Origin of the sequence: Vreelandella lionensis (assembly GCF_044543515.1) — a bacterium.
Lineage (GTDB): Bacteria > Pseudomonadota > Gammaproteobacteria > Pseudomonadales > Halomonadaceae > Vreelandella > Vreelandella lionensis.
The window spans coordinates 1-56,223 of the sequence record NZ_JBITWC010000006.1; the positions used below are offsets into that span (position 1 = coordinate 1).

The following is a 56,223-nucleotide window of genomic DNA, read 5'->3' on the forward strand; positions in this document are numbered from 1 at the left end:
GTCGCAGTGATAACGAACGAGTGTGAACGCACTCAGAACACCGGATACGCAGCCGCCAGCCAAGGCGCTGACGGAAAGAGACGATCACAAAACACGTCACCGACGCATCAGCATGATATGCATGACCCGTTACGCCTGACGACCATAGCACGCGTGAACCACCTGATCCCTTGCCGAACTCAGCAGTGAAACCGCTTAGCGCCGATGGTAGTGTGGGGTCTCCCCATGCGAGAGTAGGTCATCGTCAGGCACTTATACTGCAAAGAACCCAGCCAGTCGGCTGGGTTTTTTGCTGCGCGCTCAATAAGCGCGCCATGACCCCAAGCCCCGTGCACCGCCTGCTCGGGGCTTTTTGCTGTGGACGGACTATGACCGCGGGGTATCGGCAATAAAAAAGCCGCCCGTTAGGAGCGGCTAAGGTAGGTTGCTAAACGATTAGCGGTGGTACTGTTTCTCGCGTTCAGGCTGCCAGAGAATGGCGTCTACCCGTAAACGAGTTGTCTGCTGGTTGGGCAGTGGCCAATCGATAGTATCGCCTACCTTTAGGCCTAACAGGCTAGCTCCAATGGGCGCCATAATAGAAATGGCGTCTTGGGTGTTACCCAGAGAGTGCGGGTAAACCAGTGTACGTATCATCTGCTGATTACGCGTGAGATCGGTAAACTGAATTTGGCTATTCATACTCACAACGTTATCAGGGATTTCTTCGGGATCGACGACTTCCCCGCGACTAAGCTCATCTTGCAGTAGCTCAGACACCATTTGATCCTTTTCAGTCGCTGCATCAATCAGGCGCTGCAGACGGTCTGCATCAAGCCGGTTGATTATGAGGGGAGGTCGCTGCCCCATGATGCTCTCCTTGGCAAACGCAGTAGCAAAAGGCTGGCTGCGTTGTTATACAAATGGTGTGGAATGGCATAAAAAAAGCCCTCTCCATAAAGAAAGGACTATTCAGATAGTGTACGCCACTTCTCAGTAAAAGACGACGCACGCTTAGAGCGAGGCACATAGAAAGTGCTATGATGCATGCCGCAACGCGAGCAAGCTTTTAAGTACGTTCGTGTCTATTGGTGGCATATTATGTTTGAGGTGAAAGGTGAGTGACACGGTACCCACGTCATGGCTAGTTTACTGTCGGCCGGGCTTTGAAAGCGATGCGTTGGCAGAAATGCAGCACCATGCGAAGCAGCAGGAGATTATCTGCGAGCCTACGCAAGGAGAGGGCTGGGTCAGTTTAACGCGTCAGGATGGAGAGGCGATTAACGATTTGCATCGTCAGGCTGCGTTTAAGCGTCTTATATTTGCAAGACAAAGTCTGGCTGCGCTGCCTGCGCTAACACTCTCCCGGGATGATCGTCTAACCGCTATACTGGATCAAGTAAAGGCGAGCCGTTGGAGTTTTGAAGAGATCTGGCATGAAACGCCGGATACCAACGATGGTAAAGCGCTTGCTGGCTTGATCAAAGCACTCACAAAACCACTGCAGAGTATGTTGAAAAAGCGCGGTGCCCTGCGAGGCAAGGCGGGTGCTCGACGACTACATATTTTCTGGACCGATGGCGATCGTGTGCAGCTAGGGATGAGCTTTCCGGATAACCGCAGCGAGTTAATCAATGGGATACGTCGGCTGCGTTTTCCTTCGCGCGCGCCTAGCCGTTCGACGTTAAAGCTTGAAGAAGCTTGGCATGAGTTTATACCCCGGGACGAGTGGGATGAACGTTTAGCTGCGCATATGCAGGCAGCAGATCTCGGTGCAGCGCCAGGTGGCTGGACATGGCAGCTTGTGCAGCGCGGTATGTATGTCTATGCCATCGATAACGGCCCAATGGACAAACAGCTCATGGCCACAGGGCAGATCGATCACCTACGTGAAGATGGCTTTACCTGGGAGCCGCCCCAGCGTTTGGACTGGCTGGTGTGTGACATCGTCGACAAGCCGGTGCGCGTTTTGGCCATGGTTGAGCGCTGGCTAACACGCAAATGGTGCCGTGAGGCCATTTTTAACCTCAAACTGCCGATGAAAAAGCGCTGGGATGAAGTAACGCGCTGTTTGTCAACGTTGGAAGAAGCGTTAGCGACCGCAGGCGTGAGAGCCACTATTCGTTGTCGCCACCTCTATCATGATCGGGAAGAGGTGACGGTATACGTTAGGCTGGCTCACTAACCTGGGCGGGTATCCGCCGTTGGGCTAGTAGCCTGGTTCATAAATGCGGATAGTTTCGTCTTCGGTGAGTAGCGGTAAAATACGCTGCATTGCCATGGCGCGCTCTTCACTGGCGTGCCACTCTTTCCAGGCGCGCAAGTCGCGCCATTTGGTAATCATTAAACGGCGGTCTGTGTGGCCAAGCTCAACCAAAGTTTCACCACCAACGAAGCCCCTGACGCCCAGTGAAACGCGCATAGCCTCGCGCGCTGCTTGTTCATATTCATCTTCTAGACCGGGCATAATGCGTCGTTCAATGATGATTTTTATCATAGTGTCTGTTTCCTAACCGAGAGAGTCGATGACTGATAATACCGATGACCCCAACACGTTTAATGCTGCGTTAGATACCACAGGGCTTTACTGCCCAGAACCCATTATGCTCATGCACAACAAAGTGCGTGATATGACATCGGGCCAAGTGTTGAAAGTCGTGGCTACTGACCCTGCCACCACGCGCGATGTGCCAAAGTTTTGTCAATTTTTAGGGCATGAGTTGCTGCATCAAAATAGCGTGGACGATCAGTACGTCTACTTTATCCGCTTAGCGTGATCTTGTGGAGCCAAAGCAAGGCGCTCACCGACTAAGGGTGTAGCGCCTTGCCTATTATCGCTAAGCGTGATCACTACTCGGCACTACCATCATGGCGAGTGCCTCAAGCGTGGCTGGATCCTCTTCCAGAATGCGATTAGCAATATGGCGTTGGAAGAAATAGACGGTTTGATGCCGAGAATGCGCGTCGTACAAGCACTTGTCGCCCAGTAGAATGGGGGTCATGGTGGCTTTTTGTTCGTCTGCCACCATCGCTTCTATGCTGCCATCGCTATACAGCCGCCATCCGTACACAGGCTTCATGTGCCATGGCGCATTAGGGTGGTTCATGCAGAGTGCATGTGTGCCCAGAGTATCAGGGAGCTGCTGAATGAGGGTGATATCGCTAGAAGCCTCATACTCAAAATAGCTGGCAGCGGCGCTTAGCTCATCGTACTTGTGGTCAGGGGGAAGCTCGAAGATTTCGTCGGTTTCAGGGTCTCGGTAGCCGACGAAGAAACCGCTTTCATGACTATCCAGCTCATGGCAGGCCGCCAGCGACTCCATCCAAGGAACGAGCCCCACAACGTTGCCATCTTCCCTAAGCCCCCAGGCAAGAATGGGCAGGCCGTAGTAGGTGTCGGGACTCGCAGCGAGCTGGTAGACCATCTCTAAGCCATCTAGCTCTGGTGCTAAACGAACTAAACACTTTCGCGCCTGCTGACGCTGACGCACGGTTTCCAGGTCGATGACCTGGGCAGAGCGAGTTGACAGGGGTGCGCCCATGGTGTCCCTCCTTGTACTGCGTGGTCACGACATTGGCAGACAGTGAACACCGCCTGCCGCTACCTTCACCAATAGCACAGCTTGAGCGCGAGGTTAAGCGTAAACGTCATTTTTAATCAGAAGTGCAGTATTTAAACGAGGCTTTTAACTGCTTATGTGCCTCCCATTCCTTCTGAAACTGCTGCCAAGGAGCCTCCGGGTTGCTCATAGAAAGCCATGCACTTTGATACTCGTTAACCGCTTCAGGAGGAGAGACCGGGTGGATATCAATTAACCGGTTAATGCTGGTAAGCCACTGCTGGGAGTGTTGTGCCAATGTGGTTAGCCACGCAGGTTCATCCACCGACAAGCACGTCTCAGAGCCTGTAGCGCGCTTTAGTAGTTGGTTAGCTTCGCTAAGGCGCTGTTCGGCGAGGAGCAGGGCACGCAAGACCTCTGCGGTTAGTGGACGCTCCTGCAGCGTTTTGAGATGCCCTTCAAGGGTCGAGGAGTCTTGTTCCCAAGACTGGCTGAATTGCTGAGCAACCATCTGCTCCAAGTACTCGGTAGCGTCTAGCTGTCCGCTTAAGTCGACTTGTGTTAGAGCGGGCAGTGGGCTACTGGCTCTGGAAAAGCTTTTTTCCCACTCTTCGGAATCAAAAATGGCATTCCAACTGACGGCGGGTAACTGCTCGGTTTTTAACTCGGTTAGATGTGCGAGGCGTGCTTTGTCATCTTCACTTAAACTATCTGGCACATCACTATTCCAGCAGGCATCCAGCCGCTGCCAAAGGGTGCGCTCATAAAGCCAGTGCTGGCTGGGTGGCGCAACTCGGCCAAGCTGGTTATTACGAGCGGCAATCAGGGAAGTGATTTGGCACTCACGAAGTGCATAGATGTTGAGCATGCCATCACGGGTTTCAGGCAGCTCAATTAAGCGTTGCTGGCGTTCAGGAAAGGCACCAATGTTACGAGGCTCCATCCGCTCAGGTGGAGGGGCGTTGAGCGCATCCGCCAACTGTTGATGGTAGCTAGACCAAGCTTGATCGGCGCTGTGATCACCGCATGCCATAAGAAATAGGCTAGCCGAAGCGGCTAGCCACTTGCCGTAACGTTGCTTGGGAAGCATGGATTACTCCTGTTGGCTGATCGTTTTTAATCGCCAAGCCAGCAATACAGCAGCTGTGCTGAGACCAGCAATCAGCCCAATCCAGTATCCGTGTACGCCCATTGGGTCAGACACACCTCCCAAACCATAGGTTCCTAACCAGTGGCCACCTCCTAAGCCCACAATCCAATAAGAGAGCACGGTGATGACCATGACGATGCGCGTGTCTTTATAACCGCGTAGTGCCCCTGCCAAATTCACCTGCAATGAATCCGATAGCTGAAAAACAACCGCTAACGCGATAATAGTTAATGCTAGTGCCTGGATCTCAGTATTGGATGTGTAGAGTGAAATCACCGGAGCGGCCGTAAACCATAATAGCGTGCTGTTGATAGCCGCGACGATAATGCTAATCGTAATGCCATTCCAAGCGACTTTGCGTGCCATCGCTAAACGTTGCTGGCCCAGCGTATTACCTACTCGAACGGTCAACGCCATGCTTAACGACATGGGCAGCATAAACAGAATGGTGGTGTAACTGAGGGCGATTTGGTGCGCACCTACAGTGACTTCTCCAAAGCTGGCTATAAACAGCGCGATCAGAGTAAATAGAGTGACTTCAACAAAAATCGCGACGCCGATAGGCACACCCACCACCACAAGTTCACGAATGCCCGCCAATTGTGGCGGCGTAAGCTGCTCCCAAAGTGAAACGCTGCGGTAGGTGTTTCCGCGCCTTGTATAAAGCGCCATCGCGATTGCCATTGTCCACATCGAAATAGCGGTGGCAATACCGCAGCCAAAAGCCCCCAGTGCCGGTAGCTGTTGCAAGCTATTAGGGATGCCAGCACCCAATAGATTGACTAGGCCATCACCACCGTAAATGAGCAAATAGTTAAAGGGGATGTTAACGGCAAGGCCCACAAGGCTGATCCAGAGAGCAGGGCGAGTATGATTCATGCCATCTGAAAAGGCGCGTAACGCTTGAAAAAGCGCGATCCCAGGCATTCCAAAAGCAACGGCGCTTAGATAAGCCGCCGACTCCTGTGCAACACCAGGAGGAACGTTCATCAGTTCAAAAATAGGTGTAACGGCGACCCATAATAAACCTGCGGCAATGATGCCTAATGCCAACGCCACCCAAAGGGCTTGATGTACGGCCGGGCATATATCGTTATTGCGCTGGCCGCCCAGTAAGTGCGCCACGATCGGCGTTAGCCCCATCAGCGTGCCGGTCATAAACAGCATCAGCGGCATCCATAAGCTTGAGCCTACTGATACGGCGGCTAAGTCCGTTGCGTTGTGTCTACCTGTCATCATGACATCGACAACGCTCATGCCCGCCTGGGCTAGCTGAGCGCCGCAAATAGGCAAGGCCAGCGCAACAAGTGTGCGAGTTTCTGGCCAATAGATGGATTTGATATCGCTAGTAAAGCCGCCCAAGGTATGGCTCCCCTTTAGCAAAGAGACCTAAGAAAGGCCGATAGAGTAGCAGGAGTCGCTGCGCTTTGCTGTCTCCTCTTTAGCTGGTTAAGCCGCAGCGGGTATACTGCGCGAAATGCATGGGAAAAGTGGCAATATGGTGATTGAAGAGCAAGAGCGTTGGACCCTGGGCGATATTATGGCGCTGTTTGATGGCGTCTTTGCGGCGCATTGCCAGACGCGTTTGATAAAAGGAGGCGATGAGCCGCTGTATCGTCCGGCAACCGAACAAACACCCTATCATCAGGTCATTTTTGCGCGTGGTTACTTTGCCAGCGCGCTACATGAAATCAGCCATTGGTGTATTGCGGGTAAAGAAAGGCGACTGTTAGAAGATTATGGCTATTGGTACTTGCCCGATGGCCGTAACGCCCAAGAGCAGCAGGCATTCGAAAATGCTGAAATTGCTCCTCAGGCGCTGGAACAGCTATTCACAAAGGCCTGCGGGCGTACCTTTCACGTTAGTGTGGATAACCTAGGGGGCGAAGTAGAGGTAGATCGAGATGCCTTTGCGCAGAGAGTCGCTGCCCGGGCGCAGCGCTATTTAGCAGAAGGGTTGCCGCAACGCGCCAATGCGTTCTACTTAGCCTTGGCGCGCTACTATCAGCAGGGCGATACGTTGGAACAGGCAATAGCCGCAGGCAGAGCGCTGCTAGCAGCCACTGAAGTTAGCGCTTAATCTTTTTCATTAAGCTGTTGGTGCAACGTGAGCATCACCTCAACTTCGTGCTCCGGACGCATTGGCTCTAAGCCCAGGTCGTTAAACATCTCGCTACGCAGGCGGTGCCATTCACTAGAGCTGAGCTGATCGTAAAGTACCTCTGCGGGTGCCAGCTCTACAAAGGGGTCCAGGCCGTAGGTATCAAACAAACGCGCCAGCGCGGCCTCATCTTCGCCGTTATCGCTGGTGTATAGTGTGGCAGAGAAGTGGTCGTTCTCTAATTCACGAATCACATCAAGAGGGCTGACGCCTAAGCTCTCTAACTCTTCAATGCTATAAGCGCCCATCACATTGCTATCTTCGGTGATCCAGCTATCGTCCGGCTGGATCAGCGTTTGTTTGATTCGCCCGTCGGGTAACGACCACGCTATAGAGAGCGGCAAGCCATTATCTTCGCCTATTTCAATGGCAATAAATCCAGGATAGTCAGCCACGAAGTTGCTCCTTTTAAGCGTCCGCTTCAATTCGGAAAAAACGCTGGGCGGTGCGAGTGGTCGCCGCGCCAAGCTCGGTATCACTCACGTCATGCCAGCGGGCTATTTCTTTAACAATCCAGGGCAGTAGCGCTGGTTCGTGGCGGCGTCCCTTCAATTTAGCAGGCAAATTGCGGGGCAGTAGGTAAGGGCAGTCGGTTTCCACCATCAGGCGGTCTAGCGGTATATCGCGCACCATGTCGCGCAGGTGATGGCCTCTGCGCTCATCGCATATCCAGCCCGTCAAACCAATGTGCAGATCTAAATCAAGGTAGCCCTGCAGCGTCTCTTGGTCCGCCGTAAAACAGTGTATAACCGCCTGGCTAATATCATTTCGCCAGCTGCGCAGTATGTCTTGCATTCGCTTGCCAGCATCCCGCTCATGCAAAAACAGCGGCAGGCCGCTTTCTGCTGACAGAGCCAACTGCGCCTCGAACGCATGCTCCTGCTGCTCTGGGGTTGAAAAGTTGCGATTAAAATCTAATCCGCACTCGCCAACCGCCACGACCTCCGGCCTACGGTAAAGCTGCCGCATTTCTTGGGCGACCGTGTCATTCCACCCACTGGCATCATGGGGATGAACGCCCGCCGTTGCGTAGACCCCTGTGTACTGCTGCGCCATCTGCACGGCCTGCTTTGCGTGGGCGACATCGGTACCGGTCACGATAAGCGTTGTGACATTGGCCGCCTTGGCCCGCGCCAGCACGTCCCCCAGGTCGCGCTGAAAACTTTCATGGGTCAAATTCGCGCCAATATCCACTAATGGGGTATCAGGGCGAAATTGCAGTGCTTCGGGTAAAAACGTATCGGCTTCAGTGCTTGCCAAACTGTATTCCTCCGCCATGTGTCATTAACGCTATTGTAACGCTGGCGGCCCACAACCACTAATGCTCCTACCGTTCACACACAGTACGAATGGCACGAATTGCAAAAAAACTGGCTTGTTAGGTAAACAGAAGCTGAGTGTTTACTTTTACTATGCAGGTGGTTCATCGCATAAATGCACAGTAAATACTGGCTTAATAACAACAATAGACAGGTATATATCATGCAGCTATCACGTCGCTTCGCAATGACCGCTCTATCAGCAGCGGTGCTTACGGCGGTCTACGCGCCTCAGGTAACGGCCAATGAAGGCATCTCTGATAATGAGATTCGGATTGGCTATTTGGCTGATATGTCAGGTGTTTACCGTGACCCCATCGGCCCGCTTGGCGAGGATGCCATTCATATGGCGATAGAAGATGTTGGCGGTAGCGTGCAGGGTGCCAATATCGTTGTTTTTAATGCCGATGACCGAAATAGTCCCGATGTTGGCTCTAGCGTCGTACGTGAATGGATCGATGAGCGCAACGTCGACATGGTCACAGGTTTGGTGGCGTCATCGGTCACATTAGCGGCAGTAAGTTTGTTGCAAGAGGCCGATAAGCTGGGCCTAGTGAATGGCGCGGTTTCATCCGGTGTTACCAATGAGCACTGCTCGCCTAATCATATCCACTGGGTTTACGACACCTGGGCAATGTCCAATGGTACCGCCAAAGCGATTACGCAAGAGGGCTATAAAAACTGGTACCTACTCAGCGCTGACTACTCGTTTGGGCATGCGCTAGAAGCGGACGTTGAACGTGTAGTGACTGAAAATGGCGGAACCATTGTAGGCCGCGCTCGCCATCCATTCCCCAATAACGATTTCTCATCGTTCATGTTACAAGCGCAAGCCTCTGGCGCGGATGTCATTGCCTTAAACAATGCCGGTGGCGACACCATTAACGCCGTACAAACAGCGGGTGAGTTTGGTATTACGCAGGCCGGTCAGGTGCTAGCAGGTATGGTGCTGTTTAGTACCGATATCCGCAGTATTGGTCTTGAGAATGCGCAAGGGCTGCAGTTTACCAAGGCCTGGTATTACGACCTTAACGAAGAGACGCGGGCCTGGGCAGAACGTTTTCGTGAGCGCACAGGTAGCATGCCGACCATGGTTCACGCCGGGATTTATTCCAGCACGCGCCACTATCTAGAGGCCATTGCAGCGGTGGGTACCGACGATACACAGACGGTGCGCCAACAGATGGCCGAGACGCCTATTAACGATATTTTTGCCAAAAATGGCTATATCCGTGAAGACGGCCGTATGGTGCATGATATGTATCTCGTCGAAGTGAAAACGCCAGAAGAGTCGGCCGATGCAGATGACCTTTTCCGCGTCGTGCGCACTATCCCAGCAGAGGAAGCGTTCCGGCCGCTGTCTGAAAGTGTCTGCCCACTGGTAACGGGTTAATTCATCGCTGAAGCCTTTTAGACCATAACAACAAGGACTTAGCATGACGCTTACCAACTCTATCCACCGTAATACCATTGGCGCTGCGCTTAACCGCAGCGCTCGCAAATACCCCCAACAGCCTGCGCTTCGCTTTGCTGACCGTTCATGGAGCTATCAAGCCCTCAACGTGGCCGCTAACCAAGTGGCTAACGCTCTTTTAGAGGCGGGGCTTGTCCCGGGAGACCGACTAGCGGTATACGGAAAAAACTCAGACGCCTATGTGATTGCCTGGCTGGCAGCGGTTAAGGCTGGGCTGGTGCATGTCCCGGTCAACTTTGCCCTGAGCAGTGAGGAGCTTGGCTACATTTTGCAGCAGTCAGGCGCCAAGGGAGTGCTGAGTGACGCCTCACTTGCGGACAAAGTGCGCGAGGCTACTCAATCAATCACGCTGACGATGAATGGCACCTTGCATGCTGTTGAACCTAGCGGCTTTGACGTATTAGCCAGCGTCGGTTCGTCCCACTCAAGTAATGAGCCCGACGTAGCGCTAGAAGGGAGTAGCCTTGCCCAGCTGCTCTACACCTCGGGCACAACCGCCGCGCCTAAGGCCGCGATGATGAGCCATCAGGCGTTAATGGCAGAGTATATGGCGTGCATGGTGGAGCTGGATATTAAAGGCAGTGAGGCGATGTTAGCCGCGTTGCCGCTTTACCACTCGGCACAAATGCACGTGTTTTTGATGCCCGCGTTACTGCTTGGTGCCCAGGTTATTCTCCTGGAAGCGCCGCTGCCAGACAGCTGCTTAGCCGCCATTGCTCAGCACCAGATTGCCTCATTTTTTGCACCGCCGACGGTGTGGATCAGCCTCTTACGCCATCCGCAGTTCGGCCAGCACGACCTCTCTACCCTGAAAAAAGCCTATTACGGTGCCTCTATTATGCCGGTACCGGTATTGGAAGAGATGCAGCGGCGCTTTCCTGGCGTGGGCCTATACAACTGCTACGGCCAGAGCGAAATAGCCCCATTAGCGACTGTTTTACGACCTGAAGAGCATGCGGAGCGCCCGGCATCGGCGGGCCGCCCGATCCTTACGGTAGAAACGCGCATCGTCGATTTAGAAGGGAACGACGTTGCCCCTGGTGAACATGGTGAAATTGTGCATCGCTCGCCGCAGCTAATGGTGGGTTACTGGGATAAGCCCGCGATGACCGCTGAAGCGTTTCAAGGCGGCTGGTTTCACTCAGGAGATGTCGGCTATATCGACGAGGCGGGTTACCTATATATCGTAGATCGTATTAAAGATGTCATTAATACCGGCGGTGTGTTGGTGGCTAGCCGAGAGGTGGAAGAGGCACTCTTTAAGCACGCGGCGATTGCTGAGGTCGCCGTGATAGGCCTTCCGGATGAGAAGTGGATTGAAGCGATTACGGCAGTGGTGGTGCTGAAAGAGGGGCAGGAGGCGAGCGAGCAGGAGCTGATTCATCACACCAAAAGCATTGTGGCGCCCTATAAAGTGCCTAAACGGATTGTCTTTACTGACGCGCTCCCGAAAAGCACGGCAGGGAAAATTTTAAAGCGCCACCTGCGCCAAGAGTTTAAGGAGTCATGATGGACGAGCAGACACACGCGCTTTTTCACACCATGATTACCCGCTGCTTAGCACAGGAAGTGGCGCCGTTTTACGCGCAGTGGGAAGACGCAGGAGAAATACCACGCTCTTTATGGAAGGCGCTGGGCGCCGCTGGACTGTTAGGCATTGATCTAGAGGAAGCGTATGGCGGTTCGGCGGCCGATATTGCGGTGACTCAGCTGGCACTAGAGGAGATATCTCGCCAAGGTTTTGGTGGCCTTGCCAGTGCCTACAACATTCACGCCAATATCGTCATGCCTTATGTGCAGAACCTGGGGTCGCCTGCACAGAAAGAGACTTGGCTGCCGCGTATGGCTCAAGGTGAGTGCTTAGGGGCGATTGCCATGAGCGAACCCAACGCAGGCAGTGATTTAGCGGCAATGAAAACCCGAGCCACGCGTATGGACGATGGTTGGTTGCTCAACGGCAGCAAACTGTTTATCACCAACGGCCAAGTGGCTGATTTGGTAATCGTATGCGCGAAAACAGACCCCAGCGCTGGCGCAAAAGGGATCTCACTGTTTTTGGTGGACACCGCGTTGCCCGGATTTTCTCGTGGTAAGCCGATCAAAAAAATTGGCCAGCACGCTAGTGATACGGCGGAGCTGGCCTTTGATCAACTGAAACTGCCTGCTAATGCGCTATTAGGTGAAGAGGGCGAAGGGTTTCGCTACCTCATGCAAGAGCTGCCCCGGGAGCGTTTGGGCGTGGGTGCCCAAGCTTTGGGGGCGATAGAAGGTGCGCTAGCGCTAACGCTTGAGTACGTCACCCAGCGGGAAGCCTTTGGCCAGCGAATCGCCGACTTTCAAAATACCCGCTTTACGCTGGCGCAGATTAAAGCCCAGCTTGAAATGGCAAGAGCCTATTTTGAACAGTGCGTCGAACGGTACCGACAAGGCACCATGAGTAGCACCGATGCGGCTATTCTCAAGTTACAGCTGAGCGAACTGCAGTGCCATGCGATTGATCGCTGCTTGCAGCTGTTTGGTGGCTACGGCTACACCCAGGAGTACCCCATTTCACGCTTTTATCTGGATGCACGGGTACAAACGATTTACGCCGGCAGCTCCGAGATCATGAAAGAGGTGATCGCGCGTTCGCTGCTGGGCAAGGCCCCGTGATGCAAGGGGCTGAGTATTGTTAACAAGGAGCATGTATGCAGCTGGATAGCGTAGTCATTGTGGGCGGTGCACGCACCGCCATCGGCGCTTTTGGTGGGGCGCTGTCATCCTTTGCCCCGCATGAGCTTGGTACCCTTACGGCCATAGAAGCGCTGCGCCGAGCAGGAGTGGAAGGCAATGACATTGATCACTCTGTGTACGGTCATATTATTACCACCGGCCCTGAAGATGCCTATTTGGCCCGCCATATTGCGCTCAATGCAGGCGTCCCAAAAGAAGCCGGTGCCTTTAATGTCAATCGCCTATGCGGCTCCGGTGTGCAAGCGGTGGTGTCAGCTGCGCAGCAAATTGCCTTAGGCGACAGCCGACTTGCTTTAGCAGGCGGTGCCGAAACCATGTCCCGTGGTGCCTATGTGTTAGCCCCCCAGGCGCGTAATGGCATCCGTATGGGGGATTGCTCCATTCAAGATTTAACCCTCGGCGTGCTTAGCGACCCGTTCGGCAGTGGCCATATGGGGATTACCGCTGAAAATATTGCTCAGCAGTACGGGCTGAGTCGTGAGCAGTTGGATCAGTTCGCGCTTGATAGCCATCAAAAAGCAGCGCGGGCTATATCAGAAGGGCATTTTGATACTCAAATCGTTCCAGTTGAGGTGACGAAAGGGAAGCAAACGCTGACCTTTGCCCGTGATGAGCATGTCCGTGAGGGCGTTGAACTTGGTGATTTAGCGCGTCTAAAACCTGCGTTCAAACGCGATGGCGTGGTCACGGCTGGCAACGCCTCGGGTATTAATGATGGCGCGGCAACGCTGGTCTTGGCTCATGCTGAAGAGGCTCAGGCGCGGGGGCTGACGGTACGTGCTCGGCTGCGGGTGGCCACCACGGCGGGGGTCGAACCATCGCTAATGGGTTTGGGGCCTATTCCAGCAGTCAAGCGCTGCCTTCAGCAGGCAGGGCTTACGATCAACGATATCGATGTGATTGAATCCAATGAAGCGTTTGCGGCCCAAGCGATGGCGGTGGCATCGACGCTTGGTTTTCCATTGGAAAAGTTAAATCCCAATGGCGGGGCGGTTGCCCTTGGCCATCCCGTGGGGGCGACAGGCGCTATCTTAATCTTGAAAGCGCTGCATGAGCTGGAGCGCATTCAGGGGCGCTATGGGCTCATTACGCTCTGCATTGGCGGTGGGCAAGGTATCGCGCTATTGATCGAGCGCTAAGCCGCCCCGGGTATCTAACAACAATCAAAGGTATGTTTTATGTCGACGATAACGCCAAAACTGCTTCCTCCTACGTCTTCTGCCACCAACCCTCCCATGCTGATCAAGGATCTGCTGGAGTCCGGTGTGCGCATGGCGGGCAACAACCAAATTGTGTATCGCGATCAAAGCCGCCACGACTACCGCCGATTTCAAGAGCGGGTCCATCAATTGGCCCACCTTCTGACCTCACAAGGCGTTCAGGCTGGAGACGTGGTGGCCGTACTGGATTGGGACAGCCACCGTTATTTGGAGTGCTTTTTCGCCATCCCCATGATCGGTGCGGTGCTGCATACGGTGAACGTACGTTTAGCACCCGAACAGATTCTTTACACCATGGAGCACGCAGAAGATGTCTTTGTGCTGGTGCATGAAGACTTTGTACCCCTGCTGGAGCCGCTGGCGCACCAACTACCCAACATTCGCGGCTACTTACTCTGCCAGGAGGCACCAAAAGAGGTGGCTACGTCGCTACCCCTGGTGGGGGAATTTGAAGCGCTGCTGGCTGAGCAACCAAGCCATTACGACTTCCCCTCTTTTGATGAAAATGGCGTGGCCACGCTGTTCTACACCACCGGCACAACGGGTAATCCTAAAGGGGTGTTTTTCACACACCGCCAGCTTGTGTTGCACACGTTAGGCGAGGCCAGCACGTTTCAAGCCCCCGGTTTTGAGCTGCTGAACCGAGATAAAGTGTATATGCCCATTACGCCGATGTTTCACGTTCACGCCTGGGGGGTCCCTTACACGGCCACGCTGTTAGGGGCGACCCAGGTGTATCCGGGCAAATACGAGCCTGAGATGCTGGTGAAGCTGCTGGTCAGCGAAAAGGTCGACTTTTCTCACTGCGTGCCGACGCTGCTTAATATGGTGGTCAGTGCCGATGCGATTGCATCGAAGAAGGTGGATTTAACCGGTTGGAAAGTCTTGGTAGGCGGCAGCGCCTTAACTCAGGCACTGGCAAGTCGTGCCTGGGCGTTGGGGATCGATACCCGCAGTGCCTATGGTATGTCGGAAACGTGCCCGCTGCTCACGGCCGATATTTTACCCAAAGAGATCGCCGAGGCTGACTTTGAAAGCCAGTTGCCGTGGCGCTGTAAAGCAGGGCTTCCGGTGCCGTTTGTAAGGCTGCAGGTGGTCGATGTTGACGGCCAGCCGCTCCCCCATGATGGCAAAAGCGTCGGGGAAGTGCGGGTCCAAGCTCCGTGGCTAACCCAGGCTTACTATAAAGAAGAAAAGCGTAGCGAGGAGCTGTGGCAAGATGGCTGGTTGCATACCGGAGATGTGGGTTCTCTGGATGAGCACGGTTTCCTAGCGATTAGCGACCGTATTAAAGATGTCATTAAAACCGGCGGCGAGTGGCTGTCCTCATTGGAGCTGGAAAGTTATATCAGCCAGTGTCCGGGTGTTGCCGAAGTGGCGGTGATAGGCGTGGCAGATGATAAGTGGGGAGAACGCCCGGCCGCGCTGGTGGTACCCAGTGATCTCAAACAGCCGCCTACCGTAGAGGCTATCCAGGGCTTTATGGAACAGTTTGTGGCGCAAGGCAAACTCAACCGTTGGGGTGTTCCCTCTCTGATTCGTATCGTCGATGAAATCCCTAAAACCAGCGTCGGCAAGCTAGATAAAAAGCGCATTCGTACCGAGATATAAGCGCGAACCTCTCACCCTGTCGCCTGTGCTTTACGGTAGGCGGCAGGGGAGTTGCCTGTCCACTGCTTAAAGGCGCGGCTAAAGCAGGCTAAGTCCTCAAAGCCAAGCGTTTCTGCAATGGAGGATAGCGTCCGCTGGCTTCGGGTCAGCGCTTGAATCGCGTAGTCACGTCGGTACTCATCCTTAACGGCTTGAAAGCGCGTACCCTCGAGTTGTAAATGCCTCGATAGCGTCCGAACAGAGACATGCAGCGCCTCGGCAACCTCTTGCACGGTACACGCCTCCGGCAAGTGACGGCTGAGGTGCTCTCTCACTCGGTGAGTGGCTAAGCGGTCTTCAAACGAGACATAAAACCAATCCGCCGGTGCGCGTTGTAAAAAAGCTCCTAGGTGCTGCTTTGTTTGCCGAATAGGCTGTTCTAAGAGCGACTTATCGAAGTAAACAGCCGTTTGTGGTTGGTCAAACTTCACTTTTCCCGGATAAAAATAGAGGTAGTCGGCGCTGTGGGCGGGCTGCGGGTAGCTGCACTCCATTAAAACGGGAGGTATCTTGCGAGCAATCATCCAGGAAGCGATGCCGTGGAAAAGTTTTAGCATCAGCTCATGGACTAAAATGCGGCTGCCTTGCAGCGGCGCATGCTCTTCCAACGCCAGACGCGCTAAGTCGTCTTTAATCGTAAAGCTGTAGCCAAAATCATCCAGAAGTATGCGAAAAAACTGGGTATAGCGATGCAGGGCGACCTGCAGGGTAGGCGCTTCCAGCATACTTAAGCACAGCAGCTTGAGGGTTCCACAGCGTAGCGGGCGTGAGAAAAAACGCGGTGTTTCATCGTCTAGCTCAACGGCCAGCAGGCGGTAGAGCTCAGCAAATTGCTCAACGGTGACGCGCCCATTAGGGGCAGTGAGTAAAAAGGGTGAAATGCCTGCTTGTTCTAAATAGCGGGTGGGTGGTTGCCCCGCAGCGGTTAGGCCACGAAATAACTGATTAACAAAATGCATGGAGACTGTCACTGTCACGGTGATTTCACCTTACCAGCGTTTTTCAACACCGCTTTATTGTTGTTAATTAGCCTATGACGTTAGCACGTTGTTTGGCTTGGCTCTACAAGGGTGCATCGTAATTTGGATGCATGCGTTACACTGTGCGCCTCACGACGAAGGAGGACACTGCGTGACCCTGTTACGACTCGAACAGCTGCAACTCGCTTACGGCACCCAAGTACTGCTTAACCGCGCCGACCTAACGGTTGAAAGAGGCGAGCGGCTGGCGCTGGTCGGGCGCAACGGCACCGGTAAATCCACGCTGCTGAAGCTGGTGGCGGGCGATATTCAGGCCGACGACGGCTCCATCTGGCGTGCGCCGGGCTTGAAAATTGGCGTGCTGGCCCAGGAATTGCCTGAATCCTCGGGCATGACGATTTTTGATATGGTGGCTCAAGGCCTGCCCGAAGCGGGCGAGCTGCTGTCTGAATATCAGCACCTCATCAACGACCCCGACCCGGATATGAACCGCATGGCGACGCTGCAAACGCGTCTTGAAGCCATTGACGGCTGGTCGTTTCATCAGCGTATCGACGTGGTGTTAACCCGGTTGGGGCTGCCGCCAGAAGCCGAGATGAGCGCGCTTTCCGGCGGCTGGCGTCGTCGTGTGGCGCTGGCCCGGGCGTTAGTGTCAGAGCCTGATTTGCTGCTGCTCGATGAGCCGACTAACCACCTGGACCTGGACACCATCGCGTGGCTGGAAGAGCAGCTGTTGGCCTTTAACGGCGCGGTACTGCTGATCACCCACGACCGGGCGTTCTTATCAAAGCTTGCCACCAATATCCTTGAGCTGGATCGCGGTAAGCTAGGCCGTTATCCGGGGGCTTACGCAGAATACCAAGAGCGCAAGCAGCACGAGCTGGAAGTGGAGTCGCGTGAAAATGCGCTCTTTGATAAAAAATTGGCGCAAGAAGAAGTCTGGATTCGCCAGGGCGTGAAGGCTCGGCGTACTCGTAATGAAGGCCGGGTGCGTGAGCTTGAACAAATGCGCCTGGAGCGTAGCCAGCGCCGCGAGCGCCAGGGCACCGCCAATCTCACCGTGGACAGCGGCGAGCGTACCGGTAAGCGGGTTGTCGAGCTGAAGGGCGTTACGCAGCGCTTCGGGGATGACGTCATCCTGGGCAATGTGAACCTAGAAGTGATGCGCGGTGATCGTATTGGCTTCCTTGGCCGTAACGGTGCGGGTAAAACCACGCTACTGAAGATTTTACTCGGCGAGCTGGCACCTACCGAAGGCAGCGTGCAGTTAGGCACTAACCTGAAAGTGGCCTATTTCGACCAGTTACGTGCCGGGCTTGAGCTGGAAAAAACGGTTTACGATAACGTCGCCCAAGGTAGCGACCGAGTCAGCGTGGGTGGTAAAGACCGCCATGTCATGAGCTACCTGCAGGACTTCTTGTTCACCCCAGATCGCGTACGTCAGCCGGTGAAAGCGCTGTCCGGGGGCGAGTCCAACCGCCTGCTGTTAGCCAAGCTGTTTACTCAGCCCGCTAACGTACTGGTCCTCGATGAGCCCACCAACGATCTAGATATGGAAACGTTGGAGCTGCTTGAAGAGCTGCTGTTAGATTTTGATGGCACTCTGCTGCTGGTTTCCCACGACCGAACGTTCATGGATAACGTGGTCACCAGCATGCTGGCCTTCGAAGGCGAAGGGCGCGTGCGTGAATACGTGGGCGGCTATACCGACTGGATTCGTCAGGGAGGTAAGTTGCCCCCTGCACCGTGGGAAGGCGCGGCCCGTCAGCAAACCGAGCCCACCAGCGAGGCCGTTAAAAAAGCTGCTCCAGCCCCAGCGGCGGAACCGGCTAAAAAAGCCGTTAAGCTCTCTTACAAACTACAGCGTGAGCTAGATGCGCTGCCCGCTGAAATTGAGCGGTTAGAGGGTGACGTAGAGACGCTTGAGCAGGAGATAGGCGACCCAGCGTTTTATCAGCAGGAGGCCACCGCTGTGACGGCTAAACTGCAAGCGCTAGAGAAGGTTCAGCAGGCACTGGAAGTGGCGATGGAGCGTTGGATGGAGCTTGAAGCAATGGCCAATGGCGAATAGCTAGCGCTGTTATATGCTAAAGGCCCCGGATGGGGCCTTTACCGTTAAAAAAGCTATTCGTCGCTTTTTTCACCTTTTTTGCCCACACGAACGGCTAAAACGTCGCACTGAGCGCCGTGTAATACGCCAGTAGAGGTGGAGCCAAGCAGCAAAGCAAAGCCGTGACGGCCATGGGAGCCAACCACGATGAGGTCAACGTCGTGCTCTTCGGCAAAGCGATGAATCTCAGTGTCCGGCATACCTACCACCACATGCTGGTCAGCGGCCTCGACGTGAGGTGCGGCGATCTCCGCTAAGCGCTTCTTGGCATGCTCATCTAGCTGGTCCTGGATGCTGGTAAGATCCATAGGAATATCGCCGCCGTAAGCGAATCCCAGTGGCTCAAGAGTATGCATAATAGAGATTTTGGCGCCGTTGTTGCGCTCAGCAATCGCCACCGCACGCTCGAGAATTTTGTGAGAATCTTTGGTTAAGTCAACGGCAACCAGAATATGGCGATAGCTCATGGCGTATCTCCTTGATGGTGTTTAACAAAGAAAGGCTTTGTTAGATACCCTTTACTTTAGGCTGGGTGCTTTATCTTAACAACGACCTGGATCATGGTTTTTTTAAAACGCTAATTCAGTTTGGCGAAATAGGGTGGATAGTGCAATGGAATGGTTAATCATCGTCTCGATTCTGATGTTTGTGATCGCGCCGGTCATGTGGTTAAAGCCAAGCCCGCGACAAAAGCGTCAAATGGCGCTGCGCGTCAGCGCAGCCCAGCATGGAGTAGCCGTTAAAGTGGCCAAACCACCTCTACATCATTTTAGAGGCACGATGCCCGCGTATCGCTGGCACTACCCGCAACAGGCGCCTGGGCCTGATTTTGTATTGGTACGTGACTCCAACGCTAGTGACGCTTTGGAGCCTTTTCACGCGGGTTGGCGCTGGCGCATTGCGCCACTACGGCCACTACCTGAAACGGCTCGTGTGCACCTGCAAACACTGCTGGAGCGTCTACCACAAGATGCGTTGGTATTGGAGTCTAATGCGCATGCGCTGACTCTATGGTGGTGGGAGTCACAAACTGCCGAACGCTTTATAACGTATCTGGCTGATATCGAGCCGCTAAAAGCCGCGCTCAGTGGATTATCCGACCGCCCACCTGCAAAGCCGCTAGAGGCAGGTGGCGCGGTAGAAGATAGGGTAGAAGGTAATTAGTTTTTAGGGCCTTCCAGGTCCCTAGCTTGAATCGCTAAGCCATTTGATTCAATGAGCGCTAGCCACTGCTCAAGCTGGGTCAGGTCGCTATCGCTAAGGCCTGCTAGCATCTCCTGGCGCGCTGCGAGAACGACGTCATCAATCTTCTCAAGTAACGGCATAGCCGCTGGGGTAAGGTAGATGCGCTTGCTGCGACGGTCGTTGTCGCAAGCGCGCCGCTCTACTAAGCCCTGTTCTTCAAGCTGGCCCAAGGTGCGCACTAAGGATGGCGCTTCGACGCCAATGGCTCGCGCTAAATCACACTGAGGGTTGCCTTCGCCCAACTTCCACAGATGATACAGCGTTACCCAGCGGGTTTGGGTTAAGCCCAACGGTGCCAATCTGCGGTCTAGAATTGAGCGCCACAGGTGGGGCAAGCGAGCAATACGAAAACCAATTGTTGTTGAAGCCATAGTTAACTAACTACCGAAAAATGTAAGTGGGCGAATTGTCATAAGCTGCGTCGCTGAATGCAAGGTGTTCTGCTACTCCGGCTCTGATGAATCGCTTTGAATGCCGCCCTTACCAGGAATAAAACGGCGTAAATTAAGAGCACTCAGCCCGCTAGGCTGAATGGTGCTATCAGCCATCGTCGCCTGATCAGGGTCCTCTGAAACAGTAAACCGAATCAGCCCCAGCCGCTGGCCACCGTCCGTCATAATATCAATGCGCCACTCCCCTGAAGGATCTTGCGGGAAATTCTGTTTGTGGCTCCATGCTCGGTAACCCTGTTCGCGTCCGCCGTTAATCGCCAGCTCTACGATGTCCATCTCTGCACCGTTATGATGCCAGGCATGGTAGATAGTTTCGCTTAACCCCCGGGGGGCGCGAATGGCGGTATACACATACAGCCCATTACTGCGGATAGCATCAGGCGTCAATGCCATGGTGCCTTGAGGTGTGCGCTGCTGTATATCAAACGCTGGGGATAGCGCTGTGCTGGTCATCCAGAGGCTAGCGGGCGGTACCCACACGCGACCAAGCCATGCCCCATAAGCCAGCACCACGGTTAGTGCAAAAAAGCCTAGCCAGCGCGCGAGGGAGCGCTTTTTCAATAAATGCCAAAAGCTAGGTAGAGCCACTAAAACAGTTAATACCAATGCTAACAGTAGGCTCTGTCCCGTGGTGAGGTGCACCATGATGGGCAGAATGACCAGTAGTACCAAGAACACACACTGGGCATGAAACATAAAATAGAGACTGCGCCAGCGCCCAGCGAGCTTGTAGTAGAGCGGATCGATAATCGACCACACGGCCATGCCAATCACCAACAGCGCGAACAGCGTTTGGCCGCTGTTCCACACGGTGGTCACCAGAATAAACGGCAAGGTAAAAAACAGCGTCTCCTGGTGAATCATTTGAGCGATAAAAGCGGTAATGCCTTTCGGCAGCGTCGGATGACCGCGATGGGCCAGCCAGCGGCCAATCAAACTTTCGGATAGTAGCAGTAGCCAAGCAAACAGCAGCCCCAGTGCTAGAGCAGCCCCCAGCCACTGTTGGCGATCAACGAGGAAAAAGCTGCCTAATCCGGCCGCAAACGCCAAGGGCGGCCAGAGCCAACTCCAGGGCTTTAGGCGCTCTACGATCCTTTCGACGCGCCCTTGCAGTGCTTCCATGCGGGCGGGAGTTAAGAGTGTCCCCATAGCGTTAAAAACTCGTCAATGAAACGTATATGATCGTTGGGATAGCGGGTAAAGTCGATGTGATACGCCATTATGCGCTAAAAAAGCGTAAGAAATGTGTGCATTTGGAAAGGTGTCTATCCAGCAAGCGGATTAGCCAAAAGTCAGGGCTTGACGTACTGGTGTAACTCAACCAAGCTAAGGCAATCAAACGACCGTATGAAATGCGTGGCGGGCTCGTCAACGGCGTGCCAGCCCGAACTTGTGGAGAGAGCGCGCATGATCTATCAAGGCAATGCCATCACGGTGGAGCGTCGTGACACCCTGGGTGGCAATGACATCGCAATGCTCACTTTCGATTTGAAAGATGAGTCCGTCAACAAGCTATCCAGCGCCGTTATGGCAGAGCTGGGCGATGCGGTAAAAGCGATTCAGGCCGAAAGCGGTTTGAAAGGGCTGATGATCCGCAGTGGCAAAGATGCCTTTATCGTTGGTGCTGATATCACCGAATTCCACAGCTTGTTCGACAAAGGCGAAGAGTATCTGGTGGAGATGAACCTCAAGGTTCATGACATCTTCAATGCGATTGAAGACCTGCCTTTCCCTACCGTGACGGCGATCAATGGCTTGGCGCTCGGCGGCGGTTGCGAAGTGCTGCTGACCACCGATTTCCGCGTGATGAGCGAGAAGGCCAAGATTGGCCTGCCGGAAACCAAGCTGGGCATTCTGCCGGGTTGGGGTGGCTGCGTGCGCCTGCCGCGCCTGATTGGTGCCGATAACGCCGTTGAGTGGATTGCGGGTGGCACTGAAAACCGCGCAGATGCAGCACTTAAAGTGGGTGCTGTGGATGCGGCTGTTGCCCATGAGCTGTTGGAAGAGGCGGCGCTGGATATTCTTGACCGCGCCAATGCAGGCGAGCTGGATTACCAGGCCCGTCGGGAAGAGAAAAAGTCACCGCTTAAGCTCAATGCCATTGAGCAGATGATGGCGTTTGAGACCGCCAAAGGGTTTGTGGCTGGCAAAGCGGGTCCTCACTACCCAGCGCCGGTTGAAGCCATCAAAGTAATTCAAAAAGGCGCAGGCGAGACCCGCGCCCGCGCGCAGGCCATCGAGGCAAAATCTTTCGCCAAGCTGGCGCTGAGCAGCGTTGCCTTCAACTTGGTGGGCCTGTTCATTAACGACCAAGTCGTTAAAAAGAAAGGCAGCAAATACGAGAAGCAGGCGCAGCCGGTGAAGCAAACCGCCGTGCTGGGCGCTGGTATTATGGGCGGCGGTATTGCCTACCAAAGCGCCAGCAAAGGCACGCCCATCCTGATGAAAGACATCAAGGACGACGCCATCGAGCTTGGCCTGAAAGAGGCGCGCAAGCTGTTCTCTAAACAGGTAGAGCGTAAAAAGCTCACCACCGAGCAGATGGCCGAAAAACTCTCTAACATCCGTCCGACGCTCTCTTACGGTGATTTCGGTAATGTCGATTTGGTCGTCGAGGCGGTGGTAGAGAACCCCAACGTCAAAGACGCCGTATTGACTGAAGTAGAAGGCATGGTAGGTGAGAACACAATTCTGACCTCTAATACTTCGACCATTTCGATCAACCGTCTGGCTAAGAACTTAAAACGCCCTGAAAACTTCTGCGGTATGCACTTCTTTAACCCGGTGCACCGTATGCCGCTGGTGGAAGTCATTCGTGGCGAGAAGACCTCCGAGGCGGCCGTAGCAGCCACCGTAGCTTACGCCCGCGCCATGGGTAAAACGCCGATTGTTGTTAACGATTGCCCAGGGTTTCTGGTCAACCGCGTACTGTTCCCTTACTTCGGTGGCTTTAGCTTCCTGGTCGAGCAGGGCGCCGACTTCCAGCGCGTTGATAAAGTCATGGAGAAGTTTGGCTGGCCCATGGGCCCGGCATACTTGCTGGATGTCGTCGGCATGGATACCGCCGTGCACGCCAACGAAGTGATGGCCGAAGGCTTCCCAGACCGCATGGCACGTGAAGGCAAAACCGCTATTCAAGTGATGTACGACAACAAGCGCCTGGGTCAGAAGAACGACAAAGGCTTCTACGCCTACGAAGAAGATAAGAAGGGTAAGCCGAAGAAAGTCAGCGACGAGCAGGCTTACGCGTTAGTGAAGGAAGTGGTGAAAGAGCAAAAAGAGTTTTCGGATGAAGACATCATTGCTCGCATGATGGTGCCGCTGTGCCTGGAAACCGTACGCTGCCTGGAGGATGGCATTGTCGATACGCCAGCAGAAGCCGATATGGCGCTGATTTACGGTATTGGTTTCCCTCCCTTCCGTGGCGGTGCGCTGCGCTACATCGACGCGCTGGGCGTATCTGAGTTTGTTGCGCTGGCTGACCGTTTAGCAGAAGAGCTGGGGCCGCTTTACGCACCCACCGAAAAGCTGCGTGCCATGGCACAGAATAACGAGCAGTTCTACGCTGGCACCACTGCAAACGCTCAGGCCTAAGTCACCACCCACAGGAGAAATAAGATGAGTTTGAATCCGAGAGATATCGTGGTGGTTGACGGTGTTCGTACCGCCATGGCAAAAGCGAAAAATGGCGCCTTCCGCAATGTGCGTGCCGAAAACCTTTCCGCTGCCGTGATGCAGGCGCTGTTTACTCGTAACCCCAACCTAGACCCATCAGAAGTGGATGATGTGATCTGGGGTTGTGTTAACCAGACGCTGGAACAGTCCATGAACATCGCCCGCAACGCGGCGATCATGACCGGCATTCCGCGCTCTGTGCCCGCGCAAACGGTCAACCGCCTGTGCGGTTCTTCGATGACCGCGCTGCATATTGCCGCTGCGAACATTAAAGCCGGTATGGGCGACTTCTACGTGATTGGCGGTGTGGAGCACATGGAGCACGTCCCTATGGCGCACGGGGTTGATGTCAACCCGGCCGCCAGCAAGTACGCTGCCAAAGCCGCCATGATGATGGGCCTGACGGCCGAGTTGCTGGGTAAAATGCACGGCATTTCTCGTGAAGATCAGGATAAGTTCGGCGTGCGCTCGCATCAGCGTGCTCAGGCGGCGATGGAGAAAGGCTACTTCGATAATGAGATCATCGGCATTGAAGGCCACGACCAGCGTGGCTTTAAAGTGCTGGTGAAAAACGACGAAGTCATCCGCGCCGACGCCAGTCTTGAGTCCATGGCGAACCTGAAGCCCGTGTTTGACCCTCGTAACGGTACCGTTACTGCAGGTACCTCCTCGGCGCTGTCGGTGGGTGCGTCTGCCATGGCGGTCATGAGCTACGAGCGCGCTCAAGCGCTTGGGCTGGAGCCGATTGCGAGAGTGCTCTCGACCGGTGTGGCGGGTTGTGATGCCTCCATTATGGGTTATGGCCCGGTGCCTGCGTCTAAAAAAGCACTAAAAGCGGCGGGCTTATCCGCTGCAGATATTCAAACCGTTGAACTGAACGAGGCGTTTGCCGCTCAAGGCCTGCCGGTGCTGAAGGATCTTGGCTTCCTGGATGCCATGGACGAAAAAGTGAACCTGAACGGCGGCGCGATTGCCCTTGGTCACCCGCTGGGCTGCTCCGGTTCGCGTATCTGCACCACGCTTTTAAACGTGATGCAGCAGCGCGATACCACGCTGGGCTTAGCCACCATGTGTATTGGTATGGGGCAGGGCGTTGCAACGGTGTTTGAGCGTCTAAAGTAATACGCTCGACCTACTTTTCAAAAGCAACAAAAACGGCACCTTCATGGTGCCGTTTTTCGTTTTAAAGTGCTTTAAAACAGAGCTTTAAAACAGCCCGTTATCCAGCCCTGCGGCCATGGTCATGCCCAGCTCTTCGGCTTGGCGGGTGAAAGCCTCCTGCCACTCGCCGCGAAAAATAAGCGGGTCCTGTACCCAGCGCCAACGTAGCCCGGTGATGATGCTTTCCACCGCCCGTTGGGTGCCCGTTCCGTCATGGCCCGCGCGAATATAGAGCGCGCAGGGCAGGCCCTGCTTTTCTTCTAGTACGCTGTAGTAGCTGCGGTCGAAAAAGTCTTTTAGCGCGCCGCTCATGTACCCAAGGTTTTCGGTCGTGCCCAGCACAATGCCATCGCAGGCGAGAATGTCCGCTGGCCCCGCCTCGAAAGGCGTTTTGACAATGCACTCCACCGCCTCGATGTCCTCGTGTTCAGCGCCATGGTGTACGGCACGGCACAATGCCTGGGTATTGACGGAGGGCGAGTGAGCGACGATTAATAAGCGTTTCATGAGGATGTCTTCAGGCAATTGGCGGTGTGTTCAAGAGGTGCCACACTGTCAGCACTTAATGACACAGCCTAGTGGCCTTAGGGCAAACCAATCAAACGCTTTCAAACTGGGTATGGAATAGGGTGTTCCGTGTTGAACGATCAAAAAGGGAATCGCGTCATGCGTCAGCAGGCCAAAACGATAGGGATCGCCAGTCTTTGTTCATTAACGCTGTTATTGGCAGCGTGTGCGGGTCAATCAAGCGCACCTGCCCGTAACGACAGCCGTTCAGCTCCTACCGCGAGCAGTGAGGAGATAGTGACTGCTCCTGCTACGGCCGCATCGACGTATCAACCCGTCAGAACGGCGCAGGCGGAAGATTGGACACCGCCGCTGCTGGTAAGCCCGGAAGAGGAAGCCGCATACTATGTGAGCCGGTTATCCGACCGCCGGTTTGTTAGCCAGTATGGCGGGCCCGATAACCCAAGGCCCTGGTACATCGCAGCCGAGCGCCTGGGTGAAATAGGTATGCCTGCCGTTCCACTGCTGTTTGCAAGGCTTAATACCGAAGACCAGTATGAACTCATGCTGGTGCTCTACGCACTGCAGCTAGCCACACAAGACCCGCTTGTGACCTTCCAAACCGGCGGCGAAGCCGTTCAACTGCCAACGGTACTGGACCCGAGCGCTAATGCGGAAAATCGCCGCATTGCTCAGCAGTGGTGGGAGCGCCATGCGGCGCAGTTGGAGTTGCGCTAATACATTCGCTACATTGATGCCTGCCACTTATTTCGTCGTTTAGGAGAGCTCTATGGCATTTGCACTATCTACCATGCAAGTCACCAGCACGGCCTTTGACAATCACCAAGCGATTCCTGCCAAGCATACGGGTGAAGGCGACGATGTTTCCCCTGCACTCGCTTGGCAAGGAGCACCGGAAGGCACCAAAGGGTTTGCGGTGATCTGCCACGACCCTGATGCCCCGCTGGTGAAAGAGGGCAGCTATGGGTTTGTGCACTGGGTGCTTTACAACCTGCCGGGGGATATCACCTCGCTGGATGAAAACACCACGTTAGGCACGTTGGGTATGGCTGATTTTGGCAAACCTGGCTACGGCGGGCCCATGCCCCCAGAAGGCCACGGCAGCCACCTTTACTATTTTTGGGTGCTGGCGCTTGATGAACAAACAACGCTGCCGGAAGGGCTGACGCTGGCTGAATTGTTGAGCGCCGTTGAGCCTCACTTGTTAGGCATGAACCGTCTCGTCGGCACCTACGAGCGCGCCTGATTTACCTCCCCAGGCTGGAGCATTCTGCTCAAGCCGTGTAGGCTCCGTCGCTTTCTACGCCCTGCGTATTTGTCTGCTGCGATGGAGCCTTTATGAGTGACCTGCCTAATTGTCCTGCCTGTGCCTCTGAGTTTACCTACGATGATGGCATTCAATACGTCTGCCCAGAGTGCGGTAATGAGTGGTCGAAGAGCGGTGAGTCTGGTGATGCAGAGGCGGAGTCAGGCATTCGCGATGCCAACGGCAATATGCTCGCTGATGGCGATACAGTGACGGTGATCAAAGACCTAAAAGTTAAAGGTAGCTCATTGGTCGTGAAGGTAGGCACCAAAGTGAAGAACATCCGCTTGGTAGATGGTGATCATGATATCGACTGCAAAGTCGACGGCATTGGTCCTATGAAGTTGAAATCGATATTCGTCAAAAAAGCTTAGCATCGAGCTAAGATTATCCTAGCTCCCTCTCCAAGCCTGCGATGAATCTCGTGGGCTTTATTTTTCGAGCTGTCATAGCTTCTCTAAATGATAATGATTGGCTTTTTTGATGTTATCGGCCGCGAACGTGCTAAGAAATCGCGCTATTTGATAAGGATTTTGCGGAAGGGCTTCACATCAAATTTATACAGGACTAAAATGGTACCCAATTAACGGGTAAGCCAACGGTTCGCCCTAACGTGATGGAAAACGGGAGTGACTATGCTCAAGCTTTCTCGGCTGACAGATTATGCCGCTGTGGTGATGGCGCAAATTGCCCGTCACCACCAGGCGTCGCATACAACGGCTGATTTAGCGGAAGCGGTTCAATTGCCACATCCCACGGTGAGCAAAACGCTTAAAATGTTGGTGAAAGCGGGGCTTTTGGAATCTCAGCGTGGTGTCCAAGGCGGTTACCGTTTGGCTCGGCCAGCCTCCCAGATTACCGCCGCCGACATTATCAGTGCGATTGAAGGACCAGTAGCCATGACCGAGTGCAGCCAAGCGGAGGGCGAGTGTGAACTTGCCGCCACCTGTGGGGTGGCCGATAACTGGCAGCGTGTCTCGCTGGCCATTCGCACGCTGCTTGAAAGCGTGACGCTTGCTCACCTGGCGGACACCGCGCCCATCAAGCTACCCGTACAGTTACCGATTCAAAGTATTAGCCTGTCAGCGGCATCGGCTTAAGCCGCTAGGCCATATTAATTCTATTGACGGCGAGCTGACCTCGCCACCCAACTGCCCGGAGGGTATCACCATGGCAAGCGAAGAAATGGAACAGTTGGTTCGTCGCGAGTACAAAGATGGCTTTGTAACCGATATTGAAAGCGACACACTGCCACCTGGCCTGGATGAAAACACCATTGCCTTTATCTCGAAAAAGAAAGGCGAGCCGGAGTGGATGCTGGAGTGGCGCCTGGACGCTTACCGTCAGTGGTTGAAGATGGAAGAGCCGTCCTGGGCACACCTGAACTATCCGCCCATCGATTACCAAGAGATCTCCTATTTCAGTGCGCCCAAACGTCCTGAAGATCGCCCTCAGAGCTTGGATGAAGTCGATCCTAAACTGCTGGAAACCTACGAAAAACTGGGTATTCCTCTGCATGAGCGCGCAGCTCTGGCGGGTGTTGCCGTCGATGCGGTTTTCGACTCCGTCTCTGTCGCGACGACCTTCAAGAAAGAGCTGGCCGAAGCAGGCGTGATTTTTTGCTCCATTTCCGAAGCGATTCGCGACTACCCGGATCTGATCAAGCAGTACCTCGGCACCGTCGTGCCCGTAGCGGATAACTACTTCGCTGCCCTGAACTCTGCCGTGTTCACCGATGGCTCGTTCGTCTTTGTACCGGAAGGCGTAAAGTGCCCGATGGAGCTCTCGACTTACTTCCGCATCAACGCGGCTAACACCGGTCAGTTTGAGCGTACGCTGATCATCTGTGAAGATCGCGCCCAGGTCTCCTACCTGGAAGGCTGCACCGCGCCCATGCGCGACGAGAATCAGCTGCACGCGGCGGTTGTCGAGCTGGTGGCGCTGGATGATGCCTACATCAAATACTCCACCGTTCAGAACTGGTACCCCGGTGATGAAGAGGGTAAAGGCGGTATTTACAACTTCGTGACCAAGCGTGGCGACTGCCGCGGTGAACGTTCACGCATCAGCTGGACGCAGGTAGAAACCGGCTCTGCAATTACCTGGAAATACCCCTCTTGCGTGCTGCGCGGCAAAGACAGCATCGGTGAATTCTATTCTGTTGCAGTAACGAACGGTCGCCAGCAGGCAGATACCGGCACCAAGATGATCCACATTGGTGAAGGTACGCGCTCCTATATCGTTGCCAAAGGTATTTCAGCGGGCAAGAGCGATCAGTCCTACCGTGGCCTGGTCAAAATTGGGCCGCGTGCGAAGGGCGCGCGTAACTTTACCCAGTGCGATTCGCTGCTGATTGGCGACAAGTGTGGTGCCCACACGTTCCCCTATCAGGAAATTGGCAACAGCACCGCGACCATTGAGCACGAAGCCACCACCTCTAAAATCGGTGAAGATCAGCTCTTCTACTGCCAGAGCCGCGGTATCTCAGAAGAAGATGCGGTCAGCATGATTGTAAACGGCTTCTGTAAAGATGTTTTCCAAGAACTGCCGATGGAATTCGCGGTGGAAGCGGAAGCACTGCTCAATGTCACTCTGGAAGGCGCGGTGGGCTAACCGCTCCGGCACCCAACTTATTTTTAGGGCGTCGCGCTCGCGACCCGCAAGTATTTAAAAGGCGATCACTATGTTGCAAGTTAACGATTTACACGTCACCGTCGAAGGCAAAGAGATTCTGAAAGGCCTGACGCTCACCATTAATGCCGGTGAAGTGCACGCCATCATGGGCCCCAACGGCGCGGGTAAATCCACGTTGTCAGCGGTTATTGCTGGTAAAGATGGCTACGAAGTGACCCAAGGCAGCATCACCTTTGAAGGCAAGGACGTGCTGGAAATGGAAATCGAAGAGCGCGCCCAAGCGGGCCTGCTGCTAGGTTTCCAGTATCCGGTGGAAATCCCAGGGGTAAAAAACATTTACCTGCTGAAGTCTGCGCTTAACGCTCAGCGCGCTGCGCGTGGTGAAGGCGAAATGCCTGCGCCGGAATTCATGAAGCTGGTCAAAGAGAAGCTCGGCTTTATGAAAATGGATGCCAGCTTCCTGCAGCGTGCAGTGAACGAAGGCTTCTCCGGCGGCGAGAAAAAGCGTAACGAAATCCTGCAGATGTTGGTACTACAGCCGAAGCTGGCCATGCTGGATGAAATCGACTCTGGCCTCGATATCGACGCCATGAAAGTCGTCGCGGACGGTGTGAACAGCCTGCGTGCCGAAGAGCGCGCCATTCTGTTGGTCACCCACTACCAGCGCCTGCTGGACTACATCGTGCCGGACAAAGTCCACGTTCTGGTCGATGGCCGTATTGTCAAAACCGGCGATGCCGAGCTTGCCAAAGAGCTTGAGGCCAATGGTTACGAAGGCATTGAGGAGTCTGTGGCATGAGCGATACGCAAACGTTTTTGGACACGCTAGCCACGCGTAGCCAACAGCGCGCTGGCGAGCCCACCTGGATTGCTGCCCGCCGCCAGGCGGGGGCCGCTCGTTTTGATGCGATGGGCTTCCCCACTCGCCGCGACGAAGAGTGGAAGTACACCGACGTGCGCGCCATCGCCAAGGGCAATTTTGCCCTGGCAGATAACGCGGAGTTCTCCCAGGCTCAGGCGGCTGCCATCACGCTGCCGCTGGACGCTTATCGGCTGACGTTCGTAGATGGCGTTTTTTCTGCGGCGCTGTCTGATTTAGATGCCCTGCCGGATAGCGTGCAGGTGATGCCGCTCTCTAAAGCGCTGGCGGAGAACCATGAAGCCGTGGGCGGCCCGCTGGGGCGTTTAACCGGCGTCGATTTCTCCACATTCGCCGCGTTAAACACTGCCTTTATGGAAGAGGGCGCGGTGGTACGCATTGCGCCAGGTACGGTGGTCGAAAAGCCCATTTTGCTGCAGTTCCTGTCTCGTGCGGGAACGCCGGTGATGAGTCATCCGCGCATTCTGGTCGAAGCCGCTGGGCGTAGCGAAGCTACCCTCATTGAGCATTACGTGGGTGAGGTGGATGCCGCCAACTTTACCAACGTCGTGGCAGAGCTAATGCTGGACCGTGGGGCAATTTTGAACCACTACAAGCTCCAGGAAGCACCCATTGGTGACCTGCACGTAGCGAGCATCCACGTCGAGCAGAACCGCGACAGTCGTTACACCTCTTACAACCTGAATCTGGGCGGCGCGTTGGTGCGTAACGACCTGATCAGTGACTTGAACGGTCAGGGCGCTGAGACGAACTTCTACGGCCTGTTCTTTGGTCAGGGACGCCAGCACGTGGATAACCACACTAAGGTGAACCACAACGCGCCGCTGACGTTCTCGAACGAGAACTACAAAGGCATTCTGGATGATCGCGCTCACGGTGTCTTTAACGGCAAAGTGTATGTGAAGCGTGACAGTCAGAAGATTGAAGGCTTCCAGAGCAACCAGAACCTGCTGCTTTCAGATCGCGCGCAAATCGACGCAAAACCCGAGCTCGAAATCTACGCCGACGACGTGAAGTGCTCCCACGGCACCACCACCGGTCAGTTGGACGAGGATGCGATCTACGCACTGCGTACCCGGGGTATCGACGAAGCCACTGCACGTGGCCTGCTGACGCTGGCGTTCGCTGGTGAAGTGCTTGAGCAAGTGGCGTTGGATGCCATTGCCGAGCGCGTTGAGCTGGCGGTAGCCGGTAAACTGCCTGAGCGTTTCAATCTCGCCGGACTGGTTGAAGCGGCGGCTGCGCTCAACGATTAATCAAGGAGTTATCAATGCCCCATAGCGTGATTGAGAAGCCTACCGAGCGCAGCGTTGCGGTCTATGACGTTGAAACGCTACGCCGCGACTTCCCGATTTTGAATCGTGAGGTTCACGGCAAGCCGCTGGTGTATTTGGATAATGCCGCCACCAGCCAAACGCCGCAGCAGGTGATTGACGTGTTTAGCGATTACTACTCGCGCTACAACGCCAATATTCACCGCGGCTTGCATACGCTCGCCGATGAAGCGACGGCAGCCTTTGAAGCTACGCGTCATCGTGTTAAAGCGTTTCTCAATGCCGAAGATGCCCGCCAAATCATCTTCACGCGGGGCACCACTGAAGCGATCAATTTAGTGGCCCAAAGCTGGGGCCGCAGCCAGCTAAATGCCGGGGACGAAGTGCTGATCTCGATGTTGGAGCACCACTCAAACATCGTTCCCTGGCAACTGCTGGCGGCGGAGCGCGGCTTCACGATCAAGGTCATCCCAGTGGACGCGCACGGGGCGCTCGATATGCAGGCGTATCGAGAGCTCTTGAGTGAGCGCACGAAACTGGTGGCGGTGAATCACGTCTCTAACGCGCTGGGTACGATCAACCCCGTGAAAGAGATGTCAGCGCTGGCGCATCAGCATGGCGCGCTCATCTTGGTGGATGGTGCCCAAGCGACGCCGCATCAGTTGGTGGACGTCCAGTCCATCGATGCGGATTTCTATGCGTTTTCAGGCCATAAAGTGTACGGCCCAACGGGTGTTGGCGTGCTATATGGCAAGCAGGCGTTGCTAGAGGCCATGCCGCCTTGGCAGGGTGGCGGCGAAATGATCAAAACCGTTTCCTTTGATGCAGGCACCACCTTTGCGGATATTCCGCATAAATTTGAAGCGGGTACCCCCGCCATTGCCGAAGTGATTGCGCTTGGCCGTGCGCTTGAGTGGATGGAGGGCGTTGGCGTTGAGGCGATCGGTGCGTGGGAAGCCGTGCTGCTCAACCATGCAACTCAGGCGGTGAGCGGTATTGAGGGCCTGCGGATATTAGGCACTGCGCCGCATAAAGCGGGAGTGCTCTCCTTCGTTGTTGAAGGTGCGCACTCTCAGGATATTGGTCTGCTGATTGACCAGCTGGGTGTAGCAATTCGTACCGGGCACCACTGCGCCCAGCCGCTGCTGCATCACTTTGGCGTTGAGGCGACCTGTCGTGCATCGTTTGCTGCGTACAATACCCTTGATGAAGTAGACACGTTTGTGGCAGCGCTCAACCGTGTGATTGGAATGGTACGCTAAGGACATCTATGGATATCGAGCAAATTGCGAGTCTTGAGCGCGGTCAAAAACTCCCGCTCCAGCGGGATGTAGAGGCCATCGCGATTCCGTTCGGCAAAACGGACACGCTGGCGGAAGACAGTATTGTCAGCGTAATGCAAGCCAAAGGTAGCTCGGTGAGTGTTGGTTTTGAAGGCCGCTTGTATCTCATTGAAGGGCGTAACCTTGATGCGCTGGGGCTTGAGTCGCTGCCACGTCCGACACTGTCAGAAAGTGCTACCGATGAAGAGATTGAGCAGTTTGTCTGGGATCAGCTGCGCACCTGCTTTGACCCGGAAATTCCGGTGAATATTGTCGATCTAGGGCTGGTGTACGGCTGTCGGATTGAGCGCTTGATTAGTGGCGAGCGGATGGTCACTATCCGTATGACGCTGACCGCGCCAGGCTGTGGTATGGGCGATGTGATTGCGGCCGATGCGCGCAATAAAATTTTGGGGGCACCGCAAATCAATAAGGTGCATACCGAAATTGTCTTTAGCCCACCCTGGAGTCGTGACATGATGAGCGACGAAGCCAAGCTTGAGCTCGGCATGTTCTAACTCCTGCTGGGGAGCTGGATGCACAGCCTGTTTTTACGTTGGATAAAGCGTTTTCTAATGTCGCTAGGAGCCTTGCTGCTGCTGGCGACATTGCTGTTTATAGCCGGTAATTTATGGGTACTTGCAAGTACCGCACGCTATATCGACGGTCATTTAGAGCAGTGCCAACCCACAGACGTGGCGATTGTCTTTGGCACCTCCCACTGGACTCGTAGTGGGCTACGTAACCCGCATTTTCATGCCCGCATGCGAACGTCTGCACGCCTTATCGCTGACCAGCGTGTTCAGCACCTGCTCATCTCTGGCGATAATCGCACCCAAGCCTATAATGAGCCGCGTGCCATGTGGCGCGATCTGTATCGCCGAGGGGTGCCTGCGGAGCAACTGACAATGGATTTCGCTGGCTTCAGCACCTATGACACGATGGTGCGGGCGCGGGATGTGTTTCAGCTTAAAGAGGCGCTGCTGGTTACCCAAAGTTGGCACTTGCCTCGGGCTATTTTTATCGGGCGTGCGCTGGGGATGGAAGTGACGGGCTGTATTGCTGAGGAGCAGCCAGCGGCAGATGAGTGGCGGTTAAAAATGCGTGAATGGGTAGCGCGAATTGCTACTCTGGGAGATCTCTACTTATGGCAGAGGGAGCCCTACTTTCTCGGCCCCGCAGAGCCTATCGAGCTTCATCGCCAGGAGGGTGGCGATAAAAGTAGAGAAGAGAGTAGGGAAAACACGCCTGAGGCGACCGTCAATATCAACGCCGCTCTATTTTTTCAGCAGTCGCTGCAGGCTGATACAGTCCCTGAGCATTAAAGCCGAGTTAACGCCGCAAAGTTAGCGGCGAGTATTACGTTTTTGCAGGTTGTATAGCTCGCGAATCAGCTTACGGCATCCCCGCATGCACTCATCCACTACCGGCTCGATAGGGTCGGGTAGGGGGTGGGTAAACAAGGTTGAGAGGGCCTGCATCAGTACACGCTCTTGTTCCAACAGCTCATTGATCAAGACTTGGCTATCGTTGCCAACGAAGCTCTTTAAACGGCTCCAGAGCCATAAAAAGTCATCACGCTCAACGTCAGCATCCCGAGGCAGCATTTTTAAGTGCGCGCGGGCAAGTTCCTGCAGCTTACGCATCTGCTTGAGTCGCTCAGTATAGTGCGGCTTCAGTGCATCGCGCAGCGATGGGCGCAGGCGTTCGATATTGTCCTGGAAATAATCAATGCTATCGGCCAGCGCTTCCAGCACGCTGTCCATCGCCACTTGGCGATTGTCGAGAAACATGAGCGTCTACCTCCTTCGGTGACGCAGATTGTGGGGGTGACAGCGTTGATTTGCCACCCCTAATGCGGATTATTTTTGTATTTACCCGTTAGCCTTTAGGCTTGGGCGGCGCTTTACGCGCAGGCACGGCGTTCTTTTCAATATGCTCAATGATCATGCCAGCGATATCTTTACCGGTAGCGCTCTCGATGCCCTGCAAACCTGGTGAAGAGTTGACCTCCATAATCACCGGGCCGTGGTTAGAGCGCAGCAAGTCCACCCCTGCTACCCGTAGTCCCATGGATTTGGCGGCGCGAATCGCGGTTGAGCGCTCTTCCGGGGTGATGCGGATCACACTGGCAGTGCCGCCACGGTGAAGATTGGAGCGGAACTCGCCGTCGGCGGCCTGACGTTTCATGGAGGCCACGACCTTATCGCCAATCACGAAGCAGCGGATATCTGCACCGCGCGCTTCTTTGATGTACTCCTGAACCATGATGTTGGCCTTCATGCCCATAAAGGCTTGAATCACAGACTCTGCGGCTTGGTTGGTTTCAGCCAATACCACACCAATACCCTGGGTGCCTTCTAGCAGTTTAATCACCAGTGGTGCGCCTTTCACCATGGTGATCAGGTCGGGAATATCGTCCGGCGAGTGGGCAAAGCCGGTAATCGGCAGGCCTAATCCCTTGCGCGACAGCAGCTGCAGCGAGCGCAGCTTATCCCGAGAGCGGGTAATCGCGACCGAATCGTTAATCACGTAGGTGCCCATCATTTCAAACTGGCGCAGTACCGCACAGCCGTAGAAAGTCACCGAGGCGCCAATACGCGGAATCACCGCATCAAACGGCTCAATCTCTGCGCCTTTATAGTGAATAGAAGGGTGGTGCGAGGCGATGCTCATGTAGCAGCGCAGGGTATCGACCACGCGGGCGGTATGGCCGCGCTGTTCGGCGGCTTCCACCAGTCGGCGCGTAGAGTAAAGGTTACGGTTACGGGAAAGCAGGGCAATATGCATGCAGGGCTCCGGGCCAAAAAGGGTCGTCGTTTAAATGTGTTTAAGGCTCGCCGTGCAAAAAGGCAGCGCCGGGGGCCACCAGTAGGCGGCGCATAGCGCGCCTGCCAAGCAGCATCGCGTGGCGCATATTGCTACGGTCGGTCAAAGTAAGTTCAACCGGAAAGTTCAGTTCGCCCAGTTGCATTGGGGTACGGATAACATAGCGCCACTCGCTATGGCCGTTCGAGCTGGTGACGCGGCGACGGTCGTGTAAATGCAGGCGATAGCGGTGGGCAGGTGTCTCTGGCCCACCGCTATGGGTAATAAAGCTTACCCATAACTGTCCATCAGCATCTTCATGGGTTTCAATTTCTTCGGCGTGCAACGCCGATGTCCGTGCGCCTGTATCGGCTTTGCAGCAAAGGTGAAGCCCTAGTTCAGGTAACGTCACCATTTCACGGCGGCCGATGACCGCTTTGGCCTGATAGGGTAATTCCTTCACAGCGCACTCCTGACGATATAAGAGAAACAAGACATAGTGATGACGATTCCTGCTAGCCTTTTTGGTTAGGCTGCATGGCCGACAAACGCGATTGGATAGCCGAGCCTGCTGGGGCGTCGCGCAAGGTCAGCATGACGGGCAGACGCAGCCGAGGAATTAAAGCGATATCGCGCACAACGGCCGCAAAGTGGCTGCGCTCATCCTCTGCTAAACGTTGTAAGAATAATGGTAAACGCTCGGCATCTTCCAGTAATGGCCAACCGCGCCCGGCGATGGCGGCCATCAGGTCGGGGCCGCAGGCCGCGCTATCGTTTAGCAGGTTGGTATACCAGTCGCCTGCAAAAGCCGGCGCTGAGCTACCCACGCTACGTACGCAGGCGCAGAGCGTTTCTAAATCGCCGCTGCTGGCCGCCTGCTCGCCTCGTGTCCGCAACGCATCAATGAGCGCTTCAGACAGTGGCTGATGCTCAAGGCAGTAGCAGAGCGAATGAATAACGCTCACCGGCAGTTGAGGAATACGTAGCGCTAGGGCATCTGCCGTTGGTGTATCCAAACGTACTACATAATCGGCGATGCCTTGTAGTCCCAGGGCTTGCCAATCAATCGTCTGTTGGCCACTTAAATAGGCTTCTACAGGCTCTAAGTGCTGGCTTGCAGGTAGGCCACTGGCATAGGTAGCCCGGGCATTGAGCATGGCCTGGAAGGTAATATCAGGCGTAAAGGCCAGGGGATTATCCTTCATTAAATGGTCTACGTCTGCTGTTTCTGCAGCGTTGAGCGCATTCGGGTCAGACGCTGCGGCATTGCGGCCCAGGGTTTCCAGTAGGCGGTTAATAAAGCCATCGCGCTGAGCGGGCGACAACATACCCTGTTCATCTAGCGGCAGCGCTAGAAACCAGATAGCAGGCTCCTCCATCGCTCCTAGGCGAAAGACAATGGCCAGGCGCGCCTGGCCCTGCCAAGGCTCTGGCCAAGCTTGCTCAGCATTTTCAAAAGCGCGTAACGCTTCCCTTGGGCAAGCCGTTACCCGGCGACCCATATGGTAAAGCGACACTTCTGCGCCGCTGCGCGTAAAAAACTCATCAAGGGTGTTAATTGGCTGCATGACATCCTTCCGCATTTCAAGCTTGCACTCTACCTTGCTGTTCTGCCACTGTCAGCCGCAACCGCTGATTTATCCATGCTTTATCATCTAAGTGGTTAAAAAATGAGCAACTTTGCGTAAGCCGCGTGAGACTAGCGGTGGCGACACCTTTCCATAGTTTATCCACAGCCTCTTGCAGGTTTTCTGTGAATCGGTGAATAACTCCATTGAGCACGCCTGTGAGTGGCAACTTACCCACAGAGTTGGGATAATGGTGGCTAAATATGACCAACCCATAAGGTGTTTATGAGCGTCCATCAACAGCTTCAAACCGCGCTTCTTGAGCTTGAAGCCGCCATGAAGGCCGCTAATCTGTGGCGCACGCCCACCCCAGATGCGGCCGCTTTTGCCAGTCAGCAGCCTTTTTGTATTGATACCATGTCGCTGCCCCAGTGGGTGCGCTATGTCTTTGTTGCCCGCTTAAATGCACTCATTGATGCCGGGGCTGCCATGCCCGCCAAGTGTGAAGTCGCTCCAGCGGTGGCGGCGTATTTAATGCAGGAGAAGGTAAGAGCAAGCGATCAGCTATTGGTAGTGAAAGCGGTGGAGCGTGTCGACAAGCTGGTCACAGAGAATTAACCACGCGAGTAAGGCAGACCAAATAGCAATGCCCAGAGCGCAAGCTCTGGGCATTTTTTACGTGTTAGCGAAGGTGGGAGCTAGAAGCTAGAAGCGGTAGCTCAAGCCTGCCATGACCACCATGGGGTCAATCTCGACGGTACCCGCACCTGCGCCATTAATAGAGGCGTCGGTGTCGATGTCTAAGTACCAGGCAGCAGCGTTGAGTGCCCAGTGGTCATCAATGAGCAGATCAACACCCACTTGAGCGGCCGCGCCCCATGAGTCGTCTAGCTCAAGCTCGCCAATGGCGAGGCTCTCATCGGAGAAGCGCGTGTAGTTAATACCCGCACCCACGTAGGGCTGTACTTGAGAGTCGCTACCACCCAGTGGGTAATACTGTAGCGTTAGAGTGGGCGGCAGGTGCTTTGTTGATGCTAGGTTGTCACCGTTGAGTTCAATGTCATGCTCGAAAGGGAGCGCAGCCAGCAGCTCCACGCCCATCTTGTCGTGGAAACGGTAGCCCAGGGTGAAAGCGAAGTCGGTTTTATCCTGAACATCGACCGCGAAGGCACCACCTGCAAGCGAGCCGTTGTCGCTTTTCGGCGCGACGTTGGCAACGCCAACGCGGGTAAAGAAATCGCCAGCGCCATAGGCAACGGCTTGGCTGCTAACTGCTAAGATGGCAGCGGCAAGCCCAGTGGCGAGTAGGGTAGGCAGTGATAAATGGCGCATAGCGTCGCTCCTGACCGATAACATGATGGGTGAGTGGTTTAAAGTTGTCGTAAACCATACAGCCAGTGTATCGAGCCAACGAGGGAGCGTTATTGACCTAGGGCAAAGAGCTGTGAACTGATAAGTTCAGCGCCTAGCAAGGTAAATATCTGAAGGGGGAAGGGGCTAAAAAAGAGGAGGCTTAACGGGTTAACTTCAACCCGTTAAGCCTTAGGCTAATTAAGCGACGTTACGCTCGTTTAGCGTTCAATATGCTGATACTCGCCAGCATCGGCGGTCATGCTGCTTACTGCCAGGATGGCAATGAAAGAAGCGATAAAGCCCGGGATGATCTCGTAAACGCCAGGGCCACCCATGAAGGAGCCGTTCCAGCCCAGCGCAATCCAGATCATAACCGTGGCAGCACCCACCACCATACCGGCGATAGCACCTGCGCCGTTTGTACGCGACCACATCAGCGACAGAATAATCAGCGGGCCAAAGGCGGCACCAAAACCTGCCCAAGCGTTACTCACCAGCCCCAGCACTTGCGAGTTCGGGTCAGAGGCAATCACGGCTGCGATCAGACCCACTAGCACAACACTGACACGACCTACGGCTACACACTCTTTGTCTGTAGCTTCTTTACGCAGGAACAGGCGATAGAAGTCCTCGGTCAGTGATGAAGATGACACCAGCAGCTGGCTAGAAATAGTACTCATAACAGCAGCAAGCAGGGCCGCGTAGAGGAAGCCGGTGATCAGCGGATGGAACAGCAACTCAGCCAGGATGATAAAGATCGTTTCCGGGTCTTGGACTTCCATCCCATTGCGAACCGCATAGGCGCGACCAAAGATGCCGAGAGAGACCGCACCGATCAGGGAAATAGCCATCCAGCTCATGCCGATGTTGCGGGCAATCGGAACATCTTTCAGCGTACGGATAGCCATAAAGCGCACGATAATATGCGGCTGACCAAAATAGCCCAGGCCCCAAGTAACGGCAGAGAGCCAACCAATGAACGTCAACCCTTCAGTCCACGACAGCAGCGTGGGATCAACTTCATTGAGGGTCTGTGAGGCTTGAGTAAAGCCACCACCGCCTTCACCAAACAGTACTACTGCAGGCATGATGACCAAAGCCAGCATCATGATGCAGCCTTGCACAAAGTCCGTCATGCTCACGGCCAAAAAGCCGCCAACCACGGTATAGGCCAGCACCACGCCCAGCGTGATTACCACACCCACCGCGTAGTCGCTCATACCGCCGATGTTGATAACGCCAGCAAAGGCGCTCTCAAACAGCTTACCGCCTGCGACCAAGCCAGAAGCAGTGTAAACGGCGAAGAAAATCACGATGACGATAGCGGAGACCGTTCTCAGCGACAGCGCCCGAGTGGGGAAACGGTTGGCTAGGAAGGCTGGAATGGTAATCGCGTTACCATAGTGAACTGTCTGTTCACGAAGGCGCGGCGCGACCAAAATCCAGTTAAAGAGTGCGCCCACAAATAGGCCAATCCCGATCCAGGCCGAACCCAAGCCAGAGACGAACATCGCCCCTGGTAAACCCAGTAGCAGCCAGCCGCTCATATCCGACGCGCCAGCCGACAGGGCGGCTACTTTAGGGCTGAGGGTACGGCCACCCAGCATGTAATCCTCAGACGTAGATGTCGATTTGCGCATAGCATAAACGCCGATGGCAATCATGAGCGCAAAGTAGGCAAAAAGGCTGACCCAAACGCCAATATCCATAAAATATCTCCAATTCATCAGGACGGAGCTAGCTCCGACAGGTGCCTGCGCCGACCAAGTAACGTTGGCCGCCGCGCAGTCTTGTTGTTGTTAACCCCTTTTCGTACTCAAGTCGCTGACCCTAGCGAGTAACCGCTAGGGATGTCATTAGAGAGGTTATGGCTACGTTTATGTGCAATGTTCCCTATGCCCAGCACACGGCCTTGAGGGGCCACGAATGTGAAGGCAATCGCTCTATTATTGTCAACCATGAGACGGTTCCTTTTCAGGAGTTCAGGTTAGTAGTATTGATGAGCCGTTCACTCATCGCCTAGCGCCAGAAGCGACGCGTTGCCACCCAGGGCGGCGGTGTTATTAGTAATCGTTTTTTCGGTCACAAAGCGCTGCAAATAGTGCGGCCCGCCTGCTTTAGGGCCAGTACCTGACAGCCCTTGGCCACCAAACGGCTGAACACCAACAACAGCGCCGATGATATTACGGTTGATGTACACATTGCCTACCCGAATTTTCTGCGCTATTTCAGCGGCAAAGGATTCGTTACGGCTATGCACCCCAAAGGTCAGTCCATAACCCCGGCCGTTAATGTCATTGATGACCTTATCAAGCTCGCGTGCTTTGAAGCGCACAATGTGAAGCACCGGGCCAAACTGCTCGCGCGTCAGGGCGTCAATACTGTCAATGGTAAGGGCGACCGGCGGTACAAAGGTGCCGTGCTGGGTGTGCTCGGCAGACATCGGTGTTTCGGCTACTAAGCGGTTCTCGCCTTTGAGCTTCTCGATGTGCTCCATCAAGCCTTTACGGGCGTCTTCATCAATGACCGGGCCGACATCGGTACCCAGGTCACGAGGGTCGCCAATGCGCAGTTCGCTCATCGCCCCCTTGAGGATTTCGATAACGCGGTCAGCAACGTCTTCCTGAAGGTAAAGCACCCGCAGGGCCGAGCAGCGCTGGCCAGCACTCTGGAAGGCAGACTGAATGACATCCACTACGACCTGCTCAGGCAGGGCGGTGGAGTCAACGATCATCGCGTTCATGCCGCCGGTTTCAGCGATCAGCGTGGGTAGCGGTGCATTGTCACGGGCGGCGAGAGCACGGTTAATAATTTGTGCTGTGTCGGTACCGCCGGTAAACACTACGCCGGTAATGCGCGGGTCAGAGGTCAGCACACTGCCTACGGTAGGGCCGTCACCCGGCAGCAGCTGCACCACATCACGGGGCATACCCGCTTCATAAAGCAGCTCGATAACGCGGTTAGCGACAATCGAGGTTTGCTCGGCGGGTTTCGCCAGTACCGTGTTGCCTGCGACGGCAGCGGCGACGATTTGACCGCAGAAGATGGCGACCGGGAAGTTCCAGGGGCTAATGGCGGCAAAAACACCTTTACCGCCCATCATCAAACGGTTGGATTCACCGGTGGGGCCAGGCAGGTGGATGGGTTCGCCAAACGACTCCTCGGCACGCATGGCGTAGTAGCGGCAGAAGTCGACCGCTTCTTTGATTTCATCGACGCCATCGGTCAGCAGCTTGCCGCCTTCGCGGGAGCAGAGTGTCATCAGCTCTGCCATGTGCTCTTCCATCAGGTCGCCCAAGCGACGCACAATTGCTGCGCGCTCAGCAACCGGGGTGGCGTCCCAGCGCGGGAAGGCTTCCCAAGCAGCGTCAAGGGCTTTAGCTGCCTGCTCTTTGCTTGTCCACTGCACGCTACCAACCGTTTGGCGGCGATCAAAAGGCGACGTTACGCTATGCGAGTTAGCACTGTCGTCTGCCACATCAAAAGCCAGTAACGGTTTAGTGGGGTACTGCTTGTCCATAAACCCGCCCATCTTTTCCATTAGCGGGTAGTAGTGGCTACGGATGTTTAAGTTAACCCCACGGGAGTTACGACGCTTCGCGCCATAAATGTCTTTAGGCAACGGAATACGCTTGTTATAGAACGTTTTCTGCTGGCGCAGGGTGTCGATGGGGTGTTGGCACAGCGACTCCACCGGCACATCCGGGTCGACAATCTGGTGAACGAACGACGAGTTGGCACCGTTTTCCAACAGGCGGCGCACTAGGTAGGGCAGCAGGTCTTTATGGGCACCGACCGGTGCGTAAATGCGGCAGTAGGTGCCTTTGGGGGCGCGCTCAAGGGCTGCATCGTAAAGGGCTTCGCCCATGCCGTGCAGGCGCTGGAATTCAAACGGCCGGCTGTCGTGGTTCGCCAGCTCCAGAATGGTGGTCACGGTGTGAGCGTTGTGCGTCGCAAACTGAGGGAAGATGCGGCCACGGGTGTCGTCAGACAGTAGGAACTGCGCGCAGGCCAAGTAGGCCACATCGGTACACGCCTTGCGGGTATAGACCGGGTAGCCATCGATACCAAGCTGCTGAGACTCTTTGATTTCGCTATCCCAATAAGCACCTTTTACTAGGCGTAGCGGGATTTCATCGCCTTGTTCATCCGCCAAGCGGTTGATGTAGTGCAGCACTGGCAGCGCACGCTTGGAGTATGCCTGAACCACTAGGCCAAAGTGGCCCCAGCCTTTGACGGCGTCGCTCTGGTAAATCGCGCGGAAGACTTCCAGAGAAAGCTCCAGACGGTCGACTTCTTCAGCGTCAATGGTCACAGCCACATCCAGCTCGCGCGCTTTGGTGACCAGTTGAATGACGGTATCTACCAGCTCGGCCAGTACCTGTTCGCGGCGGCCAAACTCATAGCGGGGGTGCAGGGCAGAGAGCTTGATGGAGACCGATGGTGCCGGGGTTTTATCGCCCAGAGATTTGCACGCTTTGCCCACTTGCTCAATGGCACGGGCGTAGTCGTCAAAGTAGCGTTTGGCATCGTCGCGGGTGCGTGCGGCTTCACCCAGCATATCGTAGGAGTAGGTGTAGCCTTTATTGAATAGCGGCTTAGAGCGTTTCAGGGCTTCGTTGATATCACGGCCAAGCACGAACTGCTTGCCCATGATTTTCATCGCTTCCATCATCGCCCGGCGAATCACCGGCTCGCCCATACGATTAACCATACGGTTAATAAAGTGGGCGGGCTGGCCCTCTTTAGGGTGATCCAGCTTCAGCACGCGGCCGGTCATCAGCAGGCCCCAGGTCGAGGCGTTGACCATCCACGACTCGCTCTTGCCTACATGGGACTGCCAATCCGCTGGGCCTAGCTTGTCTTCGATCAGCGCATCTGCGGTGGCTTTATCCGGAATACGCAGCATCGCTTCCGCCAGGCACATCAGCATCAGGCCTTCATGGGTATCCAGGCTGTACTGCTGCAGCAGCTCGTCGATAGTATCAACGGCGGTATCCATGTTGCGTACGTCGCGCACCAGCGCTGCCGTGTTGGCCTCAATGCGCGAAAAATCGTCTTGGTCGGCGTTCAGCAGTTTAATCAGCTCGCTGACGTAGGCATCTTCATCGACGATATAGTGTTCGCTGACACGCTGCATTAGCGTATCAAGGTCGGTTTGCCAGGTGGCAGGGTCACGCATTTTTTTAGCATTGAGCATTGAGGCCCCCGTAAGACAGGTCTGAAACGAACAGCTTGAACGAATAGCTGTGTCAGCTAGCGTTTAAAAAGTGATGGCAGGGCAGATGCCCAGACTGACGTTCGAATGTAGAGCTAGCCGTCGTTAGGTGTATGTCGTTTTCGTGGCAAAACGTGTCAATTTCACGGCAAGCTGTGCCTATTTACGACTTTAGTAGAGTTGGGTGCGGCTCGCTAGCGGCAAACAACGCGACTTTTTTACTACATCCACCAACGTAATATCAGTGAGACGAGAGCACGCCTGCCCCTGCGGGGGTGGCTGAGGATGATAACGCCGTTGAATGAGCCGTTGAACGATTGTTGGTATCTAAGGAGGGGCTGGCAAAGCCTTGGCGTAGCTGGCGCGGCGAGGCTCCGTAGCTGCGGCGAAACGCATGGGACAGCGCGCTCTGGTTGGCAAATCCTGTTTGTATGGCGATATCGGTAAGTGGCAAACGACTTTGCATGACCAACTGGCGCGCCGCGTGAAGCCGCTGCCGTCGTACATACTGCCAGGGGGAGAGGCCGGTTTGGGCGCGAAAACGCTCAGAAAAATGTGCTTCGCTCAGGCAGGCGAGCTTGGCCAGGTCGGCCACCCGCAGCTCATCGGCTAAGTGACGGCGGATAAACCGGTCAATCTGGTTAAGGTCAATGCGTCGCTGGGCAGCGCTCCCTGAGGCACCTAGGCGGGCTTTTAGCGAGCCTAACAGCGTGGCCGCTAGGCGGTCTTGCTGAAACGAGGTGGCAGAGTTGTCTAATCCTCGGGCCAGTTCGCTCTCGACAAAGGTAAGATAGTGGCGCAGCGGGCTGTCTAAGGCAAAAAAGCGCGGCGCATCAAATAGCGCCACCAATTCACGGTGCTCACCCGTCAAAGCGGGAGCATCTTCTGGTAAATCTAGAATCAACTGACGATTATGGCCGTTGCCAGAATAGTAGTGCTCGTGGTTAGCAGGCACGATGCAGCCGGAAAAAGCGTTTACACGGCCACCCAACCCCTCGATTTCAAATTCAGAAGAGCCACATAGCGTGATCACTATCTGATGGAAGTCATGGGAGTGATGCTTCGTCGCCGTTTCCAGGGGTATTTGACGAATGGTACTCGGCATACGGTTCTCCTCGTCGCTGCTGCTCTATTAGCGCTGACGAAGCGCTGTATGTGCCGCTAAATGATCACGTAATGCTTTTAGCTCCGCGTAACCCTCTTGGTTGAGGAGCGGCTTGCCCTGAGCAATCTGCCAGCGTCGCCCGTGTGTATCCATTAGGTGTGAGGCGCGGCGGCGAACGTTGTCTAAATACTCATCATGGCGGATAGGGTAGCCAATCTGAGCATTCCACTCGGTCTCGCTGACCTTGCTCTCCAGCGCCTTATCAAACAGCGCGATCAGATCCTTGGGCTCGGTGCGGTAGCGAGGCGTTCCTGCGTTCATCAGCACCAGCAACACAGCCCCCATTACCAGTAAACAAACGCCAAACACCAGTAAGTAAAGTGCCATGCATAGCTCCTGGCCACATCAGGATAGACGCCAGCTTATGCGCCCAGTTGAGAATAGCCACCTAGTATACGCCTGCGCCTGCTGAGACGAAAATTTTAACCTTTTGCGAACTTTTTCTCTGCAGGGTGTCTGAGTGTGTACAGACAACATCGCGATAGCAGTCGCTAATAGTGTTGTTCTGGCTATTGTTTTCGATCCCTTGCTTCCGCTGCTTGTTTCAAGCAGCGGTTTTTTTTGTCTGCGAGTTAACCGGTAGCGAAAACGCCATGGCTAGTGGCGGCGAATAGTCAGTAGTGCCATCAGAATATCCCGCCGGGTGACGATGCCGATTAACCGTTGCTGCTCAACGACCGGATAAATCTTAGGCTTGGCGCCCAGCATTTCTTGCGCCAAGTCAGTAATGCTTTTATTCGGAGAAGTAGTGAGCACGTCTTGGCGCATCAACTCCCTGACCAGTGGTGCTTCGTCATCGTGGTAGATGCTGTCCAGCACGCGGCCTAAAACATCCTGCTCAGAGATAAAGCCGATTAAGCGGTCAGCCGTATCCACCACCGGGGCGCCCGGCAAACGGTGCAGGGCAAGCCCTTGGGCAAGGGTAGTGATAGACGTTTCTCCAGAGACGCGGTAGCAGTCGCGGGACATAATATCGCGTACGGTATCCGGGATTTTTTTATTCATTGGAGCACTCCTTAACGTGATCGACAGGCCACTACCGATTCTCTTACTGTAGGTGATTTAACTCACCCTGCGCTGCCCCCATACTGTCTCTATTCAACGCTTTGCCAATTTTTCAAGCCCGCTTCAAATGCTGTGAGGAGTCGTTATGGATGCTCGTGAATATCTGAACCGTAAAGGCGTTGGCCTAGATCGAGACCCTGACAGGCCCAATACGCTGGAAGAGAAAGCCTGGGAGCGTGCCCGTGGCGCAGGCAGTCATCGGCCCAAGTCGGGGACACCCTACGACTGGGAAGATTGGGAGCGCTACCACGACGACTTGGCAGAGGGCGCAGACACCCTAGAGCAAAAAATAGATAAAGAGGCGCACCGTAAAGCGCTTGCCCATGAAAAGGAGCAGGCCGAGAAAGCACAAGCGGCCGTTGGGCATTTTACCCCCTCAGCGAAGCCTATAACCCCTGAAGAAAAAACTTCACCAGAACCACCCGCCACACCCGCGAAAGAACCTGCCAACTTACAGCTAGCTTATCGCGCCCTGGCCGTGCTGCTACCGCCCTTAGCCGTTGGTTTAACCGAAGGCGGGGCCCAGCGTGTGTTAATCAGTGTCGTGCTGACGCTAATAGGTTGGTTGCCCGGTGTTGTCTATGCACTTGTTTGGCTGAATAAACGGTAAAAACCGCCTTACGCTTTTGGCCCATTGGCAGGAGATTCTAAAGGCGTATAATCCCCGTCAACTTTCTTCTTGTTTGAGGTTTACTGATGGGCTATTTGGTTGGCGTAACGGCGCTCTGGGCATTTTCGTTCTCTTTAATTGGTGTGTATTTGGCGGGTCAGGTTGATAGCTACTTTGCCGTGCTGGTCCGCGTGACACTAGCAATGCTGGTGTTCCTACCTTTTCTGCGCCCAAGCCTGCTGCGCGGTAAGCAGCGCTTGGCATTGATGGCGCTGGGCGCGATCCAGTTAGGCATCATGTACACCTTCTTTTATCACTCCTTCTTGCTACTCTCCGTGCCTGAGGTGCTGCTGTTTACCATCTTTACGCCGGTGTATATCGCGTTGTTGGATGACCTGATGTTCAAACGCTTTACGCCGATCTATTTGGTAACAGCTATTTTGGCAGTACTAGGCGCCGGGGTGATTCGTTACGACGGCATCGACAGCGGCTTCTGGCTCGGCTTTTTGGTCGTGCAGGGCGCTAACCTATGTTTCGCCATCGGCCAAGTCGGTTACCGCCGCCTAGCGGCAGACCTGCCGCCCACTCTTGCTTGGCATAACGTGTTTGGCTGGTTCTTTATCGGGGCTATGCTGGTAGCGCTGCCTGCCTTCTTGCTGTTTGGTAATAGCGCCGCGCTGCCATCCACCACTCTGCAGTGGGGCGTATTAGCGTGGCTGGGGCTGGTGGCATCGGGCGTTGGCTATTTTGCCTGGAACCAAGGGGCAACCAAGGTAGATGCGGGCACCCTGGCGATTATGAACAATGCGCTGGTGCCGGCTGGTTTGGTCGTTAACCTGGTGATTTGGAACCGCGATGCTGATGTGGGCAAACTGCTTTTGGGGGCGGCGATCATGGGCGCTTCGCTGTGGCTAAACCACTGGTGGCTGCAGCGCCGCAAGGTGGCGGCTGCCTAAGCTAAACCGCTGATTTTTCCCGGTGCGGAAGGCTTATCTCTGCCGCACCGGGTGATTTGCTCGATACTGCCTTCCTCTCCATAATGTGGGCTGATGCTAGCGAGAGTCGCCCATGTCTAATACCACATCGTCAGGTTCCAACCCCGGTAGCCTTAGTCACCCAGTGAAGCCGTTCAAGACGATTGGCTTGATTGGCCGCTTAGGCAGCGACAAAGTTGTCGACTCGCTTCAACGCTTGGTCCGTTACTTAACGGAACATGACTATAAGATACTCATCGAAGACCGCACCGCCACGGCGCTGCCCCAACACGGCTTACCTGAAGCTAGCCGCCGCATGTTGGGTGAACTGTGCGATTTAGTGATTGTGGTGGGCGGCGATGGCAGCTTGTTAGGCGCTGCACGCACCCTGTGCCGCAGTGGTACGCTCATTTTAGGCGTTAACCGTGGGCGGCTTGGCTTCCTCACGGATATTTCTCCCGATGAGTTAGAGACCCGGGTAGGCGAAGTGCTGGCGGGGGAGTTTGAGGTTGAAGAGCGCTTCTTGCTGGATGCCGTGCTCTACCGCAATGGGGTCGCCGTAGGAAATGGCGACGCGCTTAACGAAGTTGTGGTGCACCCCGGTAAAGCGGTCCGCATGATTGAGTTTGAACTGTTTATCGATGGGCAGTTTGTCTACAGCCAGCGCAGCGATGGGCTGATTGTCGCCACTCCAACCGGCTCTACCGCCTATGCGCTTTCCGGTGGTGGGCCGATTATGCACCCGAAGTTGGATGTGGTGACGCTGGTGCCGATGTTCCCGCACACGCTCTCCAGTCGGCCCATTGTGATTGATGCGGCCAGCGAAATACGCATTCATATTGGCGAAACCAATCAGACCTACCCCCATATTAGCTGCGACGGGCAAACCCGCGCGGTGGCCAAGCCTGACGATGTCTTGGTTATCACCCGTAAGTCGGAGCGCGTTCAATTAGTGCATCCCATTGGGCACAACTTCTATGACGTGCTGCGCAGTAAACTCGGCTGGAGCCACCGGCTAGGGGATTAATATGGAGGGTTACGACTTAATTGGTGATATCCACGGCTGCGGTGCCACGCTAGCGGCACTGCTGGAAAAGCTTGGCTACCACCAGCGCGGCGGTGTTTATCGCCACCCGCGGCGCAAAGTGATTTTTTTAGGCGACCTGATTGATCGCGGGCCACGTATTCGCTTGGCGGTGACCATTGCACGGCGCATGGTAGAGGCGGGCGAAGCGCATATTGTGATGGGCAATCACGAGTATAACGCGTTGGCCTATACCCATCCCGCGCCCTCTGGCAGCCACAAGCGCTGGCTGCGCGAACATACCCCGCGCCACAACCGCATTATTCAAGACACTCTTGATCAGTATCGCCACCATACCAACGAGTGGGAAGACACGCTGGCCTGGTTCAAAACCATTCCGCTGTTTCTAGAGCTAGACGGTATTCGCGTGGTACACGCGTGTTGGGATGATGCGCTGATCAGCGAGCTCAAGCAGCGCTTACCGACTGCCCGAATGGATGATCAGTTTCTGGTAGAGTCCAACGACCCAGGCTCCCAGGCGTATCGAATACTTGATCGTCTTACCCGTGGCCCCCATATCCGGTTACCAAAAGGTGTCGCGATTCACTCGGGGGACGGTTTTACCCGACAAAGCTTTCGCGCCCACTTTTGGGCTGCTAACCCGCAGCAGTGGGGAGATGTGGTATTTCAGCCAGATAACCTGCCCGGCGATTTGGAAGCGCGACCACTCACCGACAGTGAGCGAGAGCGGCTAAGTTATTACGGCCCAGAGCAGCCGCCGCTATTTATTGGCCACTACTGGTGCGAAGGAATTCCCGCCCTGCCTGCCGCAAATATCGCCTGCCTGGATTACAGCGCCGTAAAGTTTGGCCGTTTGGTTGCCTATCGTTGGAGCGGTGAAACCCAGTTGAACGCTGATCATTTCGTATGGATTCAAGTACCTAAAGAGGAGCGTGCGCTGCCCAAACCCTGGGAAATAGATTTTGATTAAGCGTGCTGCGGATGATTTACACATGGTTACATAATTTTTGCAAAACTGCTGAACTAACCTAGCTGCCGGCTATCAGAGTAAGTGTTCCCTTGAATGATCCCTTGCTTTTATCCGGCGGCCCCCTCCGCCGGATTTTTTTGTTTATCCGTTGGTAAAACGGCGCTTAAGCGCGACAACTACTTGGTTATAAGGGAGATGCCATGCATCCAGTCATGCTCTTACCCACGGGCGCAGACACACAGACATTGCGCAAAGCGTTGTGGCACTACCGTATTGGCCATCGGATCACCGACGAAGCGGACGGCCAACTGCTCTGGGTGGCCGACCCCCGCCAGCACGACGAACTGCGCGCCCTGGTAGGCCGTTGGGAGCGTGGCGAACCGCTGATTGTGGATAATGCTCACCCCCCACGTTCCCGCAGCGCCCACAGTATTATCACTATCCTGCGCCAGGTGCCGGTCACGGCGTTGATGATAGGAGCGAGCCTGCTGGTATTTGCCCTAAGCGGCATTTTTGGCGACCTACTGATTGTGGCGCTCACCATTGTGCCGGTGGGTATCTCCGGCGGCCAGTTGGTGTATGGGTCGCTAGCAGGCACCGTGATGGGTGGGCAGCTGTGGCGTTTGCTATCTCCCGCATTTCTGCACTTTGGCTGGATGCACCTGATTTTCAACCTGATGTGGGTGTGGTACTTCGGGCGGCAAATTGAGCTGCGCCAAGGTAGTAAAATGATGCTGCTCCTGCTTTTAGTAGCGGGCATTGGCGCCAACGTCGCCCAATACGTGACCGGAACGGTACTGTTTGGTGGTATGTCCGGCGTGGTTTACGCACTGCTGGCCCATGTGTGGCTAATGTCCCGGCGCGCCCCGCAAAGCGGTTTCTTTGTACCGCAAATGTTGGTGGTGTTTATGCTCGGCTGGATGGTGTTCACCATGACCGATATTGCAGGTACCGTCGGCTTTGGCAACGTGGCCAATGAAGCTCACTTGGGCGGGCTGCTCGTGGGCCTAGCCACGGGCTGGTATTATTCCTCCAAACGTAGCAAAGCCTAACGCCGTCAATTTGAAAGCAGCAAATACTTGAGGTGCTAACCGTGAGCGATATGACCTTCGATAAAATGATCAACCAGATGACGCCTGCGATTTATGAAAGCCTTAAGCAAGGGGTGTCGCTACGCAAATGGCCTGACGGCCGTCGCTTAACGCCGGAGCAAACCGAGCTGTGTTTGGAAGCTGTCATGCGTTATGAAGTTGAAAACAATGTACCGGAAGAGAATCGCGTAGGTTATTTGGAGCGGCGTACCTGTGGGGCAGGTGCAACGGGCGCCGGTGTGAGTCCCGAAATGGCGGGCCTGGGCCGGGATGCCACGCGTGACTGATTTGTTAATCCCAAAGGTCTCTCCCGTTAAAGGGTGTTTGCAAAAAATGGCGGCGGCGCTGCCTCGCCGCCAAGACGAACAGGTGGTTTACCACCTGCGCGCAGGTGAGCATCGGGTGGCATTGAATGAGCGTATTGGTTCCCCCATGCGCCTTTCATGGAGCGGGGCCATTGCCTGTACCCACTGCGGTCGGGCAACCAAAAAAAGTTTTGCACAAGGCTACTGCTACCCGTGTTTCAAACGGTTGGCACAGTGCGACACCTGCATCATGAAGCCGGAGACCTGCCACTACTACCAAGGCACCTGCCGCGAGCCGGAGTGGGGTGAGGCGCACTGCTTTCAGCCCCACATCGTCTATCTGGCTAACTCTTCCGGTTTGAAGGTGGGCATTACTCGCAAAACCCAAATGCCCACCCGCTGGCTGGACCAAGGCGCTATTCAGGCGTTACCGATTCTCGAAGTGAATACCCGCCAGCAGTCCGGGTTCGTCGAGATGCTCTTCAAAGAGCAGGTGGCTGATCGCACCAATTGGCGCGCTATGCTCAAAGGTGAGGTCGATCCCCTTGATCTGCGCGCTGAGCGTGACCGACTGTTGAACACACTGGCAGATGGTTTAGGCCAGCTACGCAGTGTTCACGGCGAAGATGCCATCCGCACGCTGGACGAAGCGCCTCTGCAGTTCGACTATCCCGTTGCTGCGTTTCCTCGCAAGGTGGTCTCTCATAATTTTGATAAGCAGCCGCTGGTTGAAGGCATACTTCAGGGCGTGAAAGGGCAGTACCTCATGTTCGACACGGGTGTGATAAATCTACGTAAATTCACAGGTTACGAGATTTCGGTGGAGTGAAACTTGGCGTTTTGCCTAGCCAGAATGGCATCGGTTGACTAAGGTTATCAGGGTCACAATAGACTCTGCCCTAGTCACGCAAGGAAGCCTCGATGCCATGGCTAAAACTGCTGCACATCGCCGCGCTGGTCATTTGGTGCGGCGCTCTTCTTTATTTGCCTGCACTTTTATTGCAGGCGCTTCAGCTACGTAAAGATGCGGGCTTCGCTCAGGGCACGCCGCCCATGCCGCGTTTTTTTTATAACTCCATTGCTACCCCGGCGGCACTCGCTGCGATTGCCTCTGGCACGCTGCTATTTCTGTTACATGGCCTGTTAGGCGGCTGGTTGATCTTAAAGCTGGGGGCCGTGGTGTTAATGGTAGCTGCCCACGGCTGTTTTGGCTGGCTTATCCTGCGCCTGGAAATGGGAATTTTTAAAGGGGTGAAGGCAGCCAGCCTGTGTGCGCTGTTGCTGGCGCTGGTGGGCATCTTTGGCGTGCTAGGGTTTGTGCTTTCTAAACCGCTGGAGTGGAGCTAGCTCAATGGCCAATGTCCTATTACGGGCTGCCATTGAGCCGCTCGGGTTACTATTCTACTTCAACGCCCACCGCGTGCTCGTACACCAGCTGTCCACCGAGCCACCCGGCCAGCGCAATCAAACCGGCCGTTACCAGCGAGATGGCCAACCCCCACGGCAGCACCGCACTGGGCTCAGTGAAACGCAGCAGCCAATTCAGCGACGCCAGAGAGAGCATGACTACGGCCACAATCGCGTGACTCCAGCCGGTAATCAAACGGCGGATGCGCGCTACCGACACCAAGTCAATGATGCCTGCCACCGAAGCAATCCAGCCGCCAAACGCGCCAACACCCGCCAGCCAAAGCCCGCCGCGCAACCAAAACGTATCTTGGGTATACCAGTAGGCGATATCGCAAGCGACCAGTGCCATCAGCGCCGCTACCGGGAAGTGAATCATTACCGGATGGAGTGGATGGCCAGCCAGCGACGCGCGGCTTTTGATCGAGCGTTGGGGAGTAGGTGTCATCGTCACTTCCTGTGGTTAGATAAAGCAAAACAGTCGGACAGATCAACTGCACTTCAGGTAAAACGCTAATGAGGGAACGCAATAGCGCTACGTCCGCCATCATGTCGTGTTTAACATCGCGACGAGCCCGTCAAGCCGCCTGCTGGCTAGGGCTTAGCCTGCTGCTCAGTGTCGCGGGCTGTACTGGCGACAGATCTATCTTAGACCCTGCAGGGCCCGCCGCGCGAGACGTTCGGTTAATTTGGTGGGTAATGCTGGGCTTTGCCACCATCGTGCTGATCGGTGTCACCGTGGTTTGGCTGTACGCCTTCAAACCGCGCAACGTAGAGCGCACGCCTGCCCAAGAGCGACGCATTGCCCGCCGCTGGATTATTGGTGGAGGCCTTGTGTTGCCGATCACCAGTGTGACTGCACTGCTGATGTTTGGGGTGCCCGCCGGGCAACGCATGCTGCCGCTCCCGCTAGGCGAGCCGCCTGAAGTGATTGAAGTGATCGGCCACCAATGGTGGTGGGAGGTGCGCTACCCAGGTGCCGAAGGCGGCGAAGTCGTCACTGCCAATCAGCTCGTCATGCCCGCCGGGGAGCCGGTGGATTTTCATGTGAGCGGGGCGGATGTCATTCACGCGTTTTGGGTGCCGCGCTTGGGCGGCAAAATCGACATGCTGCCAGGAAGGGTGAATAAAATCCGCCTGGAAGCCGATGAGCCCGCCGTGTTTGGTGCCCAGTGTGCCGAGCTGTGCGGGGTGGGGCATGCCCATATGCATTTGTATGTCGAAGCCGTGCCTCGTGAAGCATTCGATACATGGCTGGCGGCTCGGCAAGACGCAGAACTAAGCGAATTAGCGACGCAAGATACCACTCATGATGTTGCAAGAGAGGCCTTCGCGACCCACTGCGCGAGCTGCCATCAAGTGGCTGGCGTCAGCCAGGGCGGTGTAGGGCCTAACCTCTCGGATGTCGGTAGCCGCACGATGCTGGGCGCCGGTGTGATGGCCATGGAAGAGGGCGCGGTGAGCCAGTGGCTGCAGCAGCACCAAACGCTGAAGCCAGGCAATAGAATGCCCGCCCACGACGATATTGATACGGACACCTTGGATGCCCTGGGTGCTTGGCTGGAGACCTTGACCCCATGAAGAGCGTGAATCAAGAGGCGGTAGAGCAGGACCCGCAGCAACTACACGAAGACCTACATGACATTTGGGGTAACCCGAAAGGGCTAAAGGCCCTCACCATCGTGAACCATACAACGCTAGGTCTGCGTTTTATGATCACCGGGATGGTGTTTTTCCTGATTGGCGGCATTCTTGCCATGCTGGTGCGTACCCAGCTAGCGATGCCCGACCAGGACTTTATGTCGCCGGAGATCTATAACCAAGTCACCACCATGCACGGCACGGTGATGATGTTTCTGTTCGCCATTCCCATGCTGGAGGGCCTGGCGATTTACCTGATCCCTAAAATGATTGGTGCCCGAGACTTGGTGTGTCCACGGCTAACGTCGCTGGGCTATTTCTGCTACCTGTTTGGCGGGATTATTCTCACCTCCAGCCTAATTATTGAGATGGCGCCTTCAAGCGGCTGGTTTATGTACACGCCGCTGAGCAGTAAAGAGTTTGCCCCAGATTTGGGCTCCGATTTTTGGCTGCTGGGCATCACCTTTGTGGAGATATCAGCGCTCTCGGCGGGAGTGGAGCTGGTGGTGTCTATCTTACGCACCCGCACCCAGGGCATGGCGCTGCATAAGATGCCGCTGTTTGCGTGGTATATCCTCGCCATGGCGCTAATGATCGTGGTGGGCTTCCCACCGCTGATCCTCGGCAGCGTGCTGCTGGAGCTTGAGCGGGCGGTAGGCATGCCGTTTTTCCAAATTGCGGGCGGCGGCGACCCGGTACTCTGGCAGCATCTGTTCTGGCTGTTTGGCCACCCAGAGGTGTACATCATCTTCCTGCCTGCCGCTGGTATTGTCTCTACCCTGATCCCGGTATTTGCCGGGCGGCCCATTGTGGGGTACGGCTGGGTAGTGGCAGCGATCACCATCATGGGCTTTATCAGCTTTGGGCTGTGGGTTCACCACATGTTCACCATTGGCATTCCGCAGCTGGCGCAGGCGTTTTTCTCGGCGGCCAGTATGCTGGTGGCCGTGCCCACGGCGATTCAGGTGTTTGTCTGGATAGCCACGCTCTGGCTTGGCAAGCCCAAAATGAAGCTGCCCATGTTGTGGGTGATGGGCTTTTTAATCATCTTTGTGTGCGGCGGGTTAACCGGCGTCATGCTAGCGCTGGTGCCGTTTAACTGGCAGGTGCACGACACCCACTTTGTGGTGGCGCACATGCACTATGTGCTGGTGGGCGGCATGTTCTTCCCGCTAATCGCCGGGCTTTATTACTGGCTGCCGCTCTTCTCCGGGCGAATGCCCTCCGAAAACCTGGGGCGCTGGGGCTTCTGGCTTACCTTCCTGGGCTTTAACGGCACCTTCTTAATCATGCACTGGACCGGGCTGCTTGGCATGCCCCGGCGGATTTACACCTATGAAGCGGGCTCAGGTTGGGAGATTTTCAACCTGCTCTCGTCGATCAGTAGCTTTGTGCTCTCGGCAGGGATTGCCATGGTGCTGCTGGATATCGCGCTGCACTTCCGGTTTGGCAAGCCCGCCAAGCATAACCCCTGGAATGCCGATACGTTGGAGTGGGCCAACACCATGCCGCCCAGCGCCTATAATTTCGTGAGCCTACCCAATGTGGAAACCCGGCACCCGCTGTGGGATGACCCAAATCTGCCTCATGCCATGGCCGAAGGTAAGCACTCGCTGGCGGTAGCCTCTCACGGCAGGCGGGAGATGTGGGGTACCGACCCAATTACCGGCAAGGTGCGCGAGATTATTCACCTGCCCGGTAACTCCTGGTGGCCGCTGTTTGCCGCTGCCGCGCTGGCGGTGGTGTGCCTGAGCCTGCTGACCAAGGTGTACGCGTTGGCGGGTGTATTCGTCATTATTGCCGGTATCTTTCTGCTGCGCTGGTCCTGGGAGAACGGCGCGCATCCCAAAGCGGCACCGGACGCAGGCGTAAAACCGGGCGATCCACCGCTCCATTCGCGTACGATGGACGGCCCCGGCCTTTGGGCGATGGGTGTTTTTCTGATCGCCAACGGATCGTTTTATCTCTCTTACCTGTTTGGCTGGTTCTACCTCTGGACCGTTTCACCCGAATGGCAGATGCCAGAGACGCCGCCGCTATCACTCATGCTTATGTTGGCGGCGGGCGTGGCGGTGCTGGCCGGATGTGTGGTGATGGAGCGGCTGGTACGAGGGTTGCGCCAGCAGCGTGACGCCGGGCTAGGTGCAGGCTTCTATTTAGCCGCTGCGTTAGGTGCACTGCAAGTGGGGC

At 55.3% G+C, this 56,223-nt stretch carries 56 protein-coding genes and 1 rRNA gene (1 of these 57 only partly in view); 34 read left to right on the forward strand and 23 right to left on the reverse strand.

The features are described 5' to 3' along the window. Positions 1–134: 134 nt before the first annotated feature. Positions 135–250 (forward strand): 5S ribosomal RNA (gene rrf / locus ACIGG6_RS04825). Between the two features lie 185 nt (positions 251–435). Here the strand turns inward: rrf and rnk are convergent. Continuing rightward, positions 436–849: a nucleoside diphosphate kinase regulator gene (gene rnk / locus ACIGG6_RS04830; protein ID WP_399842722.1), complete on the reverse strand. Its 414-nt coding sequence runs from the start codon at positions 847–849 to the stop codon at positions 436–438. Positions 850–1,096: 247 nt separating this feature from the next. On the opposite strand from rnk, the gene rlmM reads away from it, so the two are divergent. Further along, complete coding sequence (gene rlmM, locus ACIGG6_RS04835) at positions 1,097–2,164, forward strand: 23S rRNA (cytidine(2498)-2'-O)-methyltransferase RlmM (RefSeq protein ID WP_399842724.1); 1,068 nt, start codon at positions 1,097–1,099, stop codon at positions 2,162–2,164. A 24-nt stretch (positions 2,165–2,188) separates the two neighbouring features. Here the strand turns inward: rlmM and ACIGG6_RS04840 are convergent, their stop codons facing one another. Beyond that, complete coding sequence (locus ACIGG6_RS04840; RefSeq protein ID WP_044629788.1) at positions 2,189–2,476, reverse strand: antibiotic biosynthesis monooxygenase family protein; 288 nt, start codon at positions 2,474–2,476, stop codon at positions 2,189–2,191. 28 nt (positions 2,477–2,504) lie between these two features. On the opposite strand from ACIGG6_RS04840, the gene tusA reads away from it, so the two are divergent. Beyond that, on the forward strand, positions 2,505–2,756 hold the full coding sequence (tusA, locus tag ACIGG6_RS04845) for a sulfurtransferase TusA (RefSeq protein WP_399842726.1): 252 nt from the start codon (positions 2,505–2,507) through the stop codon (positions 2,754–2,756). A gap of 60 nt (positions 2,757–2,816) precedes the next feature. On the opposite strand, the gene ACIGG6_RS04850 is transcribed toward tusA, so the two are convergent. From ACIGG6_RS04850 to ACIGG6_RS04860, 3 genes are all read right to left on the reverse strand, one after another. Further along, entirely contained in the window at positions 2,817–3,521 is a 705-nt protein-coding gene (locus ACIGG6_RS04850; RefSeq protein ID WP_399842728.1) for a hypothetical protein, read from the reverse strand. Between the two features lie 112 nt (positions 3,522–3,633). After that, the gene (locus tag ACIGG6_RS04855) at positions 3,634–4,629 is read right to left on the reverse strand and encodes a DUF3080 family protein (protein WP_253504705.1); all 996 of its coding nucleotides are present in this window, start codon (positions 4,627–4,629) and stop codon (positions 3,634–3,636) included. A 3-nt stretch (positions 4,630–4,632) separates the two neighbouring features. Next, positions 4,633–6,051, reverse strand: a complete 1,419-nt coding sequence (locus ACIGG6_RS04860) for an MATE family efflux transporter (protein ID WP_399842731.1) — start codon at positions 6,049–6,051, stop codon at positions 4,633–4,635. Positions 6,052–6,187: 136 nt separating this feature from the next. On the opposite strand from ACIGG6_RS04860, the gene ACIGG6_RS04865 reads away from it, so the two are divergent. Next, a complete protein-coding gene (locus ACIGG6_RS04865) occupies positions 6,188–6,769 on the forward strand; it encodes an elongation factor P hydroxylase (RefSeq protein ID WP_253504710.1) in 582 nt (193 codons plus the stop codon). Here the strand turns inward: ACIGG6_RS04865 and ACIGG6_RS04870 are convergent. Then, complete coding sequence (locus tag ACIGG6_RS04870; protein WP_083026087.1) at positions 6,766–7,245, reverse strand: hypothetical protein; 480 nt, start codon at positions 7,243–7,245, stop codon at positions 6,766–6,768. The two genes, ACIGG6_RS04865 and ACIGG6_RS04870, sit on opposite strands and share 4 nt — an antisense overlap. A gap of 13 nt (positions 7,246–7,258) precedes the next feature. Next, complete coding sequence (locus ACIGG6_RS04875; RefSeq protein WP_399842735.1) at positions 7,259–8,110, reverse strand: TatD family hydrolase; 852 nt, start codon at positions 8,108–8,110, stop codon at positions 7,259–7,261. A gap of 222 nt (positions 8,111–8,332) precedes the next feature. On the opposite strand from ACIGG6_RS04875, the gene ACIGG6_RS04880 reads away from it, so the two are divergent. The 5 genes from ACIGG6_RS04880 to ACIGG6_RS04900 are packed head-to-tail and all read left to right on the forward strand — an operon-like array spanning position 8,333 to position 15,207. Then, a complete protein-coding gene (locus ACIGG6_RS04880) occupies positions 8,333–9,562 on the forward strand; it encodes an ABC transporter substrate-binding protein (protein ID WP_399842737.1) in 1,230 nt (409 codons plus the stop codon). A gap of 43 nt (positions 9,563–9,605) precedes the next feature. Further along, positions 9,606–11,153: a fatty acyl-CoA synthetase gene (locus ACIGG6_RS04885; RefSeq protein WP_399842739.1), complete on the forward strand. Its 1,548-nt coding sequence runs from the start codon at positions 9,606–9,608 to the stop codon at positions 11,151–11,153. Further along, the gene (locus ACIGG6_RS04890) at positions 11,153–12,295 is read left to right on the forward strand and encodes an acyl-CoA dehydrogenase family protein (RefSeq protein ID WP_399842740.1); all 1,143 of its coding nucleotides are present in this window, start codon (positions 11,153–11,155) and stop codon (positions 12,293–12,295) included. Before ACIGG6_RS04885 ends, ACIGG6_RS04890 begins: the two co-directional genes overlap by 1 nt. Positions 12,296–12,330: 35 nt before the next feature. Next, entirely contained in the window at positions 12,331–13,515 is a 1,185-nt protein-coding gene (gene bktB, locus ACIGG6_RS04895) for a beta-ketothiolase BktB (protein ID WP_253504725.1), read from the forward strand. A 39-nt stretch (positions 13,516–13,554) separates the two neighbouring features. Next, positions 13,555–15,207: a fatty acid--CoA ligase gene (locus tag ACIGG6_RS04900; RefSeq protein WP_399842741.1), complete on the forward strand. Its 1,653-nt coding sequence runs from the start codon at positions 13,555–13,557 to the stop codon at positions 15,205–15,207. An 11-nt stretch (positions 15,208–15,218) separates the two neighbouring features. Here ACIGG6_RS04900 and ACIGG6_RS04905 read toward each other — a convergent pair whose 3' ends face one another. Next, positions 15,219–16,223, reverse strand: a complete 1,005-nt coding sequence (locus ACIGG6_RS04905) for an AraC family transcriptional regulator (RefSeq protein WP_399842742.1) — start codon at positions 16,221–16,223, stop codon at positions 15,219–15,221. 154 nt (positions 16,224–16,377) lie between these two features. Here ACIGG6_RS04905 and ACIGG6_RS04910 point away from each other — a divergent pair, with 154 nt between their 5' ends. Next, positions 16,378–18,297, forward strand: a complete 1,920-nt coding sequence (locus tag ACIGG6_RS04910; protein ID WP_399842743.1) for an ATP-binding cassette domain-containing protein — start codon at positions 16,378–16,380, stop codon at positions 18,295–18,297. Positions 18,298–18,350: 53 nt separating this feature from the next. Here ACIGG6_RS04910 and ACIGG6_RS04915 read toward each other — a convergent pair whose 3' ends face one another. Further along, a complete protein-coding gene (locus tag ACIGG6_RS04915; protein WP_083026081.1) occupies positions 18,351–18,803 on the reverse strand; it encodes a universal stress protein in 453 nt (150 codons plus the stop codon). 145 nt (positions 18,804–18,948) lie between these two features. On the opposite strand from ACIGG6_RS04915, the gene ACIGG6_RS04920 reads away from it, so the two are divergent. Then, positions 18,949–19,500: a preprotein translocase subunit YajC gene (locus ACIGG6_RS04920; protein ID WP_399842745.1), complete on the forward strand. Its 552-nt coding sequence runs from the start codon at positions 18,949–18,951 to the stop codon at positions 19,498–19,500. On the opposite strand, the gene slyA is transcribed toward ACIGG6_RS04920, so the two are convergent. Both slyA and ACIGG6_RS04930 read right to left on the reverse strand, forming a co-directional pair. Next, complete coding sequence (gene slyA / locus ACIGG6_RS04925) at positions 19,497–19,952, reverse strand: transcriptional regulator SlyA (protein WP_253504734.1); 456 nt, start codon at positions 19,950–19,952, stop codon at positions 19,497–19,499. The two genes, ACIGG6_RS04920 and slyA, sit on opposite strands and share 4 nt — an antisense overlap. Positions 19,953–20,024: 72 nt before the next feature. Then, positions 20,025–21,182: a DUF5924 family protein gene (locus ACIGG6_RS04930; RefSeq protein WP_399842748.1), complete on the reverse strand. Its 1,158-nt coding sequence runs from the start codon at positions 21,180–21,182 to the stop codon at positions 20,025–20,027. A 258-nt stretch (positions 21,183–21,440) separates the two neighbouring features. Here ACIGG6_RS04930 and fadB point away from each other — a divergent pair, with 258 nt between their 5' ends. Both fadB and fadA read left to right on the forward strand, forming a co-directional pair. Further along, on the forward strand, positions 21,441–23,627 hold the full coding sequence (gene fadB, locus ACIGG6_RS04935) for a fatty acid oxidation complex subunit alpha FadB (RefSeq protein ID WP_399842750.1): 2,187 nt from the start codon (positions 21,441–21,443) through the stop codon (positions 23,625–23,627). Positions 23,628–23,651: 24 nt separating this feature from the next. Beyond that, on the forward strand, positions 23,652–24,830 hold the full coding sequence (gene fadA / locus ACIGG6_RS04940) for an acetyl-CoA C-acyltransferase FadA (protein ID WP_399842753.1): 1,179 nt from the start codon (positions 23,652–23,654) through the stop codon (positions 24,828–24,830). An 84-nt stretch (positions 24,831–24,914) separates the two neighbouring features. On the opposite strand, the gene ACIGG6_RS04945 is transcribed toward fadA, so the two are convergent. Next, a complete protein-coding gene (locus tag ACIGG6_RS04945; protein WP_399842756.1) occupies positions 24,915–25,376 on the reverse strand; it encodes a flavodoxin family protein in 462 nt (153 codons plus the stop codon). Positions 25,377–25,535: 159 nt separating this feature from the next. On the opposite strand from ACIGG6_RS04945, the gene ACIGG6_RS04950 reads away from it, so the two are divergent. The 10 genes from ACIGG6_RS04950 (at position 25,536) to ACIGG6_RS04995 (ending at position 34,138) form a co-directional block, all read left to right on the forward strand. Further along, complete coding sequence (locus ACIGG6_RS04950; protein ID WP_399842759.1) at positions 25,536–26,114, forward strand: hypothetical protein; 579 nt, start codon at positions 25,536–25,538, stop codon at positions 26,112–26,114. Positions 26,115–26,166: 52 nt separating this feature from the next. Continuing rightward, on the forward strand, positions 26,167–26,643 hold the full coding sequence (locus ACIGG6_RS04955; RefSeq protein ID WP_399842761.1) for a YbhB/YbcL family Raf kinase inhibitor-like protein: 477 nt from the start codon (positions 26,167–26,169) through the stop codon (positions 26,641–26,643). Between the two features lie 92 nt (positions 26,644–26,735). Further along, complete coding sequence (locus ACIGG6_RS04960; protein WP_083026065.1) at positions 26,736–27,077, forward strand: zinc ribbon domain-containing protein YjdM; 342 nt, start codon at positions 26,736–26,738, stop codon at positions 27,075–27,077. Positions 27,078–27,338: 261 nt separating this feature from the next. After that, positions 27,339–27,803: an SUF system Fe-S cluster assembly regulator gene (locus ACIGG6_RS04965; protein WP_083026063.1), complete on the forward strand. Its 465-nt coding sequence runs from the start codon at positions 27,339–27,341 to the stop codon at positions 27,801–27,803. Positions 27,804–27,873: 70 nt separating this feature from the next. Then, positions 27,874–29,316 carry a Fe-S cluster assembly protein SufB gene (sufB, locus tag ACIGG6_RS04970; protein WP_159341780.1) on the forward strand — a complete coding sequence of 481 codons (1,443 nt, stop codon included), beginning with the start codon at positions 27,874–27,876 and terminating at the stop codon, positions 29,314–29,316. 70 nt (positions 29,317–29,386) lie between these two features. Further along, the gene (sufC, locus tag ACIGG6_RS04975) at positions 29,387–30,136 is read left to right on the forward strand and encodes a Fe-S cluster assembly ATPase SufC (RefSeq protein ID WP_044629764.1); all 750 of its coding nucleotides are present in this window, start codon (positions 29,387–29,389) and stop codon (positions 30,134–30,136) included. After that, positions 30,133–31,473 (forward strand): Fe-S cluster assembly protein SufD, encoded by a 1,341-nt coding sequence (gene sufD, locus ACIGG6_RS04980; RefSeq protein WP_399842764.1) that lies wholly within the window; start codon positions 30,133–30,135, stop codon positions 31,471–31,473. Before sufC ends, sufD begins: the two co-directional genes overlap by 4 nt. A 14-nt stretch (positions 31,474–31,487) precedes the next feature. After that, positions 31,488–32,753 carry an aminotransferase class V-fold PLP-dependent enzyme gene (locus ACIGG6_RS04985; RefSeq protein ID WP_399842765.1) on the forward strand — a complete coding sequence of 422 codons (1,266 nt, stop codon included), beginning with the start codon at positions 31,488–31,490 and terminating at the stop codon, positions 32,751–32,753. An 8-nt stretch (positions 32,754–32,761) separates the two neighbouring features. Then, the gene (gene sufT / locus ACIGG6_RS04990; RefSeq protein WP_083026057.1) at positions 32,762–33,331 is read left to right on the forward strand and encodes a putative Fe-S cluster assembly protein SufT; all 570 of its coding nucleotides are present in this window, start codon (positions 32,762–32,764) and stop codon (positions 33,329–33,331) included. Between the two features lie 18 nt (positions 33,332–33,349). Further along, positions 33,350–34,138, forward strand: a complete 789-nt coding sequence (locus ACIGG6_RS04995) for a vancomycin high temperature exclusion protein (RefSeq protein WP_399842768.1) — start codon at positions 33,350–33,352, stop codon at positions 34,136–34,138. Between the two features lie 21 nt (positions 34,139–34,159). On the opposite strand, the gene ACIGG6_RS05000 is transcribed toward ACIGG6_RS04995, so the two are convergent. From ACIGG6_RS05000 to ACIGG6_RS05015, 4 genes are all read right to left on the reverse strand, one after another. Further along, entirely contained in the window at positions 34,160–34,606 is a 447-nt protein-coding gene (locus ACIGG6_RS05000) for a hypothetical protein (RefSeq protein WP_044629760.1), read from the reverse strand. A gap of 88 nt (positions 34,607–34,694) precedes the next feature. Beyond that, positions 34,695–35,603 (reverse strand): 30S ribosomal protein S6--L-glutamate ligase, encoded by a 909-nt coding sequence (rimK, locus tag ACIGG6_RS05005; RefSeq protein WP_058578314.1) that lies wholly within the window; start codon positions 35,601–35,603, stop codon positions 34,695–34,697. A 40-nt stretch (positions 35,604–35,643) separates the two neighbouring features. Beyond that, positions 35,644–36,084, reverse strand: a complete 441-nt coding sequence (locus ACIGG6_RS05010; RefSeq protein ID WP_044629758.1) for an ATP-dependent zinc protease family protein — start codon at positions 36,082–36,084, stop codon at positions 35,644–35,646. Between the two features lie 52 nt (positions 36,085–36,136). Then, positions 36,137–37,189 carry a DUF3549 family protein gene (locus ACIGG6_RS05015; protein WP_399842770.1) on the reverse strand — a complete coding sequence of 351 codons (1,053 nt, stop codon included), beginning with the start codon at positions 37,187–37,189 and terminating at the stop codon, positions 36,137–36,139. Positions 37,190–37,474: 285 nt separating this feature from the next. On the opposite strand from ACIGG6_RS05015, the gene ACIGG6_RS05020 reads away from it, so the two are divergent. Then, on the forward strand, positions 37,475–37,807 hold the full coding sequence (locus ACIGG6_RS05020; RefSeq protein ID WP_399842772.1) for a YqcC family protein: 333 nt from the start codon (positions 37,475–37,477) through the stop codon (positions 37,805–37,807). A gap of 87 nt (positions 37,808–37,894) precedes the next feature. Here ACIGG6_RS05020 and ACIGG6_RS05025 read toward each other — a convergent pair whose 3' ends face one another. The 6 genes from ACIGG6_RS05025 to ACIGG6_RS05050 all read right to left on the reverse strand — a co-directional run bounded on the left by ACIGG6_RS05025 (position 37,895) and on the right by ACIGG6_RS05050 (position 45,930). Next, positions 37,895–38,521, reverse strand: coding sequence for an OmpW family protein (locus ACIGG6_RS05025; RefSeq protein ID WP_399842774.1), 627 nt, complete (start codon positions 38,519–38,521; stop codon positions 37,895–37,897). A 239-nt stretch (positions 38,522–38,760) separates the two neighbouring features. Beyond that, on the reverse strand, positions 38,761–40,251 hold the full coding sequence (gene putP / locus ACIGG6_RS05030) for a sodium/proline symporter PutP (RefSeq protein ID WP_253504307.1): 1,491 nt from the start codon (positions 40,249–40,251) through the stop codon (positions 38,761–38,763). A gap of 299 nt (positions 40,252–40,550) precedes the next feature. After that, on the reverse strand, positions 40,551–43,742 hold the full coding sequence (putA, locus tag ACIGG6_RS05035; protein WP_399842777.1) for a bifunctional proline dehydrogenase/L-glutamate gamma-semialdehyde dehydrogenase PutA: 3,192 nt from the start codon (positions 43,740–43,742) through the stop codon (positions 40,551–40,553). 259 nt (positions 43,743–44,001) lie between these two features. Further along, positions 44,002–44,865, reverse strand: coding sequence for an AraC family transcriptional regulator (locus ACIGG6_RS05040; protein WP_399842779.1), 864 nt, complete (start codon positions 44,863–44,865; stop codon positions 44,002–44,004). Positions 44,866–44,892: 27 nt separating this feature from the next. Next, positions 44,893–45,252, reverse strand: coding sequence for a hypothetical protein (locus ACIGG6_RS05045; protein WP_399842782.1), 360 nt, complete (start codon positions 45,250–45,252; stop codon positions 44,893–44,895). Positions 45,253–45,522: 270 nt separating this feature from the next. Beyond that, on the reverse strand, positions 45,523–45,930 hold the full coding sequence (locus ACIGG6_RS05050; protein ID WP_083026040.1) for a CBS domain-containing protein: 408 nt from the start codon (positions 45,928–45,930) through the stop codon (positions 45,523–45,525). Positions 45,931–46,075: 145 nt separating this feature from the next. Here ACIGG6_RS05050 and ACIGG6_RS05055 point away from each other — a divergent pair, with 145 nt between their 5' ends. From ACIGG6_RS05055 to ACIGG6_RS05090, 8 genes are all read left to right on the forward strand, one after another. Beyond that, complete coding sequence (locus tag ACIGG6_RS05055) at positions 46,076–46,600, forward strand: YqaE/Pmp3 family membrane protein (protein ID WP_399842784.1); 525 nt, start codon at positions 46,076–46,078, stop codon at positions 46,598–46,600. Positions 46,601–46,686: 86 nt separating this feature from the next. Beyond that, positions 46,687–47,556, forward strand: a complete 870-nt coding sequence (locus ACIGG6_RS05060) for a carboxylate/amino acid/amine transporter (RefSeq protein ID WP_044629748.1) — start codon at positions 46,687–46,689, stop codon at positions 47,554–47,556. A 112-nt stretch (positions 47,557–47,668) separates the two neighbouring features. Next, on the forward strand, positions 47,669–48,601 hold the full coding sequence (locus ACIGG6_RS05065) for an NAD(+) kinase (RefSeq protein ID WP_399842786.1): 933 nt from the start codon (positions 47,669–47,671) through the stop codon (positions 48,599–48,601). Between the two features lies 1 nt (position 48,602). After that, positions 48,603–49,589, forward strand: coding sequence for a metallophosphoesterase (locus ACIGG6_RS05070; RefSeq protein WP_058578319.1), 987 nt, complete (start codon positions 48,603–48,605; stop codon positions 49,587–49,589). A 200-nt stretch (positions 49,590–49,789) separates the two neighbouring features. Continuing rightward, positions 49,790–50,641 carry a rhomboid family intramembrane serine protease gene (locus ACIGG6_RS05075; RefSeq protein WP_399842788.1) on the forward strand — a complete coding sequence of 284 codons (852 nt, stop codon included), beginning with the start codon at positions 49,790–49,792 and terminating at the stop codon, positions 50,639–50,641. Between the two features lie 41 nt (positions 50,642–50,682). Continuing rightward, positions 50,683–50,967, forward strand: a complete 285-nt coding sequence (locus tag ACIGG6_RS05080; RefSeq protein ID WP_083026035.1) for a YeaC family protein — start codon at positions 50,683–50,685, stop codon at positions 50,965–50,967. Beyond that, positions 50,951–51,814, forward strand: a complete 864-nt coding sequence (locus ACIGG6_RS05085; RefSeq protein ID WP_399842790.1) for a DUF2797 domain-containing protein — start codon at positions 50,951–50,953, stop codon at positions 51,812–51,814. The genes ACIGG6_RS05080 and ACIGG6_RS05085 overlap by 17 nt, the downstream gene beginning before the upstream one ends. Before the next feature lie 92 nt (positions 51,815–51,906). Further along, positions 51,907–52,332: a CopD family protein gene (locus tag ACIGG6_RS05090; RefSeq protein ID WP_044630638.1), complete on the forward strand. Its 426-nt coding sequence runs from the start codon at positions 51,907–51,909 to the stop codon at positions 52,330–52,332. Between the two features lie 49 nt (positions 52,333–52,381). Here the strand turns inward: ACIGG6_RS05090 and ACIGG6_RS05095 are convergent, their stop codons facing one another. Beyond that, the gene (locus ACIGG6_RS05095; RefSeq protein ID WP_062360241.1) at positions 52,382–52,840 is read right to left on the reverse strand and encodes a DUF2231 domain-containing protein; all 459 of its coding nucleotides are present in this window, start codon (positions 52,838–52,840) and stop codon (positions 52,382–52,384) included. A 68-nt stretch (positions 52,841–52,908) separates the two neighbouring features. Here ACIGG6_RS05095 and coxB point away from each other — a divergent pair, with 68 nt between their 5' ends. Next, positions 52,909–53,973: a cytochrome c oxidase subunit II gene (gene coxB, locus ACIGG6_RS05100; RefSeq protein ID WP_399842792.1), complete on the forward strand. Its 1,065-nt coding sequence runs from the start codon at positions 52,909–52,911 to the stop codon at positions 53,971–53,973. After that, positions 53,970–56,223, forward strand: partial view of a cytochrome c oxidase subunit I gene (gene ctaD, locus ACIGG6_RS05105; protein ID WP_399842795.1) — the 5' portion only. It continues 272 nt past the right edge of the window; only the first 2,254 of its 2,526 coding nucleotides appear in the window; its start codon is at positions 53,970–53,972; its stop codon lies off the right edge, out of view. Before coxB ends, ctaD begins: the two co-directional genes overlap by 4 nt.

Coding starts and splice junctions, on each gene's coding strand:
- ACIGG6_RS04840 (WP_044629788.1), bottom strand. CDS start 2,476: ATGATAAAAATCATCATTGAACGACGCATTATGCCCGGTCTAGAAGAT.
- ACIGG6_RS04920 (WP_399842745.1), top strand. CDS start 18,949: ATGGAATGGTTAATCATCGTCTCGATTCTGATGTTTGTGATCGCGCCG.
- ACIGG6_RS04865 (WP_253504710.1), top strand. CDS start 6,188: ATGGTGATTGAAGAGCAAGAGCGTTGGACCCTGGGCGATATTATGGCG.
- ACIGG6_RS04950 (WP_399842759.1), top strand. CDS start 25,536: ATGCGTCAGCAGGCCAAAACGATAGGGATCGCCAGTCTTTGTTCATTA.
- sufC (WP_044629764.1), top strand. CDS start 29,387: ATGTTGCAAGTTAACGATTTACACGTCACCGTCGAAGGCAAAGAGATT.
- ACIGG6_RS05065 (WP_399842786.1), top strand. CDS start 47,669: ATGTCTAATACCACATCGTCAGGTTCCAACCCCGGTAGCCTTAGTCAC.
- ACIGG6_RS04885 (WP_399842739.1), top strand. CDS start 9,606: ATGACGCTTACCAACTCTATCCACCGTAATACCATTGGCGCTGCGCTT.
- ACIGG6_RS04880 (WP_399842737.1), top strand. CDS start 8,333: ATGCAGCTATCACGTCGCTTCGCAATGACCGCTCTATCAGCAGCGGTG.
- fadA (WP_399842753.1), top strand. CDS start 23,652: ATGAGTTTGAATCCGAGAGATATCGTGGTGGTTGACGGTGTTCGTACC.
- bktB (WP_253504725.1), top strand. CDS start 12,331: ATGCAGCTGGATAGCGTAGTCATTGTGGGCGGTGCACGCACCGCCATC.
- ACIGG6_RS04930 (WP_399842748.1), bottom strand. CDS start 21,182: ATGGGGACACTCTTAACTCCCGCCCGCATGGAAGCACTGCAAGGGCGC.
- ACIGG6_RS05040 (WP_399842779.1), bottom strand. CDS start 44,865: ATGCCGAGTACCATTCGTCAAATACCCCTGGAAACGGCGACGAAGCAT.
- ACIGG6_RS05055 (WP_399842784.1), top strand. CDS start 46,076: ATGGATGCTCGTGAATATCTGAACCGTAAAGGCGTTGGCCTAGATCGA.
- ACIGG6_RS05015 (WP_399842770.1), bottom strand. CDS start 37,189: ATGCAGCCAATTAACACCCTTGATGAGTTTTTTACGCGCAGCGGCGCA.
- coxB (WP_399842792.1), top strand. CDS start 52,909: ATGAGGGAACGCAATAGCGCTACGTCCGCCATCATGTCGTGTTTAACA.
- ACIGG6_RS04960 (WP_083026065.1), top strand. CDS start 26,736: ATGAGTGACCTGCCTAATTGTCCTGCCTGTGCCTCTGAGTTTACCTAC.
- ACIGG6_RS05075 (WP_399842788.1), top strand. CDS start 49,790: ATGCATCCAGTCATGCTCTTACCCACGGGCGCAGACACACAGACATTG.
- slyA (WP_253504734.1), bottom strand. CDS start 19,952: ATGGCTTCAACAACAATTGGTTTTCGTATTGCTCGCTTGCCCCACCTG.
- ACIGG6_RS04945 (WP_399842756.1), bottom strand. CDS start 25,376: ATGAAACGCTTATTAATCGTCGCTCACTCGCCCTCCGTCAATACCCAG.
- ACIGG6_RS04955 (WP_399842761.1), top strand. CDS start 26,167: ATGGCATTTGCACTATCTACCATGCAAGTCACCAGCACGGCCTTTGAC.
- ACIGG6_RS04985 (WP_399842765.1), top strand. CDS start 31,488: ATGCCCCATAGCGTGATTGAGAAGCCTACCGAGCGCAGCGTTGCGGTC.
- sufD (WP_399842764.1), top strand. CDS start 30,133: ATGAGCGATACGCAAACGTTTTTGGACACGCTAGCCACGCGTAGCCAA.
- putP (WP_253504307.1), bottom strand. CDS start 40,251: ATGGATATTGGCGTTTGGGTCAGCCTTTTTGCCTACTTTGCGCTCATG.
- rnk (WP_399842722.1), bottom strand. CDS start 849: ATGGGGCAGCGACCTCCCCTCATAATCAACCGGCTTGATGCAGACCGT.
- sufT (WP_083026057.1), top strand. CDS start 32,762: ATGGATATCGAGCAAATTGCGAGTCTTGAGCGCGGTCAAAAACTCCCG.
- ACIGG6_RS04850 (WP_399842728.1), bottom strand. CDS start 3,521: ATGGGCGCACCCCTGTCAACTCGCTCTGCCCAGGTCATCGACCTGGAA.
- ACIGG6_RS05050 (WP_083026040.1), bottom strand. CDS start 45,930: ATGAATAAAAAAATCCCGGATACCGTACGCGATATTATGTCCCGCGAC.
- ACIGG6_RS05070 (WP_058578319.1), top strand. CDS start 48,603: ATGGAGGGTTACGACTTAATTGGTGATATCCACGGCTGCGGTGCCACG.
- ACIGG6_RS04855 (WP_253504705.1), bottom strand. CDS start 4,629: ATGCTTCCCAAGCAACGTTACGGCAAGTGGCTAGCCGCTTCGGCTAGC.
- ACIGG6_RS05000 (WP_044629760.1), bottom strand. CDS start 34,606: ATGTTTCTCGACAATCGCCAAGTGGCGATGGACAGCGTGCTGGAAGCG.
- sufB (WP_159341780.1), top strand. CDS start 27,874: ATGGCAAGCGAAGAAATGGAACAGTTGGTTCGTCGCGAGTACAAAGAT.
- tusA (WP_399842726.1), top strand. CDS start 2,505: ATGACTGATAATACCGATGACCCCAACACGTTTAATGCTGCGTTAGAT.
- ACIGG6_RS04995 (WP_399842768.1), top strand. CDS start 33,350: ATGCACAGCCTGTTTTTACGTTGGATAAAGCGTTTTCTAATGTCGCTA.
- putA (WP_399842777.1), bottom strand. CDS start 43,742: ATGCTCAATGCTAAAAAAATGCGTGACCCTGCCACCTGGCAAACCGAC.
- ACIGG6_RS05060 (WP_044629748.1), top strand. CDS start 46,687: ATGGGCTATTTGGTTGGCGTAACGGCGCTCTGGGCATTTTCGTTCTCT.
- rimK (WP_058578314.1), bottom strand. CDS start 35,603: ATGCATATTGCCCTGCTTTCCCGTAACCGTAACCTTTACTCTACGCGC.
- ACIGG6_RS04890 (WP_399842740.1), top strand. CDS start 11,153: ATGGACGAGCAGACACACGCGCTTTTTCACACCATGATTACCCGCTGC.
- fadB (WP_399842750.1), top strand. CDS start 21,441: ATGATCTATCAAGGCAATGCCATCACGGTGGAGCGTCGTGACACCCTG.
- ACIGG6_RS05095 (WP_062360241.1), bottom strand. CDS start 52,840: ATGACACCTACTCCCCAACGCTCGATCAAAAGCCGCGCGTCGCTGGCT.
- ACIGG6_RS05020 (WP_399842772.1), top strand. CDS start 37,475: ATGAGCGTCCATCAACAGCTTCAAACCGCGCTTCTTGAGCTTGAAGCC.
- ACIGG6_RS04900 (WP_399842741.1), top strand. CDS start 13,555: ATGTCGACGATAACGCCAAAACTGCTTCCTCCTACGTCTTCTGCCACC.
- ACIGG6_RS04915 (WP_083026081.1), bottom strand. CDS start 18,803: ATGAGCTATCGCCATATTCTGGTTGCCGTTGACTTAACCAAAGATTCT.
- ACIGG6_RS05045 (WP_399842782.1), bottom strand. CDS start 45,252: ATGGCACTTTACTTACTGGTGTTTGGCGTTTGTTTACTGGTAATGGGG.
- ACIGG6_RS05025 (WP_399842774.1), bottom strand. CDS start 38,521: ATGCGCCATTTATCACTGCCTACCCTACTCGCCACTGGGCTTGCCGCT.
- ACIGG6_RS05090 (WP_044630638.1), top strand. CDS start 51,907: ATGCCATGGCTAAAACTGCTGCACATCGCCGCGCTGGTCATTTGGTGC.
- ACIGG6_RS04965 (WP_083026063.1), top strand. CDS start 27,339: ATGCTCAAGCTTTCTCGGCTGACAGATTATGCCGCTGTGGTGATGGCG.
- ACIGG6_RS05085 (WP_399842790.1), top strand. CDS start 50,951: ATGCCACGCGTGACTGATTTGTTAATCCCAAAGGTCTCTCCCGTTAAA.